42 protein-coding genes and 6 pseudogenes (1 of these 48 running past the window's edge) are annotated in these 52,819 nt (G+C 62.6%); 28 read left to right on the top strand and 20 right to left on the bottom strand.

Features of this window, described 5'->3' with window-relative positions:
• From QYH69_RS08800 to QYH69_RS08790, 3 genes and pseudogenes are all read left to right on the top strand, one after another.
• Positions 1–270: pseudogene (locus QYH69_RS08800) on the top strand (ISNCY family transposase); the annotation flags it as partial.
• Positions 271–460: 190 nt separating this feature from the next.
• Positions 461–1,922 (top strand): annotated as a pseudogene (locus tag QYH69_RS08795) (ISNCY family transposase).
• 577 nt (positions 1,923–2,499) lie between these two features.
• A complete protein-coding gene (locus tag QYH69_RS08790) occupies positions 2,500–3,396 on the top strand; it encodes an oxidoreductase (RefSeq protein ID WP_308831494.1) in 897 nt (298 codons plus the stop codon).
• Positions 3,397–3,518: 122 nt separating this feature from the next.
• Here the strand turns inward: QYH69_RS08790 and QYH69_RS08785 are convergent, their stop codons facing one another.
• Positions 3,519–4,400 (bottom strand): MurR/RpiR family transcriptional regulator, encoded by an 882-nt coding sequence (locus tag QYH69_RS08785; RefSeq protein ID WP_308831493.1) that lies wholly within the window; start codon positions 4,398–4,400, stop codon positions 3,519–3,521.
• Positions 4,401–4,720: 320 nt separating this feature from the next.
• Between QYH69_RS08785 and QYH69_RS08780 the strand changes: the two genes are divergently transcribed.
• The 11 genes and pseudogenes from QYH69_RS08780 to QYH69_RS08730 all read left to right on the top strand — a co-directional run bounded on the left by QYH69_RS08780 (position 4,721) and on the right by QYH69_RS08730 (position 13,241).
• Positions 4,721–5,569, top strand: a complete 849-nt coding sequence (locus tag QYH69_RS08780) for a transporter substrate-binding domain-containing protein (RefSeq protein WP_308831492.1) — start codon at positions 4,721–4,723, stop codon at positions 5,567–5,569.
• A gap of 10 nt (positions 5,570–5,579) precedes the next feature.
• The gene (locus tag QYH69_RS08775; protein ID WP_308831491.1) at positions 5,580–6,206 is read left to right on the top strand and encodes an urea carboxylase-associated family protein; all 627 of its coding nucleotides are present in this window, start codon (positions 5,580–5,582) and stop codon (positions 6,204–6,206) included.
• Positions 6,207–6,218: 12 nt separating this feature from the next.
• Positions 6,219–6,854, top strand: a complete 636-nt coding sequence (locus tag QYH69_RS08770; protein ID WP_308831490.1) for an urea carboxylase-associated family protein — start codon at positions 6,219–6,221, stop codon at positions 6,852–6,854.
• Between the two features lie 16 nt (positions 6,855–6,870).
• Positions 6,871–7,551, top strand: coding sequence for an amino acid ABC transporter permease (locus QYH69_RS08765; protein ID WP_308831489.1), 681 nt, complete (start codon positions 6,871–6,873; stop codon positions 7,549–7,551).
• Between the two features lies 1 nt (position 7,552).
• The gene (locus tag QYH69_RS08760) at positions 7,553–8,215 is read left to right on the top strand and encodes an ABC transporter permease subunit (protein ID WP_308831488.1); all 663 of its coding nucleotides are present in this window, start codon (positions 7,553–7,555) and stop codon (positions 8,213–8,215) included.
• Between the two features lie 6 nt (positions 8,216–8,221).
• Entirely contained in the window at positions 8,222–9,004 is a 783-nt protein-coding gene (locus tag QYH69_RS08755) for an amino acid ABC transporter ATP-binding protein (protein ID WP_308831487.1), read from the top strand.
• On the top strand, positions 9,001–9,666 hold the full coding sequence (locus QYH69_RS08750) for an urea carboxylase-associated family protein (RefSeq protein ID WP_308831486.1): 666 nt from the start codon (positions 9,001–9,003) through the stop codon (positions 9,664–9,666). Before QYH69_RS08755 ends, QYH69_RS08750 begins: the two co-directional genes overlap by 4 nt.
• Before the next feature lie 68 nt (positions 9,667–9,734).
• Positions 9,735–10,140, top strand: a pseudogene (locus QYH69_RS08745) (allantoicase); the annotation flags it as partial.
• 213 nt (positions 10,141–10,353) lie between these two features.
• On the top strand, positions 10,354–11,376 hold the full coding sequence (locus QYH69_RS08740) for an LLM class flavin-dependent oxidoreductase (protein WP_308831485.1): 1,023 nt from the start codon (positions 10,354–10,356) through the stop codon (positions 11,374–11,376).
• 417 nt (positions 11,377–11,793) lie between these two features.
• A complete protein-coding gene (locus QYH69_RS08735) occupies positions 11,794–12,009 on the top strand; it encodes a DUF2934 domain-containing protein (RefSeq protein ID WP_308831484.1) in 216 nt (71 codons plus the stop codon).
• Positions 12,010–12,092: 83 nt separating this feature from the next.
• Positions 12,093–13,241 (top strand): annotated as a pseudogene (locus QYH69_RS08730) (methionine aminotransferase).
• Between the two features lie 328 nt (positions 13,242–13,569).
• Here the strand turns inward: QYH69_RS08730 and QYH69_RS08725 are convergent.
• Positions 13,570–15,798 carry an NADP-dependent isocitrate dehydrogenase gene (locus QYH69_RS08725; protein WP_308831483.1) on the bottom strand — a complete coding sequence of 743 codons (2,229 nt, stop codon included), beginning with the start codon at positions 15,796–15,798 and terminating at the stop codon, positions 13,570–13,572.
• Positions 15,799–16,003: 205 nt separating this feature from the next.
• Positions 16,004–17,047 (bottom strand): acyltransferase, encoded by a 1,044-nt coding sequence (locus tag QYH69_RS08720; RefSeq protein WP_308831482.1) that lies wholly within the window; start codon positions 17,045–17,047, stop codon positions 16,004–16,006.
• Positions 17,048–17,596: 549 nt separating this feature from the next.
• On the opposite strand from QYH69_RS08720, the gene xsc reads away from it, so the two are divergent.
• Together xsc and pta are read left to right on the top strand one after the other, a co-directional pair.
• On the top strand, positions 17,597–19,426 hold the full coding sequence (gene xsc / locus QYH69_RS08715; RefSeq protein WP_308831481.1) for a sulfoacetaldehyde acetyltransferase: 1,830 nt from the start codon (positions 17,597–17,599) through the stop codon (positions 19,424–19,426).
• Between the two features lie 132 nt (positions 19,427–19,558).
• Entirely contained in the window at positions 19,559–20,641 is a 1,083-nt protein-coding gene (gene pta, locus QYH69_RS08710) for a phosphate acetyltransferase (RefSeq protein WP_308831480.1), read from the top strand.
• On the opposite strand, the gene QYH69_RS08705 is transcribed toward pta, so the two are convergent.
• Positions 20,545–22,329, bottom strand: a complete 1,785-nt coding sequence (locus QYH69_RS08705; protein ID WP_308831479.1) for a cobalt chelatase — start codon at positions 22,327–22,329, stop codon at positions 20,545–20,547. The two genes, pta and QYH69_RS08705, sit on opposite strands and share 97 nt — an antisense overlap.
• A complete protein-coding gene (locus tag QYH69_RS08700; RefSeq protein WP_308831478.1) occupies positions 22,326–23,315 on the bottom strand; it encodes an AAA family ATPase in 990 nt (329 codons plus the stop codon). The genes QYH69_RS08705 and QYH69_RS08700 overlap by 4 nt, the downstream gene beginning before the upstream one ends.
• Before the next feature lie 406 nt (positions 23,316–23,721).
• Between QYH69_RS08700 and QYH69_RS08695 the strand changes: the two genes are divergently transcribed.
• Together QYH69_RS08695 and QYH69_RS08690 are read left to right on the top strand one after the other, a co-directional pair.
• Complete coding sequence (locus tag QYH69_RS08695) at positions 23,722–24,474, top strand: IclR family transcriptional regulator (RefSeq protein ID WP_308831503.1); 753 nt, start codon at positions 23,722–23,724, stop codon at positions 24,472–24,474.
• A 185-nt stretch (positions 24,475–24,659) separates the two neighbouring features.
• Positions 24,660–25,592 carry an NAD(P)-dependent oxidoreductase gene (locus QYH69_RS08690; RefSeq protein WP_308831477.1) on the top strand — a complete coding sequence of 311 codons (933 nt, stop codon included), beginning with the start codon at positions 24,660–24,662 and terminating at the stop codon, positions 25,590–25,592.
• A 112-nt stretch (positions 25,593–25,704) separates the two neighbouring features.
• Here the strand turns inward: QYH69_RS08690 and QYH69_RS08685 are convergent, their stop codons facing one another.
• The 3 genes from QYH69_RS08685 to QYH69_RS08675 form a co-directional block, all read right to left on the bottom strand.
• Entirely contained in the window at positions 25,705–27,087 is a 1,383-nt protein-coding gene (locus tag QYH69_RS08685) for an MFS transporter (RefSeq protein ID WP_308831476.1), read from the bottom strand.
• 128 nt (positions 27,088–27,215) lie between these two features.
• Complete coding sequence (locus QYH69_RS08680; protein ID WP_308831475.1) at positions 27,216–28,931, bottom strand: AMP-binding protein; 1,716 nt, start codon at positions 28,929–28,931, stop codon at positions 27,216–27,218.
• A complete protein-coding gene (locus QYH69_RS08675; protein WP_308831474.1) occupies positions 28,928–30,391 on the bottom strand; it encodes an aldehyde dehydrogenase family protein in 1,464 nt (487 codons plus the stop codon). Before QYH69_RS08675 ends, QYH69_RS08680 begins: the two co-directional genes overlap by 4 nt.
• A 227-nt stretch (positions 30,392–30,618) precedes the next feature.
• Here QYH69_RS08675 and QYH69_RS08670 point away from each other — a divergent pair, with 227 nt between their 5' ends.
• Positions 30,619–31,383, top strand: coding sequence for an IclR family transcriptional regulator (locus QYH69_RS08670; RefSeq protein WP_308831473.1), 765 nt, complete (start codon positions 30,619–30,621; stop codon positions 31,381–31,383).
• A gap of 51 nt (positions 31,384–31,434) precedes the next feature.
• On the opposite strand, the gene QYH69_RS08665 is transcribed toward QYH69_RS08670, so the two are convergent.
• Together QYH69_RS08665 and QYH69_RS08660 are read right to left on the bottom strand one after the other, a co-directional pair.
• Positions 31,435–32,757, bottom strand: a complete 1,323-nt coding sequence (locus QYH69_RS08665; RefSeq protein ID WP_308831472.1) for an MFS transporter — start codon at positions 32,755–32,757, stop codon at positions 31,435–31,437.
• Positions 32,758–32,895: 138 nt separating this feature from the next.
• A complete protein-coding gene (locus QYH69_RS08660) occupies positions 32,896–34,557 on the bottom strand; it encodes a choline dehydrogenase (RefSeq protein ID WP_308831471.1) in 1,662 nt (553 codons plus the stop codon).
• 212 nt (positions 34,558–34,769) lie between these two features.
• Between QYH69_RS08660 and QYH69_RS08655 the strand changes: the two genes are divergently transcribed.
• The 6 genes from QYH69_RS08655 to QYH69_RS08630 all read left to right on the top strand — a co-directional run bounded on the left by QYH69_RS08655 (position 34,770) and on the right by QYH69_RS08630 (position 41,995).
• On the top strand, positions 34,770–35,618 hold the full coding sequence (locus QYH69_RS08655; RefSeq protein WP_308831470.1) for an IclR family transcriptional regulator: 849 nt from the start codon (positions 34,770–34,772) through the stop codon (positions 35,616–35,618).
• Positions 35,619–35,898: 280 nt separating this feature from the next.
• The gene (frc, locus tag QYH69_RS08650) at positions 35,899–37,149 is read left to right on the top strand and encodes a formyl-CoA transferase (protein WP_308831469.1); all 1,251 of its coding nucleotides are present in this window, start codon (positions 35,899–35,901) and stop codon (positions 37,147–37,149) included.
• A gap of 39 nt (positions 37,150–37,188) precedes the next feature.
• Positions 37,189–38,907 (top strand): oxalyl-CoA decarboxylase, encoded by a 1,719-nt coding sequence (oxc, locus tag QYH69_RS08645; RefSeq protein WP_374992372.1) that lies wholly within the window; start codon positions 37,189–37,191, stop codon positions 38,905–38,907.
• A 43-nt stretch (positions 38,908–38,950) separates the two neighbouring features.
• Positions 38,951–40,141, top strand: coding sequence for a CoA:oxalate CoA-transferase (yfdE, locus tag QYH69_RS08640; RefSeq protein WP_308831467.1), 1,191 nt, complete (start codon positions 38,951–38,953; stop codon positions 40,139–40,141).
• Positions 40,142–40,828 carry a DUF1275 family protein gene (locus QYH69_RS08635; protein ID WP_308831466.1) on the top strand — a complete coding sequence of 229 codons (687 nt, stop codon included), beginning with the start codon at positions 40,142–40,144 and terminating at the stop codon, positions 40,826–40,828.
• Between the two features lie 51 nt (positions 40,829–40,879).
• The gene (locus tag QYH69_RS08630) at positions 40,880–41,995 is read left to right on the top strand and encodes an alpha/beta fold hydrolase (RefSeq protein WP_308831465.1); all 1,116 of its coding nucleotides are present in this window, start codon (positions 40,880–40,882) and stop codon (positions 41,993–41,995) included.
• Between the two features lie 156 nt (positions 41,996–42,151).
• On the opposite strand, the gene QYH69_RS08625 is transcribed toward QYH69_RS08630, so the two are convergent.
• The gene (locus QYH69_RS08625) at positions 42,152–42,439 is read right to left on the bottom strand and encodes a DUF1330 domain-containing protein (RefSeq protein WP_075157134.1); all 288 of its coding nucleotides are present in this window, start codon (positions 42,437–42,439) and stop codon (positions 42,152–42,154) included.
• A 243-nt stretch (positions 42,440–42,682) separates the two neighbouring features.
• On the opposite strand from QYH69_RS08625, the gene QYH69_RS08620 reads away from it, so the two are divergent.
• Both QYH69_RS08620 and QYH69_RS08615 read left to right on the top strand, forming a co-directional pair.
• Positions 42,683–43,462, top strand: coding sequence for an alpha/beta hydrolase (locus QYH69_RS08620; protein WP_308831464.1), 780 nt, complete (start codon positions 42,683–42,685; stop codon positions 43,460–43,462).
• 248 nt (positions 43,463–43,710) lie between these two features.
• A pseudogene (locus QYH69_RS08615) lies at positions 43,711–44,225 on the top strand (MFS transporter); the annotation flags it as partial.
• Positions 44,226–44,442: 217 nt separating this feature from the next.
• Here the strand turns inward: QYH69_RS08615 and QYH69_RS08610 are convergent.
• The 8 genes and pseudogenes from QYH69_RS08610 to QYH69_RS08575 form a co-directional block, all read right to left on the bottom strand.
• Positions 44,443–45,825 carry an aldehyde dehydrogenase family protein gene (locus QYH69_RS08610; protein ID WP_308831463.1) on the bottom strand — a complete coding sequence of 461 codons (1,383 nt, stop codon included), beginning with the start codon at positions 45,823–45,825 and terminating at the stop codon, positions 44,443–44,445.
• A gap of 88 nt (positions 45,826–45,913) precedes the next feature.
• Complete coding sequence (locus QYH69_RS08605; protein ID WP_308831462.1) at positions 45,914–46,933, bottom strand: NADP-dependent oxidoreductase; 1,020 nt, start codon at positions 46,931–46,933, stop codon at positions 45,914–45,916.
• Positions 46,934–47,118: 185 nt separating this feature from the next.
• Positions 47,119–47,493 (bottom strand): annotated as a pseudogene (locus QYH69_RS08600) (substrate binding domain-containing protein); the annotation flags it as partial.
• Entirely contained in the window at positions 47,471–47,881 is a 411-nt protein-coding gene (locus tag QYH69_RS08595) for a copper resistance protein CopC (protein WP_308831461.1), read from the bottom strand. The pseudogene QYH69_RS08600 and the gene QYH69_RS08595, both read right to left, overlap by 23 nt.
• Before the next feature lie 63 nt (positions 47,882–47,944).
• On the bottom strand, positions 47,945–48,289 hold the full coding sequence (locus QYH69_RS08590) for a copper-binding protein (RefSeq protein WP_308831460.1): 345 nt from the start codon (positions 48,287–48,289) through the stop codon (positions 47,945–47,947).
• Between the two features lie 62 nt (positions 48,290–48,351).
• Complete coding sequence (locus QYH69_RS08585; RefSeq protein ID WP_308831459.1) at positions 48,352–49,647, bottom strand: copper oxidase; 1,296 nt, start codon at positions 49,645–49,647, stop codon at positions 48,352–48,354.
• A 2-nt stretch (positions 49,648–49,649) separates the two neighbouring features.
• A complete protein-coding gene (locus QYH69_RS08580; protein ID WP_374992371.1) occupies positions 49,650–51,125 on the bottom strand; it encodes a TolC family protein in 1,476 nt (491 codons plus the stop codon).
• Entirely contained in the window at positions 51,122–51,427 is a 306-nt protein-coding gene (locus tag QYH69_RS08575; protein WP_308831458.1) for a hypothetical protein, read from the bottom strand. The genes QYH69_RS08580 and QYH69_RS08575 overlap by 4 nt, the downstream gene beginning before the upstream one ends.
• Before the next feature lie 632 nt (positions 51,428–52,059).
• Between QYH69_RS08575 and QYH69_RS08570 the strand changes: the two genes are divergently transcribed.
• Positions 52,060–52,239, top strand: coding sequence for a heavy-metal-associated domain-containing protein (locus tag QYH69_RS08570; RefSeq protein ID WP_308831457.1), 180 nt, complete (start codon positions 52,060–52,062; stop codon positions 52,237–52,239).
• Positions 52,240–52,441: 202 nt separating this feature from the next.
• On the opposite strand, the gene QYH69_RS08565 is transcribed toward QYH69_RS08570, so the two are convergent.
• On the bottom strand, positions 52,442–52,819 hold the end of the coding sequence (locus tag QYH69_RS08565; protein ID WP_308831456.1) for a heavy metal translocating P-type ATPase. It continues 2,001 nt past the right edge of the window; 378 of the gene's 2,379 nt are visible here — the last part of the coding sequence; its start codon lies off the right edge, out of view; it ends in the stop codon at positions 52,442–52,444.

Genomic DNA, 52,819 nt, shown 5'->3' with positions numbered 1-52,819 from the left:
CAGGCTCAACGCGACAACAGCAGGATCGGTAAAGCTCCGTCCCGGACGAACCGGGGCGACTCGACCCGGACCAACCGGAACGTACGTGAGCCGGGCAAGAAGAAGCAGCGCGAGTTCACCCAGGCCGATATGGAGCGTGCAATTGTGGAACTGGCTCGACACAAAAAGGCTGAGCCCTCACCCGGCAAACCTGGCCGGCGGTCCGCAAGCGACAGTGGAACAGGCGTAAGCGCCCTGCCCGTTCAGGCGCCATCCTTCGACACTGCGTGAGTTGAAACCCCGAGATAGAGATTTCTAACCCCGCAAAAGCGGACATCTGAACTTGGCTGGACAGCGGACATCTGAATCTGGCCTCGACACGTATGTTAGTCCCAGATTCAAATGTCGTGTTTCCGCTAAATACAGATGTCGTGTTTTGGCGTGCAGGATGATTCCCGACACCCCTCAGGGAGCGCCGGCGATGAAGACGACTGGGACGATCACGATGACGATGCGCGAAGTGGATCGACTGAAGGTCATTGAGGCAGTGACCGAGGCACGGCTGAAGCCTGGCAAGGCTGCCGAACGGCTCGGCCTGAGCGTGCGGCAGATCGAGCGTCTGGTGCGACGCTATCGCGCGGCCGGCGTGGCGGGCCTCGTGTCGGGCAAGCGCGGGCGCCCGGGCAACCACCAGTTGCCGCCCGGCAAGGCGCAGCGCGCGCTGACACTGATCCACGAGCGCTACCCGGATTTTGGCCCGACGCTCGCGTGCGAGAAGTTGCGCGAACGTCACGGCATCGATCTGGCGGTCGAGACGGTGCGTACGCTGATGATGGCCGCGGGCCTGTGGATCCCGCGCAAGGACCGTCCGCCGAAGGTGTACCAGCCGCGTAATCGCCGCGCGTGCTACGGCGAACTGATCCAGATCGATGGCAGCGACCATCGCTGGTTCGAGCAGCGGGCGCCGGCGTGCTCGCTGCTGGTGTTCATCGACGACGCAACCAGCCGGCTGATGGCGCTGCACTTCACGGCCACCGAGTCGACCTTCGGCTATTTCGAGGCGCTGGAGAAGTATCTGTGTGCGCACGGCAAGCCGGTGGCGTTCTACAGCGACAAGGCCAGCGTGTTCTACGTGAAGGACCGCTCTGCCACCTCGGCAAGGGAGTCACGCAGTTCGGCCGGGCTCTTTACGAGCTCAACATTGACGCGTTCTGCGCCAACTCGAGCCAGGCCAAGGGGCGCGTGGAGCGCGTCAACCTGACGCTGCAGGACCGCCTGGTCAAGGAACTCAGGCTGCGTGGCATCAGCACGCGGGAGACGGCCAACGCCTGGGCGCCCTCCTTCATTGCCGACTTCAACCGGCGTTTCGGCAAGCTGCCCCGCAGCGCTCACGACGCGCACCGGGTATTGGGTGCCGGCGAGGATCTGCGGCAGATCCTCGCCTACCGTGTGCCGCGCCGGGTCACAAATTCACTCACCGTGCAGTATGACCGCGTGATGTACCTGCTCGAGGACACAGCGGCCAATCGTCGCCTGATCCATGAGTACGTGGAGGTGGTCGAGTATCCCGATGGCGCGATCGAGGTGCAGGCCGACGGCGCTGTCTTGCCGCACACCGAATATGACCGCATCACGAAGATCGACCAGGGCGCGGAAGTCGACAACAAGCGGCTCGCGGCGCGCTGGAAGTGGCGCGACAGGTTCAGGCGATGCGTGATGACCGGCGCGCGGCGGGCTCACCCTCACGCACCCATATTGGCGAAGTCGTTCGCGCGAAGAAGGCGCTCGTCGGGCTGAAGAAGCAGCTTGCGATCGAAGTCGCCGATCTGAACCAGGCCATTCTCGAAGTCAGCGCCAAAGAAATGAGGGAACGGGGGGCGGCTGCGCCGCCCCACCCCAGAAACATAAACAAGGACAAGGCAAAACCCGACATCTGTATTTAGCGGGAAACGCGACATTTGAACTTCGCTGGGACAAACGATGTAACGGCCATTTAGTAATGTCTGGTTTGGGCCAGTTAGAAATGTCCGGTTCGGGGCTCCGCGAGGCGCATGCTGTGGCGCGCGTACACCACGGAGTCTGTGATGAACGAACCCGGACTGGTGACACTGAGCATGCGCGAACTCGACCGGCTGAAGATGATCCGGGCGATCGTCGAGCTGGGGCTGAAGCCCGGCCGTGCCTCTTTATAAGCCCTCGTTATTCAATGCTGGGGATGCGTTGAAGAAAGCGCGAGGCGCGCCAGGCCGGGATTCGAATATCGAATCAAGGACGCGAACGCGTCGGGCTACAGGTTTTCCCTAAGGTGACCCCGTTCCACGGTTCCCGGCGCGATTCGTTTTCCAACGAGACGGGTCGCTTGCCACCCTTCGCCTTTCGACACTAGTCGCCTCGACGACGACGCATAAGCTTCATCGCCCTTTCGTTCGGAACAGTTTTTCTAAAGAAAGCCGTCAATTTAAGTGATTTGTCGCATGGTCTGGAGAAATGTATCCTTCGCGGGTCAGAAAGGACAAAAGAATGACAAGCCTCAAATATTCAGCCATCGCACTCATTGGTCCAGGGGCAATCGGCACCACCGTGGCTGCCGCACTGCATGAGGTTGGACGCACACCCGCACTCTTCGGCCGCACCGCTCACGAACGGCTGGTATTGCGTTTCGAAGGCGGTTCCATCAGCGTGCCGGGACCGGTGAAAACCGATCCCGCCGATGTCGCGCATAAGTTCGATCTCGTTTTCGTGGCGGTCAAGTCGACGCAGATCGAAACCGCCGCACCATGGCTTGCCGCGTTGTGCAGCGAGAAAACGGTTGTCTGTGTGCTGCAAAACGGCGTCGAACAGCAAGCCCTGTTCGCGCCTCACGTGCCGCGCTGCCCGGTTCTGCCATCGGTGGTGTGGTTTCCCGCCCAGCGCGAAGCGGACGCATCGGTATGGCTGCGCGCCAAACCGCGCATCACCCTACCCGACACGCCTCACACCGGCCTGGTGCTGGCGGCGTTGCGCGACACACGCTGCACGGTCGATGTAGCGGCGGACTTCACCTCGATGGCATGGCGAAAGCTTCTGCAAAACGCGCTCGCTGGCCTGATGGTTCTCGCGGGCCGTCGCGCCGGCATGTTTTCCCGCGCCGATATTACCGCGCTATCGCTCGCCTATCTCCGCGAATGTCTCGAAGTCGCGCGCGCGGAAGGAGCAAGCCTCGATGACGACGTTGCGCAGCAGATTGTCGACGCGTTTCATCGTTCGCCCGCCGATCTTGGCACGTCGATTCTTGCCGACCGAGAGGCTGGCCGACCGCTCGAATGGGACAGCCGTAACGCGGTAGTGCAGCGACGTGCCCGCTTGCACGGCATTGCCACTCCGCTCAGCGATTTCGTGGTACCGCTTCTCGCGGCGGCAAGCGACGGTCCTGGCTAAGACACCGGCGCCCTGACGGCGTGCTTCGTGTGCGACCGCGCAGAGTTCTTCGAATTCCAGCCGTCGGGCAATGTCTGCACACCTGATCGCGCGGCCGCTGTTCCGTTTCGTCACGGTGTCATTTATTCCAATTCCTGCAACCGCTGATGCAATACTTCGACGCGTTGCAAATGCGCGCTGCCGCGGTCGCGCAGACGTTCGGCCACCAGCGAGCAGATCAGATTGACGATGGCGGCGATCCCCGCCACGCTGTCGAACAGCATCATGCCGTCCGTATGGCAGCGGATCACCCATCGTGCGAGACGCGCCGGCTTGCCCGCAATCACATCCGACAGGTAGAGCGTGCTCACGCTTGCTTCGGCCAGCGCTGCCATCACCAGTTCGACGGCGGGCACCCGCCGGCGCAAGCCGATGACGATCGCGACGTCTTTCGCGCCGAGATCGCCGATGTACTCCGCGATGGTGTCGCCCGGCGCAGGAAGCACGATCACCTCGCCGCGCACCTGCACGAGCTCGCGGCGGACCATCGTCGCAATCGTGTGACTATGCCGGTAGCCGATGATCACTACCCTTCGCGCGCTTGCGATTCCACTCACCGCCTCCGCCAGCATCTGCCTGTCGAGCGACCGGTAGGTGTTGGCAAGGTTCGTCACCTCGTGCTTCAGGTGCGCCTCCACCACTTCGTCGAGCCCGCCGTTCGCTTCTTTCCTTCCTCTCTCCTGCATATAGAGCGGCGAGCCGCCCATTAGCGCCGCCTTCGCCGTCTCGCGCGCATCGTCGTATGACTCGTAGCCCAACTTCTGAAAAAAGCGCGTAGCTGTCGCCTTCGACACCTGCGCGCTCGCGGCGAGTTCCGTTGCGGTCAGCATCGCCAGTTGGCCCGGCGCGCTCAGGATCACGTCCGCGAGCCGCTGATCGATCTCCGACAACTGGTCGTAGCGCTGGGCAATCCGGCTTTCTATCGATACCGAACGCCGGTTTTTCTTCGTCTGTGATGCAGCCATGAATGCTCGATTAAAACAGAGTGAACACGCAACGGCACGAACCGGCCGCGGCAATGGAAAGCGTTTGTCGCGGTGCAGGACCGCACCAGCCCGGTGCCGCCGGCATGCGCCGCACGACTGTCGTGCGTTGATGCGGCGAGCCGTCGCGCACATTCTGGCACAGCCTTCCCGTTTTCTGAAACTCCTGTTTCTTAACACCACCTTTAGAATCATGCGTTTCACGCGATAAACTCGTGAAACAGACGTTTCTCATCCGAAGCTGGTACGGATCATGCCTTTCGGCTACGTCGTTCGCACACCATCACTACGGAGCCAACCCGATGTCACTGCCGCGCCTTACCCGTATCGTCCTCGCTGCTCTCATCCCGGCCGCCGCGCTGTTGCATGCCGTGACGTCGCACGCCGACACGCTCGACGACATCAAGAGCCGCGGCAAGATGATCGTCGCGATCGATCCGACCTTTGCCCCGTACGAATACACTGACGCGAGCAACGCGATCGTCGGTTACGACCCCGCCATTCTCGCGGCCGTGGCCAGACATCTCGGCGTGACAATCGAATATCAGCGCATGGCGTTCAGCGGCATCATCCCCGGCCTGCTCGCGCATTCGTTCGATATGGAAGGCTCCGCGCTCAACGTCACGGCGGAACGCGCGAAGCGCATCGCCTACGTAGTGCCCACCAGCAAGACCGTGAACGGCGCACTGGTGCGCCTCGACTTCACGAAGATTCCTGCGCAGCCCACGCCCGAATCGCTCGCCGGCATGACGGGCGCCGTCAAGACGGGCAGCGCGCCGGAGTCGATCCTCAAGCAGTTCAACGAAACGCTGAAGAGCAGGAACCTCGCGCCGATCAACATCCTGAGCGTGGATAGCGTGGACCAGACTGTCGCCGCGCTGATGACGCGCCGCGCCGACTTCGTGTTCGACGATCTCACCGTGCTCGCGGGCGTCGTCAGGCAGAACCCCGGCAAGATGAAGCTGACGGGCGAACTCGGACCTTCGCAATGGATTTCGCTCGCCACGCGTCCCGAGGACACGCGTCTGAACAAAGCCATCAGCGACGAGATTCTCGCGATGAAGAAGAGCGGCGAACTCGCGCGTCTGCAAAAGCAGTACCTCGGCGTAACGTTCGATACGCCGTCGGCCGATTTCATTCCCGCTCAGTGAGGCCGGCAGCATGAGCGAACCCATTCTCGCGCTAACGGTAAAGGCCGGCCACGGCCGCGCCTTTCAGGTCAAGGCGGGCCAGTTTCTGACGATCACGGACGTGGAAGGCCAGCAGGCCGCCGACTTCGTGGCGGTGGTTCAGGACGACATGAGCGAAAAACTTTCGCCGGTTCATACGCGCCGCCAGTTGCGCTCGCTGTTCTTCGACGTCGGCGACTCGCTGTACTCGTCGCTCGGCCGCCCGCTGCTGCGCGTCGTCGAGGATACCGTGGGCATACACGACGCGAACGTCCCCGCATGCGACGACACGCGTTTCGCGGTCGATTTCAACGTGACCGGCCATCGCAACTGTCTCGACAACATGCACTCGGGCCTCGCGCTGTACGGCCTGTCGCCGTTCGACATGCCCGAGCCGTTCAATCTGTTCCAGAACGGCCCCGTCACGCCGGATCGCCGCATGCAGGTGACCGATCCCACCAGCAATGCGGGCGATCGCATCACGTTCGAAGTACTCGAAGATCTGCTGTGCGCGGTCTCGTCGTGCCCGCAGGACATCATTCCGGGCAACGGCCTGCGCGTGACCGACATCGCGATCTCCGTCCACGCGTCGCCTCCGTCCGCACTTTCCGCCGCGTAACGCACCGACACCATGCTTCTACTCAAAGATACTCCCGCCCGCGAGCCGCTCGCGCCGACACGCGTTGTCGTGCCGGCCGGCGAAAGCCGTTCGATCGACGTCAAGGCTGGCCAGATCCTGCGCATCGAAGCCAGGGAAGCGGGCGCCGTCGCGTCGATCTTCGCATTCAGCCGCAGTAATCCGGACATTTTCATGTCCGTGCACCACACGCGCGTGTTCAGCAATTCGTACGTGCTGCAGGCCGGCATGCGGATTGTCAGCAACCGCCGCCGCGCGTTGCTGGTGCTCGGCAAGGATACCGTCGGCCGTCACGACCTGCTGCTGCCCGCATCGACCACCGCCTATCTGGAAGCGAACGGCTACACCGGACAGACCGGATGCGTGGAATCGGTTGCCATGGTCGTCGCAAAAGAAGGTCTCACCCCGCCGAAGCTGCCCGATCCGATCAACCTCTTCATGCACGTCGACCTGCATCAGGACGGCAGCATCGAGCCGCAAACGAACGCCACGCGAGCAGGCGACTTCATCGCGTGCCGCGTGGTCGCGGACCTGGTATTCATCGTCTCGGCCTGCTGCACCGGCATTCCCGGCAACGACAAGCCCGGCATGCTGGAACTGGCGACGGCGGAAGAACTGATCGAGCTGTAACCTCGAGGACAACTGCATGTGGCTCGACCCGCAGGTCATTCAAAGCGCGCCGTCCCTGCTGGACGGCTGGCTCGTCACCGTCGAGCTGACCCTGCTCGGCGCGGCGGCCAGTCTTGTGTGCGGCCATCTGGCGCTGGCTATGCAACTCACGCGCTTCGCGCCGCTGGGTTGGCTCGCGCGCCTGTACATCAGCTTCATGCGCGGCACGCCCTCGCTCGTGCAATTGTTCATGGTGTTCTTCGCGCTGCCGTTGATCGGCCTGGGCGGCAAGCCGATGCTGGCCGCCGCGCTCACGCTCGGCCTCAATAGCGGCGCTTACACGGCAGAGATCCTGCGCGGCAACCTGCGCGTGGTGACGCGTGGGCAGCTCGAAGCCGCGACGGCGATCGGCATGCCGCCGTGGCGCATCGCGTGGCGGATCGCGTTGCCGCAGATACTGAAGGCAAGCGTACCCGCGCTCGTCAACGAGTTCACGATCCTTCTGAAAACCACGCCGCTCGCTTCCGTGGTCGCCGTCACCGAGTTGACCTACGCCGGGCAGATGGTGACCGCGCGAATCTACACGTCTACCCAGATCATGCTCCTCGTCAGCGTCGGCTATCTCGCCGTGGTGTTGCCGGTGATCGCGCTCGGCCGGCGTCTGCAACGGACGCCCTCCGCGCGCAGCGACGCGGCTGTGGCGATGCGAGGCGCCTGACATGAGGTTCGATCCCGGTGTCCTCGCGGGTTATCTGTCGCCGCTGCTCGGCGGCTTCGTCGACACGATCTGGCTGTGTGTTCTCAGCGCGATTCTGGCCTGCGTGCTCGGCATTGCCCTGGTCGTGGGCCGGCGCCGCGGACCGCGCGCGCTTGTCGTGCTGATCGACGTGTATATGGCGCTCACACTCGGGATGCCTCTGCTCGTGCTGCTGTACGTGACGTTCTATGTGTTGCCCGATTTCGGCCTGCTACTGCCCGCGCCGGTGGTCGGCGTCGTGACGCTCGCGATCTACTACGCACCGTATGTCGCGCAGGTGATCCAGGCGGCCATCGGCGCGGTGCCGGCCGGCACGATCGAGGCGGGTGTCGCCCTCGGCATGCCACCGCTCGCGATCGCGCGGCGAATCGTAGCGCCGCAAGCGCTGCCCCTTCTGCTGCCGGCGCTGATCGGTCTTTTCAAGGACTCGGCGCTGCTCTCCGTGATTTCGGTGCACGAATTCATGTTTGTCGCCAAGGGCGTGGTGTCTGAAACCTACGCGCCGCTCGAAGTCTATTTCGCAGTGGCGCTCGTCTACTGGGCGGCGACGGCGGCACTCGCTCACGCCACCCGCCACTGGGAGCGCCGCATTGCACGCACTCATGGCCTCGTGCCCGGACGGTAAACAGCTATGAATACGAACGCCTCTGCTGCGCTGCGCGCCCGAAACATCGTCAAGTCGTTCGGCCCGCAACGCATTCTCGACGACGTGAGCCTCGACGTCGCGCGCGGCGAAGTGGTCTGCATACTCGGGCCGTCCGGTTCGGGCAAGTCCACGCTGCTGCGCTGCCTGAACTGGCTCTCGCCGCCTGACTCCGGCGAGGTGTGGATCGGCGGCGAACGCGTCGGTCTGCGAGAGGACGCGGCGGCGCGTCCCGAGTACCAGATTCGCGCGCAACGCAGCCGGATCGGCATGGTGTTTCAAAGCTTCAACCTGTGGCCGCACATGAGTGCGCTTGAAAACGTGATGGAGGGTCTGCTCTGCGTCAAGCGCATGTCGCGCCTCGAAGCGAGCGACATCGCGGTGGAAGCGCTGCGCCAGGTCGGCCTGTCCAGCAAGCACGCCGCGATGCCCGCGGAGCTCTCGGGCGGCCAGCAGCAGCGCGTGGGCATTGCCAGAACGCTCGCCATGGCGCCCGAAGTCATTCTGTTCGACGAGCCGACCAGCGCGCTCGATCCCGAACTCGTCGGCGAGGTGCTCGCTGTGATGCGTGGGCTCGCGAGCGGCGCGACGACCATGATCGTCGTCACCCACGAAATCGGCTTTGCGCGCGAGGTGGCCGACCGCATCGTCTTCATGGACGGCGGCAAGATTGTCGAGATGGGGCCGCCCGCGCGGGTCATCGATCACCCTTCGTCGGCGCGTCTGCGCCAGTTCCTTCACCGTTCTACACCGCAAGAGTCCCGCTCATGACCTCCTCTCCTTCCCCTTTCACCGTACCCGCCGGACACGGCAAGGCAGTTCGTCTCCAGGCAGGCCAGGCCGTCAGGGTGGTCAATACGCACGGCACCCAGGTCGTCGATTGCTGGGCCTGGAACGCGTATGACCTCTCCGAATACATGTGCATGGAGACGACGCGTGTCTGGAACCAGCGACTCAATCCGGTCGTGGGCGACAGCTTCGTCACCAACCAGCGTCATCCGATCCTGACGGTAGTCGAAGACACCACGCCCGGCGTCCACGACACCTTCATGGCCGCCTGCGACCGCAAGCGCTACGAACTGCTTGGTGCGCGCGGCTATCACCGCAACTGCTGCGACAACATGTTCGAGGGCATGTTCGAACTCGGCGTGACGCCGCCGCGTCCCAACCTCGCGTCGTTCAACATCTTCATGAATATCCGCGTGCAGCCGGACGGCATCACGCTGCACACGCTGCCTACCGTCACCCGGCCCGGCGAGTACATCACGCTGCGCGCGGAAATGGACTGCTTCGTCGCGTTTTCCGCGTGTCCGCAGGACATCGTGAACATTCAGGGCCAAGGCGACAACACGCCGAAGCCCGTCGACATCGTCGTGCTCGACGATTTCCATTCCGACCTGCCCGGCACTCAGACGTGGGTCCCGGCAACCTGACCGCGTACCACCAATAGCCATGGCAACTCCGACTATTCCCGCCGACGCGCCCGTCGTCGCTGCGGACAAACGAGCACTTCGGCCTTGCTTCGAATCTGTTGTTGCCGCATCACGCGGTAAACATCGGCGAAGGTTGGGAGACGAAACGGCGCCGCGAGCCGGGCAACGACTGGTGCATCGTCGAACTCGCGAAGCCGGGACGCATCGCGCATCGTCGTGGATACCGCTCACTTCAAGCGCAACTTCGCGGATCGCTGTTCGCCGCACGGAGCGAGCGTGACAGGCGGTACGGGCGAATCGCTAGTCACACAGTCGATGTTCTGGCCGGTGCTCCTCGCCGAACGGTCGTTGCAAATGGATCATGCGCACACGTTCGAGCCGGACGCCGCGCCGCTCGTCACGCACGTACGCTTTAACATATTCCCGGATGGCGGCGTCTCGCGCCTGCGGCTCTTCCGCCGCGCCGAACGATGATGCGGCGCGCTCGGGCCGGGGCGCTCGATCGCGGCACCTCCGTCACGGACCGAGCTCGTACATTGGACACCGGAATCGGCCATTCGGTGACGTCTGGTTTGGGCCAAGTCCGGATGTCCGCTTTTCAGTCTTGCCAGCGTCCCGCTGGCGATCGCGCTATGCTTCATCGACATCCCGCACCTTCTCATCGAACGCATACGCACGAAGTCTGGAATGAAAAAGATCGGCTTTCTCTCATTCGGCCACTGGGCCAATACCCCGCATTCGAAGGCACGTTCGGCATCGGATGTCCTGCTGCAATCCATCGACCTCGCGGTGGCCGCCGAGGAACTCGGCGCGGATGGCGCATATTTTCGCGTTCATCACTTCGCCCGCCAGCTCGCGTCGCCGTTTCCTCTGCTTGCTGCCGTCGGCGCCAGAACCAGCAGGATTGAGATCGGCACTGCTGTAATCGACATGCGCTACGAAAACCCGCTCTATATGGCGGAAGATGCCGGCGCAGCAGATCTGATCGCAAGCGGACGGCTGCAGCTTGGCATCAGTCGCGGCTCCGGCGAACAGGTGATCGACGGCTGGCGCTATTTCGGTTACGCGCCGCAGGAAGGCGAAACGCATGCCGATCTGGCGCGGCGCCATACCGAGGTGTTTTACGAGGTGCTGCGCGGCGAAGGTTTTGCTCAACCGAATCCGCGGCCGATGTTTGCGAATCCGCCGGGCCTGCTGCGCGTAGAGCCGCATTCCGAAGGCCTTCGCGAGCGGATCTGGTGGGGCTCGGGCTCGGACGCCACCGCGGTCTGGGCGGCCACGATGGGGATGAACCTGCAATGTTCGACACTGAAGAACGACGAGTCGGGCCGCCCTCTGCACATCCAGCAGGCAGAGCAGATTCGCGCTTACCGGCAGGCATGGAAAGAAGCTGGCCATAACCGGGAACCGCGCGTGTCGGTCAGCCGCAGTATTTTCGCTTTGATGAACGACGAGGATCGCATGTATTTTGGGCGCGATTCCCATAGCGAGGACACCGTTGGTATGCTGGACGAGAACATCCGTGCAATTTTCGGCCGCACCTACGCGGCAGAGCCCGACAGGCTCGTCGAGCAGCTTGCAAAGGATGAGGCAATTGCGCAAGCCGATACGTTGCTTTTGACCGTGCCGAATCAGTTGGGTGTCGAGTATTGCGCCCATGTGATCGGCTCGATTTTGACGCATGTCGCGCCAGGGCTCGGATGGCGATAGGCCCTTTGAACCATGATGCAATCAATGTTGCCCGCAGTCGCGCCCCGCTCCTGAGCCGGACGGCGAAGCAATCGCTACGAATCCAATCCCATCCTATGCGGGCGGCTCGCGCCGCGTCACGAAAGTCTGAGCGCCGCTACCGCGTACCAAACTCCCCCAGCTGACGCCGCCGTCTCGGCGGCGGCCGCCGCAGCACGCGGCTCATCACGGAAGCGGGTCACTCCAGCAGTTAATTGCGCGCCATGCTTTCGATTCAGAAAGCAGGCCGTCGATCAGTGCTTGCCTGCCCGTCGCGCGCTTTCTCGTGCGCGAATGAAATAGTGGCATTCCTCAAGCGTTAAGGAAAGAGCGCTTCCGCTTGCGCCTGTCGATTGGCTTAAGCGTCGCCTTTCGTAAATTTGAACGAGGAACGACACGATGTTCGATGAGAAATCCAGCGATGCAGCGCTCCGCATACGTGCTGTTTACCTATGGGAACAGGACGGCCGGCAGGAAGGCCGGCTGGCCGAGTACTTCCCCAAAGCACAAGCGATGCTCGATGAAGAGGCCTCGATTGCTGCGCCCATCGACGAAGCGACGGCTGCTCGTGGGCTACTGACCCAACCGTTTGCGAACAAACCCAACAGCAAGTAACGGACGTTTTAGCCGAAGCTTTCGGTCGCCGTTGCGATCCTTTGATCAAGCTCCTCTTCCAGAAAATATACCCGGTCTCGACGATGCAAAGCTCACTCGTATTGAAATCGAAGCTCAATAGCGGCATTTCCATTTTTTCCGTGGTCGGTCAACTCGCCGCCGAATACAAGGCAATCAATCTCTGGCAGGGCGCGCCGAGTTTCACTCCCGACCCGCACCTGGTCGAATCTGCATTTCGGGCCGTTCAGGAAGGCTTTAACCAGTACGGGCCGATGCCCGGCGTGCTGCCGCTGCGCGAGGCGTTGGCGAGGAAAACAGCGAAGCTCTACGGGGCGCAGTACGATCCGAACACGGAAATCACCGTCACCGCGGGCGGCCTCGAGGCGGTCTATGCGGCGATCACGGCACTCGTCCATGCCGGCGACGAAGTGATCTATTTCGATCCGGCATTCGAATGCTATGAGCCCACGATCCGGCTGCAAGGCGCCACACCGGTTCCGGTCAGGATTCCACTCGGCACGATGAAAATAGACTGGGATCGGGTTCAGGCTGCAATCACGCCGCGCACGCGCATGATCATCGTCAACACGCCTCATAACCCGCTCGGTGGCGTGCTCGATCAGAACGATATCGACCGCCTGATCGCGATAACGCGAGGCACCGACATCGTGATTCTGTCCGAAGTCGGATCGTAGCCATGTCGTTCTGTGAGCCAAGGAGTTGGTAGAATGTTTTGTCTTCCTATGACCGCTTGGCCTCCGACTTCACTGGGTAAGACCTTTCATGTGACAGGCTGGCGCGTCGGATATTGCGTCGCGCCCGCGGAGATCATGAAAGAGATCAGAATGGTTCATCAGTATCTCGTCTACGCGGCCCCTGCTCCATTCCAGATGGCGCTTGCAGCCTCGGTTGACGACGAGAACAACTATCTGCATCTGGCCGATTTCTACCAGAAGAAGCGCGATCTCCTCGTCGATTCGCTTCGCGGCTCGGCGCTAAAGGTCAAGCCCTGTGCCAGCGGATTTTTCCTGCTGGCCGATTTCCGCGCCGTTTCGGATAAAAGCGATCGCGACTTTGTGCTCGATCTGCTGCGGCGAAAACGCGTCGGCACGATTCCGTTATCGCATTTCTACAGCGACGGCGCGGACACGGGAATGATACGGCTTAGCTTCTGCCAGCATGACGACGTGTTGCGTGAAGGTGGGCGTCTTCTGTCTCAGCACGATTTATAACCGGTTGCAGCCGCGGAAAACCGGCATTCGACGCGGCGTCGCCGGGAAGATTTCCGACTATGTCGATGAAACGCAGTCAGCGGTGATTCACTGCAGTAGACGGCCGGCAATACGCGGCGCGGCACGCGTGTATCGGGCGGGGATTGCGCAGCCGAATCGCGCGTGCTGCGCTATAGAATCAAACAGGTCGTAGCGGTCCCTGTTCCATCCCGCCGCACATTCAACAAAAAGGCCCTGGTTTCGCGCGAGAAGCTCACGCAGAACCCAGGGCCGGCATCACACCGTGCCAGTTCGCGGGGAGCGGCATCGACAGCCGCCCCGAGTTGCATTACGCGATCGCGTCGATCACGCGATTCAGCGTCGAACTCGGCCGCATCGCCTTGCTCGTGAGATCGGTGTTCGGACGATAGTAGCCACCGATATTCACCGGCTTGCCTTGCGCCGCCGCCAGTTCTTCGACGATGCGCGCCTCGTTCTGCGCAAGCGCGGCCGCCACGTCCTTGAATTGGGCGCTCAGTTCCGCGTCTTCGGTCTGTTTCGCCAGCGCCTCGGCCCAATAAAGGCTCAGGTAGAAGTGGCTGCCGCGGTTGTCGATGCCGCCGACCTTACGCGCCGGCGAACGGTTCAGGTCGAGCAGCTTGCCCGTGGCCTCATCGAGCGTCGTCGCCAGCACCTTGGCCTTCGCATTGCCGTATGCGGTGCCCAGATGCTCGAGCGATGCCGCCAGCGCGAGAAACTCGCCGAGCGAATCCCAACGCAGGAAGCCTTCCTGCACGAGTTGCTGGACGTGCTTCGGCGCGGAGCCGCCCGCGCCCGTTTCGAACATGCCGCCGCCCGCCATCAGCGGCACGATCGACAGCATCTTCGCGCTCGTACCGAGTTCCATGATCGGAAACAGGTCCGTCAGGTAATCGCGCAGCACGTTGCCGGTCACCGAAATAGTGTCCTTGCCCGCGCGGATGCGCTCGAGCGAAAAACGCGTCGCGTCGACCGGCGCCAGCACGCGGATATCGAGGCCGCTCACATCGTGCTGCTGGAGATAGGTCTCGACCTTCCGGATCAGTTGCGCATCGTGAGCACGCTTTGCGTCGAGCCAGAACACCGCCGGCGTATGCGAAGCGCGCGCGCGGGTCACCGCGAGCTTGACCCAGTCCTGCACGGCCGCGTCCTTGGTCTGGCACATGCGCCAGATATCGCCGGCTTCGACCGTGTGTTCGAGCAGCACGTTGCCGGCCGCGTCGGTCACGCGCACCACGCCGTCGGCCGCGATCTGGAAGGTCTTGTCGTGCGAGCCGTATTCCTCGGCCGCCTGCGCCATCAGACCCACGTTCGGCACGCTGCCCATCGTGACCGGGTCGAACGGGCCATGACGCTTGCAGTCCTCGATCGTCGCCTGGTAGACGCCGGCATAGCAGCGGTCCGGGACCACCGCCTTCGCGTCGTAGAGCGCGCCATCCGCGCCCCACATCTTGCCCGACTCGCGAATCATGGCCGGCATCGATGCGTCGATGATCACGTCGCTCGGCACATGCAGATTGGTAATGCCCTTGTCCGAATTGACCATTGCGAGCGGCGGGCGCTGCGCGTACTGCGCGGCGATATCGGCTTCGATCGCGTCGCGCGTACTCGCCGGCAGATCGCCGAGGCGCGCGTAAAGATCGCCGATGCCGTTGTTCGGATTGAAGCCCGCCGCCGCCAGCGTATCCGCGTGTTTCGCCAGCACATCTTTATAGAAAGCCGACACGACCTCGCCGAACAGAATCGGGTCCGAGACCTTCATCATGGTCGCCTTGAGGTGCACGGAGAACAGCACGCCCTGCTGCTTCGCATCGGCGATCTGCGCCTCGAGGAACGCGCGCAGCGCCTTGCGGCTCATCACGGACGCGTCGATGATCTCGCCGGCGCGCACCGCCACCGTCTCTTTCAGCACCGTCTTCGCGCCATCGGCCGCCGTCAGCTCGATCCTGACGCTGCCTGCCTCGCCGATCAGCGCCGACTTCTCGCTGCCGTAGAAGTCGCCGTGGCTCATGCTCGACACGTGCGTTTTCGACTCCGCGCTCCACGCGCCCATCTTGTGCGGATGCTTGCGCGCATAGTTTTTTACCGACAACGGCGCGCGCCGGTCCGAATTGCCCTCGCGCAGCACCGGATTCACCGCGCTGCCTTTGATCTTGTCGTAGCGCGCCTTGATGTCCTTTTCCGCATCGGTTTTGGCCACGTCGGGATACGACGGCAGCTTGTAGCCGAGATCGCGCAATTCCGTGATCGCGTCTTTCAACTGCGGCACCGAGGCGCTGATGTTCGGCAGTTTGATGATGTTCGCTTCGGGACGCGTGGTGAGTTCACCCAGTTCCGCCAGATCGTCGGCACCCTTCTGTTCGGCTTTCAGATAGTCTGGAAATGCTGCGATGATGCGGCCGGCAAGCGAAATGTCACGGGTTTCGACCGTGATGCCCGACGATCGCGTAAAGGCTTTGACGATCGGCAGCAGCGAATATGTGGCGAGCGCGGGAGCTTCATCGGTGAGGGTGTAGATAATCTTCGGCGGCGTGGACATATCGATTCAGCGTTTACACAAAAGGGTGAAACCGGCGATATTAGTTGATCTGGGCGGATCCTGCAGCGTTATCTCCGCCCGCAACTGCGCGATGCACCGCCGTGGTGAATCGCGCCCCGGTTTGCTTCCCTGCCGAAATACCCCGAAAATGTCCGGAAATGCCGTCGAAAATGCGCGTGCAAATATTGCCGACTCATGACGCGCGCTAGGCCAGTTCTTCAGTCACCACCGGCGTGTTCACCGGCGACAGCTTGATGCCCTTGGCTAGCCGATGCGACGGCGCTTCGACCAGCAGATAAAAGATGTACGCGTAAACCAGCGTCAGGATCGCGGTGAATAGCCATCCTGAACGCGTGTATTCGTCGACCGCGGGCACGTAACGCTTCACGGCTTCGAGCACGCTCGGATGGACCAGATACAGCGAGTAGCTGAATGCGCCGGCCGCCACGAGCAATGGCGAAGCGGCGCGGTTCTTGTGATAAGCGATCTCCGCGCGAACCCAGAAATACGCCACGCCGCCCACATACATCATGCTGACGACTTTCGAAACACCCATATGAAACAGCAGGAATTCGCTGATCCACATCGTGAGCCACGCGCTCATGCGCCACGCCCATATCGCCCACGCGCTTGCCAACGGTTCTAATGCCTGCGCCTTTTCAGCGAGGATGCATCCGCTGATCCACACGGGAAACAGGATCAACGCCGTTGCGATCGGACCGATGTCGGACCATTCAGCCGCGCGGCGAAAAATATCGGAAAGCACGATGCTCGTCGCAATCGTGACGCCCATTACGGGCCACCAGCCCACCTTGAAACGAATCACGCGAAGCGCTGGATAGACGGCGTAATAGATCTCCTCGCAGACGAGGCTCCACAGCATGCTTTTCCACAAAATCGAATCGCTGCCGAAGATATGCATCTCGGGAAACAGATGCGACATCAGCGTAACGGTGACCACGACCGGCGCGAGCACGCGGATATAGCGCCGCAAGTAAAACTTCAGGATTGGAATTCGGCCGGGCCGCCGGAACGGCGAGTGAATACAAAATCCCGATATCACGAAAAAAGCCATGACCGCTGGTAAACCCCATATCAGCGAATGGATGAATCGATCCATCGAATGAATCGCGCCGGTCGCACCGATCGCCTGTCTGCCCAGGATCGGGAAATGGCCCAGGTGTCCTATTGCGACCCATGAAGCGAGCACAAAGCGCAATGCATCAATCACTTCGTATCGGTTTTTCATGCCAGTTTCCACGTGAATTCTTGGCACTACTGATATGGCCCGTCAAATCATCAGACCAATCATCAACCTCGGGCGAAACGGACTTCCTGAATCTCACTCGAACACTACAAAACCTCCCCGCTCAAAAAAAGAAAATTAAATGCCTTTAAATAATCGCGAGTTAACGATGCCGAATATCCGAATGCAATATGAATAGGCGTCTGTTGGAGTTGCCGCTTTAAAGAAGAAGTCAAAAACCTTCAGGGAAAGGGTTAGACCGGAGGCAGACCTGCCCGCCGCCTTTAACCAGACGTTATGGCGACGGCACCAGCACGGAAAGTCGGGCCCGTGCGGTCGGCGCAAGCGCTAGCGCGCACGACAGCGCGCGCCCCACCGAAGCTTGCCTGCGCGCGCCCGCCCCGCCGCCCTGTAGCAGGTCAACTTTTAGAGACAATACGTACCGTTTATTTTTCAAAACAGGTTGACGGCGAAGTCATCATGACCTACATTCGTCTCATGCACAAATATTCAGGAACATTTCGTTCCATTTAATGCAATCACGGAGACACCATGAGCGAACACGATCACGCGCACTCGAACCCCGGCACGGCCACCGTCACCGGTCCGCAGGCCATGACGCCTTCCGAGGCCTTCGTCGAAACCCTCGCCGCCAACGGCGTGACGGACATGTTCGGCATCATGGGCTCCGCCTTCATGGATGCGATGGATATCTTCGCGCCCGCGGGCATCCGCCTCATTCCCGTGGTCCACGAACAGGGCGCCGGCCATATGGCAGACGGCTATTCGCGCGTGTCGGGGCGCCACGGCGTCGTGATCGGCCAGAACGGTCCGGGCATCAGCAACTGCGTCACCGCGATCGCGGCCGCTTACTGGGCGCATAGTCCCGTCGTCGTCGTCACGCCCGAAGCGGGCACGATGGGCATCGGCCTCGGCGGCTTCCAGGAAGCCAGGCAGTTGCCGATGTTCCAGGAGTTCACGAAGTACCAGGGGCACGTCACGCACCCCGCTCGCATGGCCGAGTTCACGGCGCGCTGTTTCGACCGTGCGATGTCCGAAATGGGACCGACGCAACTGAACATTCCGCGCGACTACTTCTACGGCCAGATCAAGGCCGAGATTCCGCAGCCGCAGCGCCTCGACCGCGGCGCGGGCGGCGACCAGCGCCTCAACGAGGCCGCCGATCTGATCGCGCAGGCGAAATTCCCCGTCATCATCTCGGGCGGCGGCGTCGTCATGGCCGACGCGATCGAAGAATGCAAAGCACTGGCCGAACGGCTTGGCGCGCCCGTCGTCAACAGCTATCTGCACAACGACTCGTTCCCCGCGCGTCATCCGTTGTGGTGCGGCCCGCTCGGCTATCAGGGTTCCAAGGCGGCGATGAAACTGCTCGCGCAGGCCGACCTCGTCATCGCGCTCGGATCGCGTCTCGGGCCGTTCGGCACGCTGCCGCAGCATGGCCTCGAATACTGGCCGCAAAACGCGAAAATCATCCAGATCGACGCCGACCACAAAATGCTCGGCCTCGTCAAAAAGATTTCGGTCGGCATCTGCGGCGACGCGAAAGCGACGGCCGTCGCGCTGACCGAGCGCCTGAAGACCCGCACGCTGACCTGCGACGCGACGCGCGAGGCACGCGCGAGCCAGATCGCCGCCGAAAAGGCCGCGTGGGAAAAGGAACTCGACGAGTGGACGCACGAGCGCGATCCCTTCAGCCTCGACATGATCGAGGAACAGAAAAACGAACGCACGCCGACCGGCGGCCAGTATCTGCATCCGCGCCAGGTGCTGCGCGAGCTCGAGAAAGCGATGCCCGAAGACGTGATGGTGTCGACCGATATCGGCAACATCAACTCGATCGCCAACAGCTACCTGCGCTTCAACCGGCCGCGCAGCTTCTTCGCCGCGATGAGCTGGGGCAACTGCGGCTACGCCTTCCCGACCATCATCGGCGCCAAAGTGGCGGCGCCGCATCGTCCCGCGGTCTCGTATGCGGGCGACGGCGCGTGGGGCATGAGCCTGATGGAGACGCTGACCTGCGTGCGCCACAACATCCCCGTGACCGCGGTCGTGTTCCATAACCGCCAGTGGGGCGCGGAAAAGAAGAATCAGGTCGACTTCTACAACCGGCGCTTCGTGGCAGGCGAACTCGACAGCCCGAGCTTCGCGGGCATCGCGAAGGCCATGGGCGCCGAAGGCATCGTCGTCGACCAGCTCGAGGACGTCGGCCCTGCCCTCAAGAAGGCGATCGACATGCAGATGAATCACGGCAAGACCACGATCGTCGAGATCATGTGCACGCGCGAACTCGGCGACCCGTTCCGCCGCGATGCGCTCTCGAAGCCCGTACGCCTGCTCGACAAGTACAAGGACTACGTCTGAGCCTCGTGGGACGAGCCCGGCATTTCCGGTCGCGAGCAAGCCAGCCGCGCGCGCCGGAAATGCCGTCTTGATCACGAAGAACCCGGGGACGGTCGCGAGACCGGACCCGAGGTCGAACCGCACGGCACAGCCATGAAAGCGATCAACCGGATCATCGAGCAGGCGCGTGAGCACCCGATGCGCATCGTGATGTGCGAGAGCGGCGACGCACGGATTCTGGAGGCCGCGCAACGCGCGACCGTGGCCGGTATCGCGCGCATCGTGCTGGTCGGCGAACCGGACAGCACGCGGCATGCGGCGCAAAGTGCGAACGTCGATCTGACCGGCATCGACATCGTGGACCCGGCCACGTCCGCGCTCACGCGCGCCTGCGCCGACGAACTGTTCGCGCTGCGCAGCAGGAAGGGCATGACGCGCGAGCAGGCACAGCAAGAGGCGCTGCAGCCGCTGTGCTTTGCGAACCTCATGGTACGGCTCGGTCACGCCGACGGATCGATCGCCGGCGCCGTCAACACGACAGCGGATGTCGTGCGCACGGCTATCCAGCTGATCGGCATCCGCCCGTCGTTCAAGCTCGTCTCGAGCTTCTTTCTGATGATGTTGTGCGAGCCGTTCCACACGATGAAGGGCGGGCTGATTTTTTCCGACTGCGCACTCGTCGTCGATCCCGATGCGGAGCAGTTGTCCGAGATCGCGATGGCCGCGGCCGACAGCGCGCGCAGTCTGCTGATGGAAGAGCCGCGCGTGGCGATGCTGTCGTTTTCCACGAGCGGCAGCGCGAAGCATGCAGCCGTCGACAAGGTCGTTGCGGCGACGCACCTCGTGCAGGCCGCGCGACCGGGCCTCGCGATCGACGGCGACGTGCAGCTCGATGCGGCGATCGTCGCCGAAATCGCGCTGCGCAAGGTGCATCACTCGCAAGTGGAGGGTCATGCGAACACGCTGATTTTTCCGAGTCTCGATGCGGGCAATATCGGCTACAAGCTCGCCGAACGGATCGGCGGCGCGAAGGCGATCGGCCCGCTGCTGCAAGGTTTGCAGAAGCCCGCCAACGATCTATCGCGGGGCTGCAGCGCCGACGACATCTTCTATGTAATCGCGGTGACCTGCGTGCAGGCTCAGGCCGCCGCCGGTTTGCCGATCCAGCGCGCCACCTCCGAGAACAGCGCCATATCGGGCGCCGCAGACAGATCGACAGCGAGCGAGTACCGGTAGTACGGGCTCAAATCGAGCCCGACGCCGAGACCGAGCACATCGACGTCGCCATATGCGCGCTGCTCGGCGACCACCTGCTTCAGATGGTTGTCGAGGTAGTACGCATCGTTCGCGTGATGCGTCGCGGCATCCATCGGACTGCCATCCGAAATGACGATCAGCACCCGGCGATTCGCCGCATGCGCGCGCATCCTGTTGCATGCCCATTCGACCGCTTCCCCGTCCACGCCTTCGCGGAACAGGTCGCCTTTGAGCAACGCGGCGATATCGGCGCGCGCACGCCGCCAGCTCGTGTCGGCATCCTTGAAAACGAGATTCAACACCTCGTTGAGCCGTCCCGGATGTTCGGGGCGCCCGTGCGCAAGCCAGTCGGACCGCGCACGACCGCCGTTCCACGCGCCGGTCGTAAATCCGAGAATTTCGTTGGCGATACCCGCGCCGTCGAGCGCGCGCGCCAGCACGTCGACCAGCATCGCCACGGGCTCGATGCGCGCTCTCATCGAACCCGAGCAATCGATCAGAAAGCCGACGATCGATCCGGAGATCGGCGTGTGCCGCTCGAGACGAAACAGCCGCCGCTCGGCCGGCGAACTGACCAGTTGCGCAAGCCGCCGGCCATCGATGCGCCCGCTTTCCTCGCCGAACGACCAGCCGTCGCGTTCCGGCACGGCAAGCGCCGCCTTCAGCATGCGCGCGAGCCTTGCGACGTTGATCGGCTGCGCGCGGATCCGTTCGTCGAGACGCTCGCGATATTCGGCCAGCAGCGCCTGGCGGACGAAGCTCGCCGCATAGGCCTCGCGATCGTAGCGGTTCGTGAACACGCGATAGCCGTGCTCCGACGCGCGCAATACCCTGCTCTCGCCCGTATCGGCAAGCGCGATGCCCTCGTCGTCGCCGTCTTCGAATTCGAGAAACAGCGAAAACGCGTTTCGCGTTGCCTCTTCTTTCTGACGGTTCTGCGTGTCGTCGTCGTCGAGTCCGGCGGCCGCGCGCTGCGCGTCGATCACCGCGCTCACCTGCCGCGCAAGTTCGAGCGCGTGCACCGCGAAGGCCTGTTGATCGTGACGCGTCCGGCGCATGTTCGCGAGCGGTACGCCGATCACGGGCGCGACAAAAGCGCGGGTCGCCTCGATCAGCCCTTCTGTTTCCTCGAGCACCGGCCAGCCCGACAGCCGCGACCAGCACATTTGCGCGACGGTATAGAGCAGCAAGCCCGCCTCGCCATCGATCAGGCCCGACAGATGGACGCCGTGCGACCACGTGTCGAAACGCACGCGCAGATTGTGCGCAAGGCCCGGCATGCCCGGCGGCAACAACGATTCGCAGCGCAACTGTTCGAGCGATTCGAAAAGCAGCCGTTCGACTGGATCGACAGGCATGTGCTGCCTATGCCATTCGGTATCCGAATGAAGCGCGCGCAACGCGGCGCCATCGGCTGCGCCGCGGAAGGATGCAACTGAAGACCCAACTGAAGACCCAACTGAAGGAGCAGCTGAAGACGCCGCCGCCTGCTCATCGCGTGTGATCCGCAAATGCGGCGCGTGAAACGGCAACGGCGTCATATTCCGGCATAGCCGGCCACCGCTGTAGTGCAAGGCCGCATCGCCGGTAATCGCGCGCACGGTCGTCGCGCGCAATGCGTCCGCGCGCGCGGCGCGCTGCAAGGCGGCGCGTTCCGGCTCGCTCATCGCGTTTCCAGCGGGAGCGCGCCGGCGCCTTCGAACGATGCAAGCTCCGCATCGAACGCGCGCTGAAAATACTCCGCGACGATCGGCCGCTCCGCTTCATCGCATTTATTGAGGAACGTGAGGCAAAACGCGAGCCCCGCGTCGCGAAAGATGCCGATATTCTCGGCCCAGTTGATCACCGTTCTCGGCGACATCAGCGTCGACAGATCGCCGGTCGCGAAACCTTTGCGCGTGAGTTCGGCCACGCTCACCATCGATTCGACGAGCGTGCGGCCGCGGTCGTCGGCCAGTGCGGGCACGCGCGCCGATACGATGCGAATCTCGTCGTTGCGCGACAGGTAATCGAGGTTGGCCACGACATTCCAGCGGTCGAGCTGCGCATGATTGAGCGCCTGTGTGCCGTGATAAAGGCCGTTCAGATTGCCGAGCCCTACCGTGTTTGCGGTAGCGAACAGCCGGAATGACGGATGCGGATGAATCACGCGGTTCTGATCGAGCAGCGTGAATTTGCCGTCCGTTTCGAGAATGCGCTGGATCACGAACATCACGTCGGGGCGCCCGGCATCGTATTCGTCGAATACGAGCGCGACGGGGCGCTGCAGCGCCCACGGCACGATGCCCTCCTGAAACTCGGTCACCTGGGCGCCGTCGCGCACGACGATCGCGTCCTTGCCGACCAGGTCGAGCCGGCTGATATGCCCATCCAGATTGATGCGCACGCACGGCCAGTTCAGACGCGCCGCGACCTGCTCGATATGCGACGACTTTCCCGTGCCATGCAGCCCCTGCACCATGACGCGCCGGTTGCACATAAAGCCGGCAAGAATCGCCAGCGTGACTTGCGGGTTGAACAGATAGACGTCGTCGATTTCGGGCACGTGGTCGTCCCGCTCGCTGAAAGCGGGCACCTTCAGATCAACGTCGATGCCGAATACGCTGCGCGCATCGACGATGCGGTCCGGCTTGCCGGTCTCGATCTCGGTCACATCGCTCTCCTCACACGTTCCATTCGGCCGCTCGAGTACATCATAAACCGATTCATTTTTAGATACAAATCGTACCGTTTATTTTTATATAAAGTTGACCACAACGGACGGGTGGCCTACATTTGACTCATATCCTGCTGCTGGGAACAAATTGTTCCGGTAAAAGCATTCGGCAATGCGGCACCTCGGGAGGGAGCCACCCGTGTCATCGATCGATTCCACCGCAAACGCAGCACCGCCGGCAGCACCGGCAAGCGACGCACGCGCCGCCGACGGCACGCGTTCCGAAAAGCGCAGCGGCGCCGTGCCGCCGAGCGCCGGTGCGCAGCGTGGCGACCGCTTTGCCGCACGGCACGCCAAGGCATTTCAGTACAATACGGCCGATCCATTTTCCGGAACGGCGGACATGAACAAGGCGGATACCCCGACACTGCGCGCGTTTTCACTGCTCGAACATCTGATCGCGGCGAACGGCCCGGTTTCGCTTGCCGATATCGCTCACGACATCGACCTGCCGAAGGCTTCGCTGCACCGCATGCTGGCATCGCTCGAAGCAGGCGGCCTCGTGATTCGCGAGCCGGGGCAAAAGAACACGTACGTGATCGGCCCGCGCCTGTCGCAACTCGGACTTGGCGTGATGATGCACTCGGGCGCGCGGCGTCTGCGTCACGCGATTCTCGGGCGGCTCGTGGCGGACCTCGGCGAGACCTGCAACCTGACCATGCTCCACGAGACGGAGGTGCTGTATCTCGACCGGATGGAAGCGCCGTGGCCGTTGCGCCTCGATCTGAAGCCCGGTTCGCATGTGCCGGCCTACTGCAGCGCAAGCGGCAAGCTGCTGCTCGCGATGCTGCCGCGCGACGAGCGCGCGGCGCTGATTCGCGCGATGCACTTTCATCGCTTCACGGCGAACACGCTGACCGACCCGCAACTGCTCGAAAGCGAACTCGATCGCATCGCGCACAAAGGCATCGCAGTCGACAACGAGGAGTTCGTAGTCGGCATTGCATGCGTGGCTGCGCCCGTTATCGACGAGCAGGGCCAATGCATCGCCGCGGTCGCCGTGCACGCGCCCGTGTCGCGCACGCCGCTGCCGCGCGCGCTCGAATTCGTGCCGCGCCTGCAGGAAGCGGCCAAAGAACTGGCTGCGACGTTCTGACGCAAACAGCCTCACGGCGGCGAGCTTTCGGCCGCCTTTCCGTCACCGCACCGCCGCGGCGACCGGCCGCCCTTCTCGCGATACCGCCGCACCTCGCGGCCGATGCGCTTTCCTCCTTCCTGCGATAATCGCCGTTCCCTGCCCCACGCAGTCACACAGTCACACAGTCACTCGAAGGAGTCGTCGTGAGCGTTACCCATTCGTCGTCGTCACATTCCGCCGGCGCACAGCCGCGCGTCGTCAACGTTACGTTTCTCGGGCTCGGCGTCATGGGCTACCCGATGGCCGGACATCTCGCGAAAGCCGGCCTCAACGTCACCGTCTACAACCGCACTGCGAAGAAAGCACAGCAATGGGTGTCCGAACATGGCGGACGCGCGGCCGCGACGCCGCGCGAAGCAGTGCAAGGCGCGGACCTCGTGCTGTCGTGCGTCGGAAACGACAACGACCTGCGCAGCATCGTGCTCGGCGACGACGGCGCCTATGCCGGCATGACGAAAGACGCGGTGTTCGTCGATCACACGACCGCGTCGGCCGACGTCGCGCGCGAACTCGCCGCGCGCGCCTCCGAGCACGGTCTGCACTTTATCGACGCACCCGTTTCAGGCGGCGAAGCCGGCGCGCAGAACGGCACGCTGACCATCATGTGCGGCGGGCAAACGCAGGCATTCGAGCGCGCCGTGGACACGCTCCGGCATTACGCATCGGCCGTCACGCTGCTGGGGCCGGCCGGTTCGGGTCAGCTTGCCAAGATGGTCAACCAGATCTGCATCGCGGGCATGGTGCAAGGCCTGTCCGAAGCACTGCATTTCGGGCAGCGCGCGGGCCTCGACATGGCGCGCGTGCTCGAAGTGATCGGCAAAGGCGCGGCCGCCAGCTGGCAGATGAGCAACCGCGGCACCACGATGCTCGACGGCAAGTTCGATTTCGGCTTCGCGGTCGACTGGATGCGCAAGGATCTCGGCATCTGTCTCGATGAAGCGAAGCGCAACGGCGCGTCGCTACCGGTTACCGCACTCGTCGATCAGTTCTACGGCGATGTGCAGGCGCTCGGCGGCAACCGCTACGACACGTCGAGCCTGATCTGGCGTTTGCGCAAGGTCAATCCGGCGCGCTAGACCGAAGCGGTTCGGCAGCGCTCATGGCGCGGGCACACGCAGCCCGCGCCTCGTGATTCACGCGCCCGTTGCACGCGCCCATTGCACGCGCGCGGTTCTCTTTTTACTAACCTTACTTGCGCCACCGCAACGGCCGCCGCAGATGAGGCCGGTCGAGCCGCAGCGTCGGCGTCGCATGCGCGAAGGCCGGCATGCCCGACACGTCTTCGAGGCCTTGCCGTTCGCGCTCCTCGTCCGCTTCGACCGTCTTGCTCGTATCGATGAAACACGCGGCGACGATGCCGATCGCAAGCAGTGCCGCGGAAATCGTGAACGGCACGTTATAGCTGCCGGTTGTCTGGATCAGAAAACCGAACACGACGGGCGACACCATCCCGGCCACGCCGAAGCCCGTGTTCATCATGCCGCCGGCCGTGCCCGCGTATTTGCCGGCGATGTCGAGCGGCAGCGTCCACAGCACCGGGTTCGTGATCTCGAGGAAGAAGAACGACCCCGACAGGAACAGCACGGCCATCAGCGGACTCGTCGCCGAGATCATCGGCAGCAGGAACGCGAGCGAGCCGCCCATGCCGACCACGAGCACCGCGCAGCGCGCAAGACGCAGGCGTCCGGTGCGCTTGTACAGCTTGTCCGACACGACGCCGCCGAGCGTATCGCCGATCACGCCCGCGAGCAGCGGCAGCGCGGTAAACAGCGCGAGGTGCTTGAGATCGAAGCCGCGCGACTCTTTCAGATACGACGGCAGCCAGGTCAGATACACCCACAGCAGCCAGCCGTAGCAGAAGTCGACGAAGGTCACGAGCCACATGCGGCGAATCAGTCTGCGCCACGGCGTCGCCGCATGTTTCGCGCGTTCGCAGTCGCCCTGACGGTAGCCGATCTCGGCCGTTTCCTCGGGCGTGATGCGCTTGTTCTGCTCCGGCGAGTTCGTGAATACGCGCAGATAGAGCACGGTCCACGCGAGGCTCACGATACCGAGCAGAATGAACGATTCGCGCCATCCGCCGGCCGCCACCACCGCGAGTACGAGCGGCGGCGTGACCGCGCCGCCGAGACGCGCGAAGCTGTGCGTGATGCCCTGCGCGAAGCCGCGCTCGGACACCGGCATCCAGTACGTGAAGGCGCGCGTGGCCGTCGGGAATGCGCCGCCTTCGCCGATACCGAGGATGAAACGCAACACGACGAGCATCATGACGCTGCCGGCGAAACCGGTCAGCAGCGTGGCGACGCCCCAGATCAGAGACAACACGGTGAGCACGAGCTTGGGCCCGAACTTGTCCGACAGCCATCCGCCGATGATCTGCATCATCGCGTACGGATAGGCAAACGCGGAAAAGACAAGGCCCAGTTCGGTCGACGTCAGCCCCATTTCATGGCGGATCAACGGGCCCGCCACTGCGATATTCACACGGTCGATGTACGAAATGAAATACATCACACACATGACCGCCAGAATGATGTGACGCGTCTTCACGCGCCGCTTAGGCATTTCCATGTTGTCTCCAGTGTATTTTATGAGGCGTTTGTGGCGCCGAATGCTCGTTTGCCCTGCGTTGGGCGGATCGTGTCCGCCTCTCTATGCGTCTGCCCGGCTCGAATCGATGCTGCGCGTACGACCGGGCGTCAGGTCTGCGACTGCAACAACTTCAACCGCTGTACCTTCCCGGACGGCCCGCGCGGCAGCTCGGCGACGAAGCGGAATTCCTTCGGCGTCTTGTACCGGCCCAGTTCGCGCAGGCAATGCGCGCGCAGATCGGCAACGTCGACGCCTCCGCATCCGTTCGTCTGCGCCTCGCCATCCGTCGCGCGCGGCACGATATACGCCACGATCTCCTGCCCATACGCGCTATCGGGCACGCCCACCGCAGCCGCGTCGAGCACGCCCGGGTGCTTCAGCAGCGCCTCGTCGATTTCGCGCGGGGCGATGTTCTCGCCGCCCTTGATGATCAGTTCTTTCGCGCGGCCGTTGATGTAGAAATAGCCTTCCTCGTCGCGATACCCAAGGTCGCCGGTGCGCAGCCAACCGTCCGCCGTAAACGCAGCGACCGTTTCTTCGGGCCGCTTGTAGTAGCCGCGCATCACCTGCTCGCCGCGCAATACGATCTCGCCGCATTCGTACGGCGCACACTCGCGGCCCTCGCGGTCGATCACCTTCGCCTCGGCACCGGACGGCAATCCGATGCTGCCGACCTTGCGCCGCGCCGCGTCATACGGATTGCTGAAGATCGGCGCAGCCGTTTCCGTCATGCCCATTGTTTCGATGATGCCGATGCCGAAGCGAGCTTCGAACGCGCGATGATGTTCGGCCGGCAGAGCGGCGGACGCGCTCCGGCAAAACTTCAACGCCGACAGATCGAACGCGCACCCCTCGTCGCAATTGAGCAGATAGGCGACGATGGTCGGCACGACGTTGATCCATGTGCAGCCGTGGAATGCCGCATCGCGCCAGAACGTGCGCGCCGAGAAGCGCGGCGTCATCACGACCGAGCCCGCATGAAACAGCGGCGTCAACAGCGTCACGACAAGACCGTTGATGTGATAAAGCGGCAATGAGGCGAGCACGCGGTCGTCCTCGGCCAGCCGATGTTCGTCGGTAATGCGCGCCGCGTTCGCGAGCAGGTTGCGATGCGTGAGCAGCACGCCTTTGGGCAGGCCGGTCGTGCCCGACGTGTACATCAGAAGCGCCACGTCGGTTTCGCACGGCTCGCCATGAAGCGCGAGCGGCATCTCGCTCATCGTCGCGGCAAGCGCCTGCCCGTCTTGCGATGCCGCGGCGCGCCGCGCTTCGGCCCGCTGCGTCGCGGCTCCCGCTAGCGCAGGTTCGGCATGCGGCAGCACCGGCAGCGCCCGTGCGTCCGGTTCCGTCTCGATCACGAGAACATCGCGCGCGAGCTTGTTCCCCTGAGATTGCGCGTGCAATTCCGCCAGCGCTGATTCGATCGTCGCGCGCGTCTCCTTCTCGACGAAAATCGCGCGCGTATCCGAATGCTCGACGATATAGCGCAGCTGCGACGGCTGGCAAAGCAGATTGAGCGGATTCGCGACGAGCCCGCTATACATCGCGGCAAGCAGAATCCGGCCCGTCTGGATGCCGTTGCTCATCAACACCGATACGGTGTCGCCGGGCCGCAACCCCGCGTCGAGAAAACGCGCTTCCAGTTCGCGGCAGTCGTTGCGCAGTTCCGCATACGTCAATGCAGCCAGCGCGGCGGCACGGCGGGTGCCGCCGCCGGCAGACTGAGCCTCCGGTTCACCCATCGATTCGAGCAGAAACGGTTTGTCCGGATACTGCGCGGCGCGCTCGTCGATCAGCGCGCGAAGCGTGACAGGCGTGCTCATCGTCCGGCCCTCCGGAAAAATTCGCCGAGCAGATCGTCCGCGTCGGGTACACGCTCTTCGATCGGATACGCCACGCGCGTAATGTTCAGGTACTGGTGGAAATTCAGGTTGGTGGAGAAGTTGTTGCGTCCCCACGTGCCGCAGCCCATCGACAGCGAGAACGGCAGCCCGTTATCGAAGTTGCCGCCCGTCGCGAGGCAATGCGCCTGGTTGACGATCACGCGCGCCACCGGCAAGGTCTCGCCGAGTTCAACGGCCCGCGCGGTATCGGCCGCATCGAGGCCCGTATGCAGACCCACCGAATGCCCCGCGCCCATATACGAATAGATGTCGCCGACAATCCCGGCCGCATGTTCGAAGTCGCGCGCGCGATACACGGTCAGCACCGGCGCGAGCTTTTCGCCCGAGAACGGATAGCGTTCGCCGAAGCCGGTTTCCTTCACCATCAGGAACGCGGGCCCGCGCTCGGCAATCTCGTCGAGGCCCGCGACGCGCGCGATCACCGCGGCCGAACGCGCCGTGCATTGCGGCGAAAGTTTGCCGTCGCGCCACATGGCGGACTGCAATCTGCCCTTCTGTTCGTTGTCGAGCAACACGCCGCCGCATGCGGCGAGTGCATCGAGCATCGGCTGGTACACGGCGTCTTCGATCACGACGCTGTTTTCCGACGAACAGCTGGTCGCGTTATCGAAGGTCTTGGAAAGCGCGATCTTGCGCGCCGCCTCGTGCAAATCGGCCGTCGCGGTGACGATCGACGCGACATTGCCCGCGCCCACCCCAAACGCCGGCGTGCCGCTCGCGTATGCCATGCGTACGTTGGCCTGCGAGCCCGTCGCCACCACAAGGTCGGCCTGCCGCATCAATTCGGCGGTAGCGGCCTTGCTGATCGGCGCGGGCAGCATCTGCACGAGATCGGGCGAAAGGCCGGCCTTCGCGAGCTGCGCGTGAATGAAACCGATCAGCAGCGCGCACGACGAATAGCCCTTCGGCGAAGGGGCGACGATTACCGCATTGCCGCATTTGAGCGCGTTCACGATCTTGTTCGCGGGCGTCGCGGCCGGATTCGTCGAAGGCGTGATCGCGGCGACCACGCCGACCGCGCGTGCGATTTCAACAATGCCGTTTGCTGCGTCGCGTGCAATGACACCCGTGGTTTTCTGGCCGTGCAGATCGCGCAGCAGGCCGAGCGTCTTGCGATAGTTCTTGCGGAACTTGTCGTCGACATTGCCGAGGCCCGTGTCCCTCACCGACAGCTCGGCAAGTTGCCGGTTGCGCGCCGGCTCCATGATGGCCCATGCGGCGGCGGCGGCGGCCATGTCGAGCGACGCCTGCCCTGCCCGCTCGAATTCGCGTTGCGCGACGTGAGCCCGGCCGACCAGCGCGGCGACATCTTCCGCGACGCTGCTGTCCGTGCTTGCCCCCTGCGCGCCCACTTCGGCGTGACTTGCCCTCACATTCATCTGATTGTCTCCAACGGTTATGACTGTTCGTGCGAATAAATCTAGCGGGCGCGAAGACAGACGAAGTCCCGTTTTCCGTGGCTTTCCGTGCTGGGCGATGCAGTGAATCGGAAAACGCGAAATTCGGGACTTTCCGGAGTCCCGAAAACCGTGCATTCCGATGCAAAATCTCTTCTATAAATTTGACGACGGCGCGCGGTTGCAGTGATGCGTCCGGAGGAGACTCGATGTCGTTCTCGAACCAGTCGAACGCCGCGGCCGTCCGCGCGTTCCGCGTACTCGAAACGCTTGCCGAAGCCGGCCATCCGCTATCGATGACGGACCTCGTGCATGCGCTCGGCTTGCCGAAGCAGACCGTGCACCGCATCCTCGTGCAATTGATGGACGCGTGGCTCGTCACGCGCGTCGCGGGCAATCGCCTCTACGAATGCTCGCCGCGCGTACGCATGCTCGCGGTCAACGTTCTTATGCATGCAGGGCCTGCCGCGGCGCGCCACGTGCTGCTCGAACAACTGGTGTCGAAGATCGGCGAGACCTGCAATCTGACGATGCTGGCCGGCAACGACGTCGTCTATGTCGACCGCGTCGAAACCGAATGGCCGCTGCGCATGCATCTGCAGCCCGGCTCGCACGTGCCGCTGCACTGCTCGGCGAGCGGCAAGCTGCTGCTCAGCTTCCTGCCTAAAGAAAGACGCGAACGCGTCATCGACGCGCTGCCGCTGCGTGCGTATTCGGAAAAGACCATCACGGACCGTGATGCACTGCGCAAGGAGTTGACGGAAACGCGCAGACGCCTGCTTGCGATCAACAACCAGGAGCACCTGCAAGGGCTCATCGCGATCGCCGTGCCGGTGATGCTCGACCGCAACCGCGCCTGCGCGGCCATCGCGGTTCAGGCGCCGGTCGGCCGCGTCACGCTCGACGACCTGCTCGCCTTTGTGCCCGACCTGCGCTTTGCCGCCGACGAAACCGCCAAAACGTTCCGCGAATAGCAGCGTCCGCTGCGCGCCTTCGATGCGCGCAGCGACGGCACGTTATGAACGTTACGAATGCTGCGCGCTCGCCACTGCGCCATACGTGCTCGCCCTTCGCTCGATCGCACGCGCCGACCATGCCGATATCAGCGCGCACAGCATGACGTAGGCACAGACCATCCACGGCTTGCCCTGATTGATGCGCATCAGCGCGGTCGCAATGATCGGCGTAAGACCGCTCGCGAAGATGCCCGAGAACTGATACACAAACGAGATGCCCGTGTAGCGCACATTCGCATCGAACAGTTCGGCAAAGAGCGCCGCTTCGGGGCCATACACCATCGCATAGAAGATGCCGAACGGCACCACGATCGCGGCCCAGATCAGGATCGTGCTGGTCGGCTGGCTCTCGATCAGCCAGAACGCAGGCAGCACCGAGAGTCCGCAAATCAGCGATCCCCAGCGATAAACGCGAGCCCGGCCCATCTGGTCCGACATCCTGCCGAACAGCGGAATGAAGAAGCACATCACGACGGCCGCGATCATCACGCCGAGCAGCGCATCGGTGCGGCTCATCGAGACATGCTGCGTCAGATAGCCGATCGAAAACACCGCGAACACGTTGAAGAACACGCCGTCGATATAGCGCGCGCCCATGCCGAGCACGACCGCGCCGCGATAGCGCGTGATCATGTCGACAAACGGAATCTTCGCTTCGCGCCGATTGCGTTTAAGCGCAAGAAACTCGGGCGTCTCCATCACTTTGAGGCGGATATACAAGCCGATCAGCACGAGCAGCAATGACGCACCGAACGCGATGCGCCAGCCCCACGAAAAGAAGTCCGCATCGGGCAGGATGCGCGAGATGGCGGCCACCACGCCGGCCGCAAGGCAAAGCCCGATCGACAGCCCGATTTGCGGCAGACTCGCATAGAGCCCGCGCCGATGCGGCGGCGCATATTCGTAGGCCATCAGCACCGCGCCGCCCCATTCGCCGCCGAGGCCGATGCCTTGCAGCACGCGCAGCGTCAGCAGCAGAATCGGCGCCCAGACACCGATCTGCGCGTAAGTCGGCACAAAGGCCACGCCCGCCGTCGAAATGCCCATGATGATCAGCGTCAGGATCAGCGCGGACTTGCGCCCCACGCGATCGCCGAAATGGCCGAACAGCACGCCGCCGAGCGGCCGCGTGACGAAGCCGACCGCGAACGTCGAATAGGCAAGCATCGTCGACACCAGCGGATCGTTCGCCGGGAAATACAGCTTGTTGAACACGATGCCGGCCACGACGCCGTACAGAAAAAAGTCGTACCACTCGACGGTCGCGCCGACCACGCTGGCAAATGCGACACGGCGGACGACGCGTTGATCGACGCGTTGATCGGATGACATAGGTGCTCCTCCATTGGAATGGCCGTACCGTTCGTTCGACACGGCGTCTTATGCAAAGCCGTCCTGCTCAGTACTCTGTGTCTGCTGCTGCGTGTTTGCTGCTCAGTGCCTGCTGCTCATGCTCGCGTTGCCCGACCCTCAGGCCTCTGCCGCCGCAGCCGCCGGCACAGGCTCGCGGTGCGTCGCATCGGCCGCACGCGCATCGTCGAGAATCATGTCCGACGCCTTTTCCGCCACCATCACGATCGGCACGTTCGTATTGCCGGACACGAGCGTCGGCATGATCGAACAGTCGACCACGCGCAAGCCGCGCGTTCCGTACACGCGAAGCCGTTCGTCGACCACGGCGAGCGGATCGCTGGCCGTCCCCATCTTCGCCGTGCCCGACGGATGGAAAATCGTCTGCCCGTACTCGCGGCAGAAATGCAGCAGTTCGTCGTCGGTCTGCGCATCGGCGCCCGGCCGCACTTCACGCTTCATCAGCGCGGCCATCGGCTGCGTGGCCGCGACGCGTCGCGCGAAGCGCACGCCGGCGACAGTCGTGCGGCGGTCGAGATCGGTCGCGAGGTAATTCGGCACGATCGACGGCGCATCGCGTGCATCGGTCGAAGCGATGCGCACGACGCCGCGCGACTCGGGCCGCAACTGGCAAATCGAATACGTGCAGCCCGGGAACGCATGGACGTCGCCGCCCGCGGAGTCCGCGGAAAGCGTCGAGAAATGAAACTGGATATCGGGGGTTGCCGCTTCATCGGGCAATGCGCGGCAAAACATGCCGCCCTGATTGATGCCGACCGCGAGCGGGCCGCTGCGAAACAGCGCCCATTCGAGGCCCATCTTCGCGCGGCCCGCCCATGAACGCAGCAGATCGTTGGTCGTGATCGGCTTCGTTACTTCGTAGATCAAACGGACCTGCAAATGGTCCTGCAGGTTTTCGCCGACGCCGGCACGATCCGCGACCACCGGAATGCCACGCTCGCGCAACAGCGCCGCAGGCCCGACACCCGATAGTTGCAGCAATTGCGGCGATTGCAGCGCGCCCGCGGTCAGGATCACTTCGCGGCGCGCACTGACTTCGCGAGTCTCGCCATGCTGCAGGAACTGCACGCCGGTCGCGCGCGTGCCATCGAAGCGGATGCGCGAAGCGAGCGCATTGGTCTCCACGTGCAAATTCGTGCGCTGCCGCGCGGGCTTCAGATAGGCGACGGCCGTCGAGCAGCGCCAGCCGTGACGCGTCGTCAGCTGGTAGTAGCCGACGCCTTCCTGGTCACCGGTATTGAAGTCCTCGACGGTGCGCACGCCGAGCCGGTTCGACGCCGCGATAAACGCATCGACGAGCGCATGCGGCTGCCGGATCGTCGAGGCCCACAGCGGGCCGTCGACGCCGCGCGTCGGACCCGCGCCCAGTTCGTTGTGCTCGAGCCGCCGGAAGTACGGCAGGCAGTCGTTCCAGCTCCAGCCGCGATTGCCGAGCGCGGCCCAATGGTCGTAGTCCTCTTTCTGGCCGCGCACGTAAATCAGGCCATTGATCGAACTGCTTCCGCCCAATGTGCGGCCGCGCGGCCAGTACAGCCGCCGGTTGTTCATATTCGGATCGGGCTCGGTATGAAAGCCCCAGTTGTAGACCGGATGGAACATCGTCTTGCCGTAGCCGATCGGAATATGAATCCAGAGATAGCGATCGGCGGGACCCGCTTCGAGCAGGCAGACCGAATAGCGGCCGCCTTCCGAGAGCCGGTTGGCAAGGACGCAGCCGGCCGATCCTGCGCCGACCACGACATAGTCGAAAGTACCTGGCATTGCATGTGTCTCCTGCTTCTTATCGTTCGACCTGATGGTTCAACGGTCTTGAAAAGCGGTATGTTTCGTTTGAATTTATTGAGCTAGCGAGACCGCCGCAACCTCTTTCACTGGCACAGGCACCAATCCGGACCGGAATTTGATCTTTCTGTTTCAGTTTGGCCTGCTTGAGGGTTGCGTTGAGGCTGCGGCCATCGACTTCGAGGAACCGAATGAGAGATTCGATCCAATCCGCGCGCATCGACTGTCTGTCGGACAACACACGCGTGCTGCGCGCGCTTGCCGTGCTCGAAGAGCTGGCGGCGGCGGGCCAGCCGTTCTCGCTGTCGCAACTGTCCGCGCGGCTGCATATTCCGAAAGCGACGCTGATGCGGCTGATCGAGTCGCTCGAACAGCAGGGCTATGTCACGCACATGCCGGATTCGCGCGGCGCCGACCGCGCAATCGCGCTCGGTCCACGCGCCGCGCAACTCGCGCTCACCACACTTGCGAACAATACGTTCACGCGCGCGTGCCGTTCGCTGCTGCGCACGCTCGTCGATTCGCTCGGCGAAACCTGCAATCTCACCGCGCTCGACGGCGACACCGTGCTCTATATCGAACGTGTCGAGACCACCGAACCGCTGCGTCTGCAGATGCAGCCGGGCACGCGCGTGCCGATGCATTGCACGGCGAGCGGCAAGCTGTTCCTGTCGCAGATGCCGCCGTCCGAACGCCGGCTCGTGCTGTCACGACTCACGCTCAAGCGCATGACCTATCGCACGCTGACCGACACGACCCTGCTCGAAGCGGAACTGGACCGCCTCGCCGCGCGCGGCATCGGCATCGACAACGAGGAATTCGTCAGGGGAATGGTCGCGGTTGCCGTGCCTGTCAAAGATGCGGCGAACGGCCACGTACTCGCGTCGCTTGCGATTCACGCGCCGACCGCGCGCGCCAACCTCAACGATCTGCTCGCGACTGTGCCGAGACTCAAGGAAACGGCACAAGCGCTTGCGCCGCTACTGCAGCATGGGGAAACGCTGCCAGGCCGAGGCGTACGCGAAGCCAACGCAAGGTAAGAGCGAGTCCGGCTACACCGCCGTTACTTCTCTGACTATCCGCATCCTCGCGCCGTGTTCGCTCACCAGCGCCTTCCTTACCCCGACCTTTCACGGACGAATACACGAACAGACGCACGGCAACACGCCCCGTCGAGATCCCCGTCAAGCAACGACATCGGGGCAATTTGCACATCGAGCGGCTTAAACAGGGTCCGCGTCAACGATTGATTTATATCAATCGCCGAATGGGGGGAACCGCACACTATGTAGACGTTCCCAACATTCGAGGCTTTCGCAAATGGACCTCCCGCTCAGCGGTATCAAAGTGATCGATTTCACCGGCGTACAGTCCGGTCCCGCGTGCACGCAGATGATGGCCTGGTACGGAGCCGACGTCGTCAAGGTGGAGCGCCCCGGCGTCGGCGACGTGACGCGCAATCAGTTGCGCGACATCGCCGATCTCGATGCGCTGTATTTCACGATGCTCAACAGCAACAAGCGTTCGCTCGAACTCGACACGAAGACGCCCGAAGGCAAGCGGATCATGGAGCAGTTGATCCGCGAAGCGGACGTGCTGGTCGAAAACTTTCACCCGGGCGCGATGGATCACATGGGCTTCACGTGGGAGCACTTGCAGGAGCTGAATCCCCGGCTGATCTTCGGGTCGGTGAAAGGCTTCAACGACGATTCGCCATACGCGCACATCAAGGCCTACGAAAACGTCGCGCAATGCGCCGGCGGCTCGGCGTCGACAACCGGTTTCTGGGACGGCCCGCCCATCATCAGCGCGGCTGCGCTCGGCGACAGCAATACCGGCATGCACCTGTTGATCGGCCTGCTCACCGCCCTGCTTGGCCGCGAAAGAACGGGCAAAGGCCAACGCGTGACGATCTCGATGCAGGACAGCGTGCTCAATCTTTGCCGCGTGAAGCTGCGCGACCAGCAGCGCCTCGAGCGCGTCGGTTATCTCGAAGAGTATCCGCAGTATCCGAACGGCACCTTTACCGACGTCGTACCGCGCGGCGGCAACGCGGGCGGCGGCGGCCAGCCTGGCTGGATCCTGAAATGCAAGGGTTGGGAAACCGATCCGAACGCGTATATCTATTTCACGATTCAGGAGCAGAACTGGCCAGCGACCTGCGACGCCATCGGCAGGCCGGAATGGATCGACGATCCCGCATACGCGACGGCGAAAGCGAGGCAGCCGCACATCTTCGACATCTTCGCCGAGATCGAAAAGGTGCTCGCGGATAAAACGAAGTTCGAGGCCGTCGACTATCTGAGCAAGTTCGACATTCCTTGCGCGCCGGTGCTGACCATGAAGGAGATCGCCAACGATGCGTCGTTGCGAACCAGCGGCACCATCGTCGAAGTGGAGCAGGAGAAGCGCGGCAAGTATCTGACGGTGGGCAGCCCCATCAAATTCTCGGGATTCACGCCGGTCATCAAGGGCGCGCCGCTTCTTGGCGAGCACAACGAGGAAATTCTCGCGGGGCTCGGCTATTCGAAGCAGCAGATCGAGACGCTGCGCGAAACCAAAGTGATTTGACGCGCCAACCCCTCACCGCCGCTCACTGATCCGAACGAGATGCAAATGGCCGATTCTCCCACTCAAGGTACGATGACGGATGGTTTTCATCTCGTCGTGCAGTCGCTCAAACTCAATGGCATTGACACGATCTACGGTGTCGCCGGCATTCCCATCACCGACCTCGCGCGCCTTGCGCAGGCCGAAGGCATACGCTACCTCGGATTCCGGCACGAGCAGTCCGCCGGCAACGCCGCGGCGATCTCCGGCTACCTGAAGCAATGGCCGGGCGTCTGCCTGACCGTATCGGCGCCGGGCTTCCTCAATGGGCTCGTGGCGCTCGCGAACGCGACGACCAACTGCTTCCCGATGATTCAGATCAGCGGCTCCAGCGACCGCTCGATTATCGATCTGCAGCAAGGCGACTACGAGGAACTCGACCAGCTCAACGCAGCGAGGCCATTTGCAAAGGCGGCGTTCCGGATCAACCGGCCCGAAGACGTCGGTATCGGCATCGCCCGCGCGACTCGCGCGGCAGTCTCGGGCCGTCCGGGCGGCGTGTATCTCGACCTCACCGCCGCCTCCCTCGCCGCGACGATCGATGCCGATGCCGCTCGACGCTCGCTCGTGAAAGTGGTGGACGCGGCTCCCCCGAGACTTCCGTCGCCGGCCTCCGTCGCGCGGGCGTTGACGCTGCTCGCGGGCGCAAAACGTCCGCTTGTCATTCTTGGCAAAGGGGCCGCTTACGCGCAAGCCGATGCTGGAATTCGTGCGTTTCTCGAGGAAACGGGCATTCCCTATTTGCCGATGTCGATGGCTAAAGGGCTTTTGCCGGACGACCACCCTCAGTGCGCGGCGGCCGCACGCTCTTTCGTGCTGAGTCAGGCCGATGTCGTCATGTTGATCGGCGCGCGTCTGAACTGGTTGCTCGGCCACGGCAAAGCGCCGCAATGGTCGCCTGACGCGAAGCTGATCCAGATCGACATCGAACCCAACGAATTCGACAGCAATCGCGCCACCGCAGCCCCCGTTGCCGGCGACATCGCGACGACGATAGCGGCATTCGGCGCGGCGCTCGCGGCGACGCCGGTGCGCGCGCCGGCCGCGTGGACCGATGCCATTGCGCAACGGCGCAGGCACAACGAAGAACGCATGGCCGCGAGTCTGAACAGCAACCCCGAGCCGATGACATTCCAGAGCGCATTGCGCGCGGTGCGCGACGTCCTCGCGGCATACCCCGAGGTCTATCTCGTCAACGAAGGCGCGAACACGCTCGACTTCGCGCGCAACATTATCGACATGAAGCTACCGCGCAAGCGGCTCGATGCCGGCACCTGGGGCGTCATGGGCATCGGCATGGGCTATGCCATCGGCGCCGCGGTAACGGGCGGCAAGCCCGTGGTGGCGATCGAAGGCGATAGCGCGTTCGGTTTCAGCGCGATGGAGATCGAGACCATTTGCCGCTACGGCCTTCCGGTCGTTGTCGTGATTTTCAACAACGGCGGCATCTATCACGGCGACGACATCAATCGCAGCGGCGGCCCGGATCCGGGCCCGACGGCGCTGATGAGCGCGGCGCGCTACGACCGGATGATCGAAGCATTCGGCGGCAAGGGGTTTCATGTCACGCGGCCCGACCAGTTGGCGGCGGCACTGTCCGCCGCGCTGGCGGCCGGTACGCCCGCGCTGATCAACTGCGTGATCGATCCGCGCGCAGGTACGGAAAGCGGTCATCTCAAGAACCTGAATCCGAAAAGCGGACTCGCCACCGCGCATTGACGATCGGCGCACGCACACGCTTTTCCTTTACGGAGCAACCTCAATGGACAGGTCGTCAGTCGCCGCGGCGCGACCCTCCGGGCCGTTTTCGGACCTGCTGGTCGTCGATCTCACTCATGTGCTGAACGGGCCGTTCGGAACCAATATCCTCGCCGACCTCGGCGCCCGCGTGATCAAGGTGGAGCAGCCCGGGCACGGGGACGATACGCGCCTGTATGGCCCGTTCGTGAACGGCCAGTCGCTCTACTTCAGTTTCGTGAACCGGGGCAAGGAAAGCATCGTGCTCGATCTGAAAGCCGATGCGGACCGCGAAGTATTCCTGAATATCGTGCGCAAGGCCGACGTGCTCGCCGAGAACTTCCGGCCCGGTACGATGGAGCGGCTTGGCTTGTCATACGACGCGCTCTCTGCGATCAACCCCCGGCTGATCTATGCGTCGTCATCGGGCTTCGGCCAGACCGGGCCGATGGCCAGCTATCCCGCCTACGACACGATCGTTCAGGCCATGAGCGGCATTCTCGACGCCACCGGCTTTCCGGACGGACCGCCGACGCGCGTAGGCACGTCGCTGTCGGATCTGTGCGGCGGCGTCTTCATGTTCAGCGGCATTGCGAGCGCGTTATACGACCGTCAGAAGACCGGCAAAGGCGCGCATGTCGACGTTGCGATGTTCGATGCGACGCTCGCGTTCCTCGAGCACGGGTTTATGTCGTACGTGGCAACCGGACGCGCGCCGGGGCGAATCGGCAACCGGCACCCGTATATGGCGCCTTTTGACGTTTTCGAGGCGCGCGACCGGCAGTTCGTGATCTGTTGCGGCAACGATTCGTTGTTCCAGAAACTGTGCCATGCCGTTGCACGGCCCGAGCTCGCGACAGACGCGCGCTTTGCGGACAATCACGGCCGGATGGAAAACAGCGCCGCCTTGAAGGCCGAACTCGAGCGCACGCTACGCGACCGGGATGCATCGCACTGGTTACAGGTCATTCACGAGGCCGGTGTGCCGGTCGGGCCATTGCTCGATATCGCGGAGGCGGCGGCCTTGCCGCAAACGGCCGCGCGCAACATGGTGATCGAAGCGGGAGGCGTCCGGATGCCAGGCAACCCGATCAAGATCAGCACTTATGCGGATCCGGCCGTGCGGCCGGGTGCGCCGTCGCTCGACGAACATGGCGCATCGTTGCGACACGAGTTCGCGGCCGTCACCGCGGTTCCCGACTGCGCGGAGCGATAAATGGATATCTCCGTCTCGCGGACCGGCGCAATTCCGCTGCATGTCAGCGCGCGCCGCGTGGTTGCGCTCACCACGGTGTGCGGATTCGTGGAAGTGATCGGCTATAAGGACGCTGGCGGCATCTATCCGGCGATCATGACCGGCAACACGGTGCAACTGGGCTGGAGCCTCGCGCAAGGTGCATGGGCGCGCTTCTCGCTGCTTGCGTTTGCCGTCGGGGCGTTCTTCGTCGGCTGCATGATCGCGAGCGCGATCAAACGTCGTCTGAAGCGGCCCGCGCTGGAACTTTGCATCATGTCAGCCGTGCTGGTGGCGACCGGTATCGTGCGCGAACATACGGCGTTGCGCGTCCCCGTCGAGTTGCCCTTGCTCGCGCTGGCGCTCGCGATGCAGGGTGAAACCGTCAGCCGGTTCGGCGCCGTGTCGTTGCAAACGCTGGTGGTGACCAACAACATGGTCAAGTTCTCAGATGCATTCGTTGGGCGCTATTTTGGCGGCCATAGCCCAACGCACGACAAACGTCCCACGCTGGATGAAGTATTGCTGCCGGGCCTTGCGTGGCTCACGTACAGCCTCGCGGCGGCCGCGGGCGCCCTCGCCGCGGGCCTGATGTCGGAGCCGCTGATCATTCCGGCGCTGCTGCTCGTTCTGATTACGCTCGATCTGGTCAGGCTTCCGGAGCACTGACGGATTGCGCCGGGCAGGCTCGATCTGCATGTCCGATAAGGATTCGATGAAATGAAAAATTCTTCGCACGCAAAGCACACCATTCCTGTTTTGCCGTTCCTGTGGCCGTTGGCGGCCGGCCTTGCGATGTTCGAAGCGGGCTCGGCGCTGTCCGCCAGAAATCTCGCCTTTCTGGTCGAAGAGGAAAAGCTCCATTTCGGACTGCATCCTGCACTCGCGAGCGCGAACCGCCCGCTACTCGACCTGCGCACGATGGTCTTGCGCGACTATTCGGCCGATGCAGCGCAAGGTCTGCCGACCATTGTCGATGCGCCTTATGCGGGCCACAGTGCGATGATCGCCGACTTCCATCCGGGACAAAGCCTGATGGAGACGCTCAAGACCCATGGCGTCGGACGACTGTTCCTCACCGACTGGAAATCGGCGACGAGCGACATGAAGGATCTCGAGATCGATCAGTACCTGGCGGAACTGAACGTGTGCGTGGACGAACTCGGTGGTCGCGCAAACCTCGTCGGCTTATGCCAGGGAGGCTGGATGGCCGCGATGTACGCCGCCCGCTTTCCCGACAAGGTTGCAAGCCTCGTGCTGGCCGGCTCGCCGATCGACACCGACGCGGGCGACGGGCCGATCAAGCGCATGGTGCACACGTATCCCGAGTCGTTTTACGAGGAGCTGGTCGAGCTTGGCGGAGGATTGATGCGAGGACGGATGATGCTGCGCGGCTGGAAAAACATGCATCCGGACCAGCATTACATCTCCGGGTACGTCGATCTGTATGAGCACATCGACGACCCTGTCTATGTGAAAAAGGAAGAGGCATTCGAAAGCTGGTATGAGAATCCGCTCGATCTGCCGGGACGCTGGTATCTGCAGGCGATCCGGCAGATCTTCAGGGAAAACCGCCTCGCGAAGGGGACATTTGTCGCACTGGGGCGCACGTTGAACCTGAGCGCGATCACGTGTCCCGTCTATCTCCTTGCGGGTGAATCCGACGACATCACGACGCGGGAACAGGTATTCGATGCCGCAAAATATCTGGGCACTCCGCCCGAGCGTATCGCGCAACAACTCGTGCCTGGCGGACACATCGGGCTATTCATGGGAGCGCGCACGCTAAAGGAAACATGGCCGCGAATTGCTGCCTGGATTTCGACGGCCGCGTAAAGCGCCGAGCGTGATACGACTACGCACACCAGGCTGGCAAACGGTTCTCCCGGGCATAACGGGAACGACTCACGACGCGTAACTTTCGAAAATACCGTGGCTCGGCGCAGATTCTGCCGTCGCGCAATACTGCCGGTCGAGCGTCGCAGCGTTACGTCACACACCTTCGACAAGAACGGCGCGATAACGCGCACCTTTGAACCGGTGCTGCGCGGCTTCCTGATAAGCCGGACTGTCGTACCAGGCACGCGCGGCGGCTGTCGACGGAAACTCCACGATCACGACGCCCTCGGGCGCTTCGCCCTCGAGAACCTGCTGAGGACCGTACGCAGCGAGGATCTTGACAGGATGACCCTTGAACGTCTCGCCTACCTTGCTCTGGTAGATGTCGAGTTCAGCCTGATCCTGCGTGCTTTCCTTCGTGAAGACAATGTAAGTGGCCATGGGCGTAGGCTCCTGCGATGGTGTGAGGAGCGACGATGATGCCATGAAACTACGCCGGGCTTCGGTCTGCCGTGCCGGCGCAGATGTCGACCGCGCGCCTCGCCTGGAGAACAACCTCGACCGGCCCTGCGTTTCGTCATTTTTTTGTAATAACCAGGTAACCGCCTGGTTCGAACCGCGCCCGTAGACTTTCCTCACGTTGTTTCAACACCATCGCAGCAACATCAACGAAAGGAGATCGGCATGAAACTCAGCATGATCGGCGCTACCCTCACCGCGCTCTCTTTGACCTTCGCAGCTCACTCGGCGTTGGCCGAGACGAATGCGCCTGCCACCCCCGTGCACAATATCGTGCTCGTGCACGGCCTGTTCGCCGACGGGTCCAGTTGGGAAAAGGTCATTCCGCTGTTGCAGGCAAAGGGATTCCATGTGACCTCGGTTCAGAACCCGACGACGTCGCTGGACGCGGACGTCGATGCGGTCAAGCGCGCACTCGCTCAGCAAGACGGGCCGACGCTGCTGGTTGCCCACTCGTATGGGGGCATGGTTATCAGTCAGGCAGGCGACGACCCGAAGGTCACGGGCCTCGTCTATATCGCAGCACGCGCGCCCGAAGCCGGCGAAGACTATCCGGCGCTCACGCGCAAGTTTCCGGCTGCTCCGGCATCGGCAGGACTGCAGTGGTCCGCGGACGGCTATGGCAAGCTTTCCGAAAATGCATTCGTCAAGGACTTCGCAGGCGACCTGCCGACTGCGGAGGCCGAAAAGTACTACGCGGTGCAGCAGCCCATCGGCAAGGCCATCACCATGGCCAAAACAACCGTCGCGGCATGGCACGACAAACCGACATGGTATGCCGTCTCGACCGAAGACCGCACGATCAACCCCGATCTCGAACGATTCATGGCGAATCGGATGAAGGCGCACACGATCGAGATTCCTTCGTCGCACGTATCGCTGATTTCGCATCCGCAGGAAGTCGCTAATCTGATTCTGGAGGCGGCGGGGCAGCCGGTGAAGTGACGACTGACCGAGGGGCGGCTTTCGCAATGAGGGAGTGGATATGCTCCTGTTGCGAAGCGCCCTGTTTGACCGGATTGCACCCGGTAACGCGATATTCCGCCGCCGGATGCGCCGGCTTATTGCGCCTGTGAGACGAGCGCGCAAAACAGTCTCCGGTTCTACTTCACCCTTCACAATGTCGGCCTCGTCGCCTTCGAAGGTGATCCAGCCTTCGTTGAACCCATCGAGCACGCGGATACGCGGCATGGGTTGCATCGGCGGTCAATCATCGCTACGGGCATGAGGAAATCGTCGCGCTCGCGTGGCGCATTCCGTTCCTGATCGGCGGACTGTTCGGCCTGCTCGCCGCCTTCATGCGCCGCTGGCTGCAGGAGACGCCGGTGTTCGTCGAAATGCGGCAGCGCAAGTCGCTTGCGCCCGAAGTGCCGTTGAAGGCCGTGCTGCGCGATCACGGCGGCCCCGTGATGGTTTCGATGATCCTCACATGGACGCTGACCGCGGCGATCGTCGTCGTGATCCTGATGACGCCGACGCTGCTGCAAAAGCGCTTTCATCTCGATGCCGCGACGACGCTCGCGGCGAACTCGGTCGCGACCTTGTGCCTGACGATCGGCTGCGTGATTTTCGGCTCGCTGGCCGGGCGCTTCGGCGCGGCGCGCACGATTTTCGCCGGTTGCCTGCTGCTCGCGGTGTCGTACTACGTGATGTTCACGCGGGTCGCAGCCGATCCGCCTCACTGATCGCGTACTACGCGGTGACGGGCTTTTAATCGTCCAGAATGACAAAAATCGAGTCATTTACGACAGGTGCCCTGCCATAGGAATCCTGGACAGAAACGAGTGCGAATGTTTCGGAGCAGTTCTCCTCTTGAGGCGCGAGGTGTGTGCCGCGCCGGTCTCGGTGGTTTGCATGCGAATGCCATTAAATCCTACGGGCAATACAATTTTGCCTTGGCTCGCAGTATCCAAACCACCATATTTTCATGAGGGTTCTATCTGCGCGACACGCACCAGTTTGCGATTGACGAATTCGGCAATGCCCAGTTCCGACAGTTCACGCCCGAAGCCGGAATTCTTGACGCCACCGAACGGGACTTCCGGTCCAGCGTTGACAAACGAATTGATGAATACCATACCGGCCTCGATACGATCAGCCACCCGCTTCGCGCGCTCGATATCAGCACTGAATACCGACGAGCCGAGGCCGAATTTCGTTGCGTTCGCGATGTGGATCGCTTCATCCTCGGTGTCCACGACATGAAACGACAGCACCGGGCCAAAGGCTTCCTGATGGAAGAACGGGTTGTCCCCGGCGATATCGGTGATGATGGTCGGTTCGACATAGAAGCCGGGCCGATTCATGCGCCGGCCGCCGCAGACAATGCGTGCCCCGGCAGCCTGCGCCGCGTGAATCTGCGCAATCAGCCCGTCGACGGCGCGCTCCGACACGAGCGGCCCGATGGCCGACGCCGGATCGGACGGCTCACCCACCGGCAGCGCGGCGTACTGTTCGACCAGTATCTGCAGAATCTGCGCGCCGCGTTCCCTGCCCACGACGATCATCCGCTTGATCGACGCGCAGGCTTGCCCGCTATTGATCATGCGTCCGAGTACACATTGCCTGACCGCCTGCTCGATGGGCGCGTCCTCGAGGACGATTGCGGGATCGCTGCCGCCAAGTTCGAGTACGACTTTCTTCAGGTTGCGCCCTGCCCGTTCGGCGACTGCGGCGCCAGCGCGCTCGCTGCCGGTCAATGTCACGCCACGGATCCGGAAGTCGTCGATCAAACGTCCGGCCTGCTCGACGGTGCAGAAGAGGTTCGTGTACACGCCCTCCGGCGTTCCCGCTTCGACGAACAGACGCGCAAAGGCGAGCGCCGATTGCGGCACCTCCTGCGCCTGCTTCATCAGCAGTACATTGCCTGCGGCAATCTGCGGCGCGGCGACGCGCGCGATCTGATAATACGGAAAGTTCCACGGCTCGATGGCGAGCAGTGCGCCGATCGGCTCGGTGATGATGACCGCGCCCGGCGCGTCGGGCACCGCCCGCGGCTGCAGAAACGTTCCGGCATGCTTGCCGTAGTAAGCAAGAATATCCGCCGCAAGGTCGACTTCGTAATAGGCCTGGCCGATTACCTTGCCCATTTCCAGCGTGAGTAGGCGTGCATATTCGTCGCGCTTCGTGCGCAGAATTTCACCCGCGCGGGCAACTAATTGCGCGCGTTGCGTGACGGGCCGATGCTTCCAGTCGCGGTGATAGCGCTCGTGCGCAACGTGCAGCGCCATCCGTATTTCCTCATCCGTCTGGAACGGAAATTCCTTGAGCAGCTCGCCCGTGGCCGGGTTGATTGTGCGAAAACCCATCGTATTGCTCCTTTGCGCTTCATTAAGTGCGTTCCAGGATTCAGGAACGGAATCGTTGTGTTCGCCGTCGAGGAGTGGCTGCGGATGCTCAGGCCCGCGAGGGAGCGGCAACGCGCACGACAACCTTGGCATCGCTTTTACCGCTGATCACGCGAACCAGCGCCGCCGGCGCATTCTCGAGCCCGTCGACGATCTGTTCGCGGTAGCGCAGTTCGCCCGACACGACGAGTGGTGCCGCAAACGCACGCCAGTCGATAAAGTTCTGCGGCCGGTCGTGCACGATAAAGCCCTCGATGCGCAGGCGCTTGCGGACGACCGGGAAGAGATTCGGGCCAGGCGCGGGCTGCGTATCGTTGTATTCGGCGACCATCCCGCACATCACCATTCGCCCGAAATCGTTCAGCAGCGGGAAGACTGCGCGCTGCACGGCGCCACCGACACTCTCGAAGTAGACGTCGATGCCTCGCGGACAGGCATCGCGCAGCGCGGCGTGCACGTCCGTGACTGAGCGATGATCGATACATGTGTCGGCACCTAGCTCGTGGCACACGTAGCGGCATTTCTCCTCGCCGCCGGCAATGCCGGTCACATGTGCTCCGGCTCGCCTCGCGAGCTGCACGACCACGGAGCCTACCGCGCCCGACGCGGCTGAAACGACGACCGTCTCGCCGGGCTTCGGCTTGCCGATCTGCGTCAGTCCCGCGAATGCGGTTGCGCCCGGCATGCCAAGGATGCCGAGGTAGGTCGACCACGGCGCACCGCCGTCCGGTAATAAGGTCAGCGCCGATGCCGGGGAAACGATGTGGCTCTGCCAGCCTCGTGCACCAAGTACGATCTGGCCGGGGATAAAGTCAGGATGGCGGGACGCGACCACTTCGCCAATGGTCTCGCCGGTCATCGGCTCGCCGAGCTTCACCGACGGCGCGTACGATCTGGCATCGTCCATGCGTCCCCGCATGTAGGGGTCGATCGAGAGCCATAGGGTTCGGGTGAGAACTTCGCCGTCATCGGGCTCAGGCATTGCACCCTCGACAACGGCGAAGTTGCTGGCTGTCGGTTCCCCGTGCGGGCGGCTGCGCAGAATGACGGAACGGCTGATTCCGCTCATGGGTTGCATCTCCGTATGAATCGGCAAGCGCAGCGATACGTCGAATCGGACGCAATCTCCATCTGCGATGCGTAGGCTCGATCCTACGGAGACCCGCGCGAAAGATTAGCGCCCCTGGCCACAGTTGACTCGTGCATCAGATGCAGCAATTCAATGAGATCGACGCGCCATGGGTGGCGGGCGGACTACCAGGGCTGGACCTTGAACCTGTCGACGATCCAGTCGATGAAGACGCGCGTTTTGAGCGGTGTGTAACGCGCGGACGGACGAACGAGGTGGACACCTCCGCCGTGAGTAAACTGCCAGTCGGGCAGGATCGGCACGAGCTGGCCGCTGGCGAGTTCGTCGACGATCAGCCAGCGGGCGCAGACCGTGATGCCGATACCCGCTACAGCGGCGCAGACGAGACTGGACGAATCGTCGGCCGTCATCCGGAACGGGAGGCGCACGGTATGCACTGTGTCGCCGTTGCGGAACTTCCATTCCGGGTAGCCTTCGAGTCGCGGATTGGCGAGACAGACATGCATAGCCAGCTGATCAGGCGTTTCGGGCGTGCCATGCTGCGCAAGATAGGCACGCGAAGCGACCGCGAGGCGCTCGTTCGATGCAAGCTGGCGGGCAAGTCATCACCACCCATTGAACGGTGTATGCGCCAGGGGAAAGCTTCGGAACCGCAACTGTAAGCACGCGTGGGTTCGATGAATCTACTTTTGCCCTTTCTTTCGTCGCAGGCACGCCCGGGGCATCGACGACCTTAATCGAACTAAACGATGATTCGAGATCCTCATTGAATATCAGACGGATGGCGTCAGGCGCGAGGTCCACTGTGCTTCCCGCCGCGGGCGCCGCGCTTTCAAGCTTTCCGTGAGCGATTGCCAGAACCGGAACCAGTCCGATGACGGCAGCAGCAACAACACCAATCGACTGTTTTCGCATAGAAGTGCTCATGTTGTACTCCATGAGAGAAGCGGGGCGTCCGGAATCAAACCGTACGAAGCGCCCCGTCGGCCGTTACTGTTTCTGCAGCTTCGTAACGGTCAAGGTCCCGTTGACTTCTTCAGCAACGAAGTCAATCCTGTCGCCAACCTTTACCTGCGACAGCATTGCCGGGTCCTTGACCGTGAAGACCATGGTCATGGCTTCCATGCCAAGATTCTCGAGCGGCCCATGTTTGATGGTCAGCTTGCCTGCGGCGGTATCCACTTTTTTCACTTCTCCGTGCGACATGCTGTTCTGCCCGTTGCCGTGTTGTGCACCGCTGTCCATGTTCATGTCGCCCATATCGCCTGCCGCGTAAGCCGCTGTCGACGTCGCCACAACGCAACCCATCACAATCGATGCAAATACGTTTTTCATCACGCTCTCTCCGCAATTAGAGTCGAAAAATCGATGGCCGAGGCCCATGCCGGGCGCCGGATTCAGCTATCCGGCAGCTCGCCGGTATATTCGTAAGCGACCGTCCCTTTCCGATGTTTGAACCAGCCCGGGTCACGGTAGTCGTCCCGACCAAGGCCCTCGCGCACCTTCACAACGGTGAACATTCCGCCCATTTCGATTCCGCCGAAGGGACCCATGCCGGTCATCATCGGCAGCGTGTTGTCCGGTAGCGGCATCTCCATGTTGCCCATTGAGCCTCCCGTACTGCCCATCGCCATGTAGTCCGGCACCAGCTTGTTGATGCGCTTTACCAGGTCCGTCTGGGGCACGCCAATCAGGTTTGGAACCTGGTGACCCATCGCATTCATCGTGTGGTGCGACTTGTGGCAGTGGAACGCCCAGTCGCCCGGGCGGTTCGCCGTGAATTCGATGGCCCGCATCTGGCCCACGGCAACATCGGCGGTAACTTCTGGCCAGCGTGCGGTGGGAGGAATCCATCCGCCATCAGTTCCGGCTACCTCGAAGCGGTAGCCATGCAGGTGGATGGGGTGATTCGTCATGGTGAGATTGCCGAAACGGATGCGAACCCTGTCACCCGCGCGCACCGGCAGCGGGTCGATGCCAGGAAAGACCCGTGAATTGAATGTCCACATGTTGAAGTCGGTCATCTCATTGACGCGCGGCGTGAAGCTGCCGGGGTCGATGTCATACGCGGCCATCAGGAAGACGAAGTCTCGGTCCACCGGCATTACGCTGCGGTCCTTCGGATGAACGATGAACGTTCCCATCATCCCCATCGCCATTTGCACCATCTCGTCGGCGTGCGGGTGATACATGAACGTGCCGTGCTGTTCGAGTTCAAATTCATAGACGAACGTCTTGCCCGGCGGAATATGGGGTTGTGTAAGCCCGCCCACGCCGTCCATCCCGCAGGGAACGAGCATGCCGTGCCAGTGCACGGTGGTGTGTTCCGGCAATCTGTTCGTGACGAAAATGCGGACCCGGTCGCCTTCGACGGCTTCGATGGTCGGACCGGGTGACTGCCCGTTGTAGCCCCATAGATTTGCCTTCATGCCTGGAGCCATTTCGCGTACGACCGGTTCGGCAATCAGGTGAAACTCTTTCCAGCCGTTCTTCATCCGCCACGGCAGTGTCCAGCCGTTCAGCGTCGCTACGGGCGTATACGGGCGGCCGTTTGGCGGCACGAGAGGCGGCTGCGTGGACGTCTTCTCCATGGTCGGCGCCTCTGGAAGCGAAGTGGCTCCAGCCTTACTGACCAGCGCCGCGCCTAGCAACGCCGCGCCTGAGCCGCCAAGAAAATTTCGACGTGAAACCATCTTTATTTACCTTCCGGATTCGGTGGCGCTGGTTGCGCCGGGAGCGCTGACGTGGTTGGTTGTGTCGCGGAGTCTGGTTGAGGCTGCGTCGCTGTATCCGGTGCCTGTGAGAGAGCAATCGGAGGCAGACGGCCGCCCAAAGACTGTTGCAGGTCCGTTTCCGCAAGCCAGTGCTCTTTCAGCGCATCGATGTATCCGTTGACCGCACTGACCTGCTCGCGTGAATCCGCCAGCAGTTCGAACACACTGACCAGCATGCCGTTGTAGCGCAGCAGCATTTCGTCCGAGATGGTCTTGCGTAGCGGGACAACTTCATCCCGGTAGTGCTTTGCGACCTCATAGCTGGTTACATAGGCAGCGTACGATTCACGGACTTCGGAGCGAGCGTCAATCGCGGTTTGTGCGAGCCGGTTCACCGACTGCATGTAGATGGCCTGAGCGCGCGCGACCTTCGCGCTGCCCCAGTCAAAGACAGGAATCTCGACACTGATTTCGTATCCGCGCTCGTGGCCCTTGTCAGACTCGAAATTGTTCTGGTAGCCAACCTCAAGCGCATTGATGAAGCGCGTTGCCCTAGTGAGACCCAGAGAAGTCGCGACGCTCTGCGTGCGCAGTCGGGCTGCCTGAATATCCAGGCGATTCTGCATTGCAAAGCTCTCGAGATTGCGGAGTTCGGGTGCATCCTGCGGAAGGTCGGGCAACCGGTCCGGCAACCTGTACTGTGTTCCTGCGCCCCACAACCCCATCACTCTGGTGAGCTTTTCGCGCGCGGCAACGGATTGCTGCTGCGCCTTTGCGAGCAGCGCAGCAGACTCGGCATAGAACGCCTGTTCACGCGCGTAGTCGAGCTTGCTGAAATTGCCCGCCCGACGCATCCTCTGCGCGAGTTCTGCGCCGGCTTCGGCCGAGTCCTTGACCTGGGCGGCGTACCGCGCAGCCTGGGCGGTCGCCACCGCATTCACATAGGCCCGTTTCGTATCGGCAGCGACGCCGAGCATCGCATTGGCAGTCTCGAGCTTCGTCTGTTCAAAACGACTGGACTCGATACGGGTCGCGACCGGCAGAGTGAGTACGCCCAACACACCTATCGAGAACATCCTGTCGATGGTGATACCGTCGCTCCAATGGGTTCGGCTGAACGTGAACCCCGGGTTCGGCAGACGGTTTGCCTGCACCAGGTCTGCCTCCGAGATGCCGAGTTCGCCATATGTAACCTGTAATCCGCGGTTATTCAGGAGGGCGAGCTGCACGGCCGCCTCCATCGACAGCGGCTTCGCGAGCAATTCCTGGGAGCGCTCCAAGACAGCGTTACGCTCTTCGTCGGTCCTGATGTACACGGCGTCGGCACCGAGCCGTTCCGAGGCCGTTGTCGAAACGGTGCTGAAACCACCGTCCTTCGAAAATGTCGTGCAGCCGGTGAGAACGGCGACCACAAGAGCTATTGCGCAGGGGCGGGCATAAGTCGAGGCTCGCATCATGGGTGTGCCTCACCGTGCGCGGACTCGTGAGTTTCTTTCGTGCCTGGTCCGGCATGTCCTTCTTTCGGCTTGCCTTTCGTTGCAGCCCCGCCGGAATTCGGACTGACGGCACGATTGACCTCTTGCCAGCCTGGCGTATCGCCATCCTCGTACGGCTTGTAGCCCTCGAAACCTGATATCGCGGTGGCGACCGGCACCGAAGCAGCGGCATCAGTCGGGTCCGGGACTTCGGGAGACGCGAGCGCGAGCGGCGGCAGCAAAGCCGCCGCAGCAGCAGCAAGCGCCGCGGGAATCGTTCGCATGAGTTCTTCTCGTCGTGAGTGCCCTGGAGACGCGTGCTGAGTCCCAGGGATAAACCTGTCTAGCGCAGCTTCGGCTGAGAGTCGGGATTAGACGAGAGCGGGCCGGGGAGGACGTTCGATGCCGCCAGTCAGGAAGGAAACGGCGCCGGCAGTGGAAGGGAGGGAGACAAAAAGCTGAGCCACATCAAATGAAGCAGCAATCATCGGCACGACGGGCAATGCTGCGCCAACACAGCATGACGCACACGTTGAGCACGCGTGGACGTGCGGACCGCGGTCGTGATGGTGACCATGGTGGTCTTCACCGTCGGCGGCGAGCTCGTGCCCATCCGCTGCGTGCACGTGAAACGCCGTCATTTCCTTGTCGACCGTTCCAGGAGCGCAAATCATCGTGACAGCCGCAAGCGACTGAAGCGGAAGGCTCAGTGCAAGCAGAAGTACGAGAAGGAATTTGCGCCAGGAGTTCATAGCGGGAAAGTCTAGCACGGGGGCAAGACAACTGTAAGCAGATGGGTGTGTCAGCGGGTAACGGCAAAAGCGAAGTCCTTGACTTTCCCACGGTGGAAAGCTGTACGTTGTCACTGTTTTCTCAGCCACTACGGAGGCGGACATGGAGTTCATCGTAGGCCGACATGTCATGCGGCGGATGTGCGAGTGCAAGCGGCCGGGCGATTGCAGGCATAGATGCCGCAACGACGGCGAGAGTCGATATTCGGGCAAAAACCGTGACGGTCGAATCGACGCTGAATCAGGCGCAGATTGCTTCCGCCATTTCGGCCGCGGGTTTTCACCCGACGGTCGCTAAAGCGTAGGCGCAAAGCGATACACGGAAGGTCGTGCTGAGGTCTTTTTACCTGAGAGAAGCAACATGCACATGTGGGTTCTCGGAAGCTGGCAAGCAATATCGTCAGGATGCAGAAAGAAGAATTCGCGGTAATGAAACGTTGGCTGGCAAAACACGAGGTCAAATGAGTGACTCCGCCTGCGCGCGGTGCCTCGGAAAAGGCGCCGCACTCACGTTTTCGCCGTGCGTAGTCGCAGCGCGTTCCCGATTACCGACACTGAGCTCAGAGCCATCGCAGCGCTCGCAATAATCGGGCTCAACAAAATGCCGAACCACGGATAAAGAACGCCAGCTGCAACCGGTATGCCGATGGCGTTGTACGCAAATGCGAAGAACAGGTTCTGCCGGATATTTTTCATTGTCGCAACGCTAAGCGAGCGGGCTCGGGCGATGCCTCGCAGGTCGCCCTTGACGAGCACCACGCGGGCGCTGTTCATCGCGACATCGGTACCGGTGCCCATCGCAATGCCGACATTGGCTTGAGCAAGCGCCGGTGCGTCGTTCACACCATCGCCAGCCATGGCCACAATGCGCCCTTGCTGTTGCAA

Origin of the sequence: Paraburkholderia sp. SARCC-3016 (assembly GCF_031119615.1) — a bacterium.
Lineage (GTDB): Bacteria > Pseudomonadota > Gammaproteobacteria > Burkholderiales > Burkholderiaceae > Paraburkholderia.
Note: the sequence above shows the minus strand (reverse complement) of the source record. Positions and strands in the feature narration are given on the sequence as shown.

Excerpts from the sequence above, each read along its gene's own strand:
- QYH69_RS08625 (WP_075157134.1), bottom strand. The coding sequence starts at position 42,439 with ATGGCCACTTACATTGTCTTCACGAAGGAAAGCACGCAGGATCAGGCT.
- QYH69_RS08705 (WP_308831479.1), bottom strand. The coding sequence starts at position 22,329 with ATGAGCGAGCCGGAACGCGCCGCCTTGCAGCGCGCCGCGCGCGCGGAC.
- QYH69_RS08620 (WP_308831464.1), top strand. The coding sequence starts at position 42,683 with ATGAAACTCAGCATGATCGGCGCTACCCTCACCGCGCTCTCTTTGACC.
- QYH69_RS08770 (WP_308831490.1), top strand. The coding sequence starts at position 6,219 with ATGCTTCTACTCAAAGATACTCCCGCCCGCGAGCCGCTCGCGCCGACA.
- QYH69_RS08670 (WP_308831473.1), top strand. The coding sequence starts at position 30,619 with ATGTCGTTCTCGAACCAGTCGAACGCCGCGGCCGTCCGCGCGTTCCGC.
- QYH69_RS08725 (WP_308831483.1), bottom strand. The coding sequence starts at position 15,798 with ATGTCCACGCCGCCGAAGATTATCTACACCCTCACCGATGAAGCTCCC.
- QYH69_RS08765 (WP_308831489.1), top strand. The coding sequence starts at position 6,871 with ATGTGGCTCGACCCGCAGGTCATTCAAAGCGCGCCGTCCCTGCTGGAC.
- QYH69_RS08685 (WP_308831476.1), bottom strand. The coding sequence starts at position 27,087 with ATGGAAATGCCTAAGCGGCGCGTGAAGACGCGTCACATCATTCTGGCG.
- QYH69_RS08655 (WP_308831470.1), top strand. The coding sequence starts at position 34,770 with ATGAGAGATTCGATCCAATCCGCGCGCATCGACTGTCTGTCGGACAAC.
- QYH69_RS08610 (WP_308831463.1), bottom strand. The coding sequence starts at position 45,825 with ATGGGTTTTCGCACAATCAACCCGGCCACGGGCGAGCTGCTCAAGGAA.
- frc (WP_308831469.1), top strand. The coding sequence starts at position 35,899 with ATGGACCTCCCGCTCAGCGGTATCAAAGTGATCGATTTCACCGGCGTA.
- QYH69_RS08660 (WP_308831471.1), bottom strand. The coding sequence starts at position 34,557 with ATGCCAGGTACTTTCGACTATGTCGTGGTCGGCGCAGGATCGGCCGGC.
- QYH69_RS08575 (WP_308831458.1), bottom strand. The coding sequence starts at position 51,427 with ATGCGAACGATTCCCGCGGCGCTTGCTGCTGCTGCGGCGGCTTTGCTG.
- QYH69_RS08755 (WP_308831487.1), top strand. The coding sequence starts at position 8,222 with ATGAATACGAACGCCTCTGCTGCGCTGCGCGCCCGAAACATCGTCAAG.
- QYH69_RS08760 (WP_308831488.1), top strand. The coding sequence starts at position 7,553 with ATGAGGTTCGATCCCGGTGTCCTCGCGGGTTATCTGTCGCCGCTGCTC.
- QYH69_RS08740 (WP_308831485.1), top strand. The coding sequence starts at position 10,354 with ATGAAAAAGATCGGCTTTCTCTCATTCGGCCACTGGGCCAATACCCCG.
- QYH69_RS08630 (WP_308831465.1), top strand. The coding sequence starts at position 40,880 with ATGAAAAATTCTTCGCACGCAAAGCACACCATTCCTGTTTTGCCGTTC.
- QYH69_RS08590 (WP_308831460.1), bottom strand. The coding sequence starts at position 48,289 with ATGAAAAACGTATTTGCATCGATTGTGATGGGTTGCGTTGTGGCGACG.
- QYH69_RS08665 (WP_308831472.1), bottom strand. The coding sequence starts at position 32,757 with ATGTCATCCGATCAACGCGTCGATCAACGCGTCGTCCGCCGTGTCGCA.
- pta (WP_308831480.1), top strand. The coding sequence starts at position 19,559 with ATGAAAGCGATCAACCGGATCATCGAGCAGGCGCGTGAGCACCCGATG.
- yfdE (WP_308831467.1), top strand. The coding sequence starts at position 38,951 with ATGGACAGGTCGTCAGTCGCCGCGGCGCGACCCTCCGGGCCGTTTTCG.
- QYH69_RS08775 (WP_308831491.1), top strand. The coding sequence starts at position 5,580 with ATGAGCGAACCCATTCTCGCGCTAACGGTAAAGGCCGGCCACGGCCGC.
- QYH69_RS08570 (WP_308831457.1), top strand. The coding sequence starts at position 52,060 with ATGTCATGCGGCGGATGTGCGAGTGCAAGCGGCCGGGCGATTGCAGGC.
- QYH69_RS08780 (WP_308831492.1), top strand. The coding sequence starts at position 4,721 with ATGTCACTGCCGCGCCTTACCCGTATCGTCCTCGCTGCTCTCATCCCG.
- QYH69_RS08735 (WP_308831484.1), top strand. The coding sequence starts at position 11,794 with ATGTTCGATGAGAAATCCAGCGATGCAGCGCTCCGCATACGTGCTGTT.
- oxc (WP_374992372.1), top strand. The coding sequence starts at position 37,189 with ATGCAAATGGCCGATTCTCCCACTCAAGGTACGATGACGGATGGTTTT.
- QYH69_RS08595 (WP_308831461.1), bottom strand. The coding sequence starts at position 47,881 with ATGAGCACTTCTATGCGAAAACAGTCGATTGGTGTTGTTGCTGCTGCC.
- QYH69_RS08785 (WP_308831493.1), bottom strand. The coding sequence starts at position 4,400 with ATGGCTGCATCACAGACGAAGAAAAACCGGCGTTCGGTATCGATAGAA.
- xsc (WP_308831481.1), top strand. The coding sequence starts at position 17,597 with ATGAGCGAACACGATCACGCGCACTCGAACCCCGGCACGGCCACCGTC.
- QYH69_RS08695 (WP_308831503.1), top strand. The coding sequence starts at position 23,722 with ATGAACAAGGCGGATACCCCGACACTGCGCGCGTTTTCACTGCTCGAA.
- QYH69_RS08720 (WP_308831482.1), bottom strand. The coding sequence starts at position 17,047 with ATGAAAAACCGATACGAAGTGATTGATGCATTGCGCTTTGTGCTCGCT.
- QYH69_RS08585 (WP_308831459.1), bottom strand. The coding sequence starts at position 49,647 with ATGGTTTCACGTCGAAATTTTCTTGGCGGCTCAGGCGCGGCGTTGCTA.
- QYH69_RS08580 (WP_374992371.1), bottom strand. The coding sequence starts at position 51,125 with ATGATGCGAGCCTCGACTTATGCCCGCCCCTGCGCAATAGCTCTTGTG.
- QYH69_RS08605 (WP_308831462.1), bottom strand. The coding sequence starts at position 46,933 with ATGAGCGGAATCAGCCGTTCCGTCATTCTGCGCAGCCGCCCGCACGGG.
- QYH69_RS08680 (WP_308831475.1), bottom strand. The coding sequence starts at position 28,931 with ATGAGCACGCCTGTCACGCTTCGCGCGCTGATCGACGAGCGCGCCGCG.
- QYH69_RS08635 (WP_308831466.1), top strand. The coding sequence starts at position 40,142 with ATGGATATCTCCGTCTCGCGGACCGGCGCAATTCCGCTGCATGTCAGC.
- QYH69_RS08790 (WP_308831494.1), top strand. The coding sequence starts at position 2,500 with ATGACAAGCCTCAAATATTCAGCCATCGCACTCATTGGTCCAGGGGCA.
- QYH69_RS08750 (WP_308831486.1), top strand. The coding sequence starts at position 9,001 with ATGACCTCCTCTCCTTCCCCTTTCACCGTACCCGCCGGACACGGCAAG.
- QYH69_RS08675 (WP_308831474.1), bottom strand. The coding sequence starts at position 30,391 with ATGAATGTGAGGGCAAGTCACGCCGAAGTGGGCGCGCAGGGGGCAAGC.